Annotated in this window: 43 protein-coding genes and 4 tRNA genes (1 of these 47 running past the window's edge); 29 read left to right on the forward strand and 18 right to left on the reverse strand. The window is 58.2% G+C overall.

The window, feature by feature from the left end; translation table 11 throughout:
• The 3 genes from acs to ACZYUB_RS12125 form a co-directional block, all read right to left on the reverse strand.
• A protein-coding gene (acs, locus tag ACZYUB_RS12115; protein ID WP_463948227.1) for an acetate--CoA ligase crosses the window boundary here: on the reverse strand, nt 1-1,481 show its 5' portion. The gene continues 403 nt to the left of window position 1, outside the view; the window shows 1,481 of its 1,884 coding nt (coding positions 1-1,481); the start codon lies at nt 1,479-1,481; the stop codon falls past the left edge of the window.
• A 111-nt stretch (nt 1,482-1,592) separates the two neighbouring features.
• Complete coding sequence (locus ACZYUB_RS12120) at nt 1,593-2,492, reverse strand: LysR substrate-binding domain-containing protein (protein WP_463948228.1); 900 nt, start codon at nt 2,490-2,492, stop codon at nt 1,593-1,595.
• Nucleotides 2,493-2,593: 101 nt separating this feature from the next.
• The gene (locus ACZYUB_RS12125) at nt 2,594-2,977 is read right to left on the reverse strand and encodes a DUF423 domain-containing protein (protein WP_463948230.1); all 384 of its coding nucleotides are present in this window, start codon (nt 2,975-2,977) and stop codon (nt 2,594-2,596) included.
• A gap of 132 nt (nt 2,978-3,109) precedes the next feature.
• On the opposite strand from ACZYUB_RS12125, the gene rssA reads away from it, so the two are divergent.
• The 6 genes from rssA (at nt 3,110) to ACZYUB_RS12155 (ending at nt 13,269) form a co-directional block, all read left to right on the forward strand.
• Nucleotides 3,110-4,015: a patatin-like phospholipase RssA gene (gene rssA, locus ACZYUB_RS12130; RefSeq protein ID WP_463948232.1), complete on the forward strand. Its 906-nt coding sequence runs from the start codon at nt 3,110-3,112 to the stop codon at nt 4,013-4,015.
• Between the two features lie 460 nt (nt 4,016-4,475).
• Nucleotides 4,476-7,550 carry a beta-galactosidase gene (locus ACZYUB_RS12135; protein ID WP_463948233.1) on the forward strand — a complete coding sequence of 1,025 codons (3,075 nt, stop codon included), beginning with the start codon at nt 4,476-4,478 and terminating at the stop codon, nt 7,548-7,550.
• Nucleotides 7,551-7,773: 223 nt separating this feature from the next.
• Complete coding sequence (mglB, locus tag ACZYUB_RS12140; protein WP_463948235.1) at nt 7,774-8,760, forward strand: galactose/glucose ABC transporter substrate-binding protein MglB; 987 nt, start codon at nt 7,774-7,776, stop codon at nt 8,758-8,760.
• A gap of 55 nt (nt 8,761-8,815) precedes the next feature.
• The gene (gene mglA / locus ACZYUB_RS12145) at nt 8,816-10,336 is read left to right on the forward strand and encodes a galactose/methyl galactoside ABC transporter ATP-binding protein MglA (protein ID WP_463948237.1); all 1,521 of its coding nucleotides are present in this window, start codon (nt 8,816-8,818) and stop codon (nt 10,334-10,336) included.
• Nucleotides 10,337-10,350: 14 nt separating this feature from the next.
• Nucleotides 10,351-11,361: a galactose/methyl galactoside ABC transporter permease MglC gene (gene mglC / locus ACZYUB_RS12150; RefSeq protein WP_463948239.1), complete on the forward strand. Its 1,011-nt coding sequence runs from the start codon at nt 10,351-10,353 to the stop codon at nt 11,359-11,361.
• 174 nt (nt 11,362-11,535) lie between these two features.
• A complete protein-coding gene (locus tag ACZYUB_RS12155; RefSeq protein WP_463948295.1) occupies nt 11,536-13,269 on the forward strand; it encodes a methyl-accepting chemotaxis protein in 1,734 nt (577 codons plus the stop codon).
• Nucleotides 13,270-13,343: 74 nt separating this feature from the next.
• On the opposite strand, the gene ACZYUB_RS12160 is transcribed toward ACZYUB_RS12155, so the two are convergent.
• Nucleotides 13,344-13,973: a TetR family transcriptional regulator gene (locus tag ACZYUB_RS12160; RefSeq protein ID WP_463948240.1), complete on the reverse strand. Its 630-nt coding sequence runs from the start codon at nt 13,971-13,973 to the stop codon at nt 13,344-13,346.
• Nucleotides 13,974-14,124: 151 nt separating this feature from the next.
• Here ACZYUB_RS12160 and ACZYUB_RS12165 point away from each other — a divergent pair, with 151 nt between their 5' ends.
• The 3 genes from ACZYUB_RS12165 to ACZYUB_RS12175 are packed head-to-tail and all read left to right on the forward strand — an operon-like array spanning nt 14,125 to nt 19,827.
• Nucleotides 14,125-15,285 carry an efflux RND transporter periplasmic adaptor subunit gene (locus tag ACZYUB_RS12165; RefSeq protein ID WP_463948242.1) on the forward strand — a complete coding sequence of 387 codons (1,161 nt, stop codon included), beginning with the start codon at nt 14,125-14,127 and terminating at the stop codon, nt 15,283-15,285.
• Between the two features lie 17 nt (nt 15,286-15,302).
• Nucleotides 15,303-18,455: an efflux RND transporter permease subunit gene (locus ACZYUB_RS12170; protein ID WP_463948243.1), complete on the forward strand. Its 3,153-nt coding sequence runs from the start codon at nt 15,303-15,305 to the stop codon at nt 18,453-18,455.
• Nucleotides 18,448-19,827, forward strand: coding sequence for an efflux transporter outer membrane subunit (locus tag ACZYUB_RS12175; RefSeq protein WP_463948245.1), 1,380 nt, complete (start codon nt 18,448-18,450; stop codon nt 19,825-19,827). Before ACZYUB_RS12170 ends, ACZYUB_RS12175 begins: the two co-directional genes overlap by 8 nt.
• A 162-nt stretch (nt 19,828-19,989) precedes the next feature.
• Here ACZYUB_RS12175 and ACZYUB_RS12180 read toward each other — a convergent pair.
• The 4 genes from ACZYUB_RS12180 to ACZYUB_RS12195 all read right to left on the reverse strand — a co-directional run bounded on the left by ACZYUB_RS12180 (nt 19,990) and on the right by ACZYUB_RS12195 (nt 20,427).
• Nucleotides 19,990-20,066: transfer RNA gene (locus ACZYUB_RS12180), tRNA-Pro, on the reverse strand.
• Nucleotides 20,067-20,108: 42 nt separating this feature from the next.
• Nucleotides 20,109-20,193, reverse strand: a tRNA-Leu gene (locus tag ACZYUB_RS12185).
• A gap of 27 nt (nt 20,194-20,220) precedes the next feature.
• Nucleotides 20,221-20,296, reverse strand: a tRNA-His gene (locus tag ACZYUB_RS12190).
• Between the two features lie 54 nt (nt 20,297-20,350).
• Nucleotides 20,351-20,427 (reverse strand) — tRNA-Arg (locus ACZYUB_RS12195).
• A 295-nt stretch (nt 20,428-20,722) separates the two neighbouring features.
• On the opposite strand from ACZYUB_RS12195, the gene ACZYUB_RS12200 reads away from it, so the two are divergent.
• Genes ACZYUB_RS12200 through ACZYUB_RS12210 form a run of 3 tightly spaced genes read left to right on the forward strand, consistent with a single transcriptional unit; the run spans nt 20,723 to nt 25,541 of the window.
• Entirely contained in the window at nt 20,723-21,310 is a 588-nt protein-coding gene (locus tag ACZYUB_RS12200; protein ID WP_463948247.1) for a TetR/AcrR family transcriptional regulator, read from the forward strand.
• The gene (locus ACZYUB_RS12205) at nt 21,307-22,452 is read left to right on the forward strand and encodes an efflux RND transporter periplasmic adaptor subunit (protein WP_463948249.1); all 1,146 of its coding nucleotides are present in this window, start codon (nt 21,307-21,309) and stop codon (nt 22,450-22,452) included. The genes ACZYUB_RS12200 and ACZYUB_RS12205 overlap by 4 nt, the downstream gene beginning before the upstream one ends.
• An 11-nt stretch (nt 22,453-22,463) precedes the next feature.
• Nucleotides 22,464-25,541 carry a multidrug efflux RND transporter permease subunit gene (locus tag ACZYUB_RS12210; protein ID WP_463948250.1) on the forward strand — a complete coding sequence of 1,026 codons (3,078 nt, stop codon included), beginning with the start codon at nt 22,464-22,466 and terminating at the stop codon, nt 25,539-25,541.
• A 99-nt stretch (nt 25,542-25,640) separates the two neighbouring features.
• On the opposite strand, the gene ACZYUB_RS12215 is transcribed toward ACZYUB_RS12210, so the two are convergent.
• Nucleotides 25,641-26,342, reverse strand: a complete 702-nt coding sequence (locus ACZYUB_RS12215; RefSeq protein ID WP_463948252.1) for a substrate-binding periplasmic protein — start codon at nt 26,340-26,342, stop codon at nt 25,641-25,643.
• Between the two features lie 270 nt (nt 26,343-26,612).
• On the opposite strand from ACZYUB_RS12215, the gene ACZYUB_RS12220 reads away from it, so the two are divergent.
• From ACZYUB_RS12220 to ACZYUB_RS12250, 7 genes are all read left to right on the forward strand, one after another.
• Complete coding sequence (locus ACZYUB_RS12220; RefSeq protein ID WP_463948254.1) at nt 26,613-27,776, forward strand: ABC transporter substrate-binding protein; 1,164 nt, start codon at nt 26,613-26,615, stop codon at nt 27,774-27,776.
• 14 nt (nt 27,777-27,790) lie between these two features.
• On the forward strand, nt 27,791-28,828 hold the full coding sequence (locus ACZYUB_RS12225; protein ID WP_463948256.1) for an ABC transporter ATP-binding protein: 1,038 nt from the start codon (nt 27,791-27,793) through the stop codon (nt 28,826-28,828).
• Nucleotides 28,825-29,757 (forward strand): ABC transporter permease, encoded by a 933-nt coding sequence (locus ACZYUB_RS12230; protein WP_463948258.1) that lies wholly within the window; start codon nt 28,825-28,827, stop codon nt 29,755-29,757. Before ACZYUB_RS12225 ends, ACZYUB_RS12230 begins: the two co-directional genes overlap by 4 nt.
• Nucleotides 29,747-30,556: an ABC transporter permease gene (locus tag ACZYUB_RS12235; protein ID WP_463948260.1), complete on the forward strand. Its 810-nt coding sequence runs from the start codon at nt 29,747-29,749 to the stop codon at nt 30,554-30,556. Before ACZYUB_RS12230 ends, ACZYUB_RS12235 begins: the two co-directional genes overlap by 11 nt.
• 56 nt (nt 30,557-30,612) lie before the next feature.
• On the forward strand, nt 30,613-32,037 hold the full coding sequence (locus ACZYUB_RS12240) for a gamma-aminobutyraldehyde dehydrogenase (RefSeq protein WP_463948262.1): 1,425 nt from the start codon (nt 30,613-30,615) through the stop codon (nt 32,035-32,037).
• Between the two features lie 710 nt (nt 32,038-32,747).
• Nucleotides 32,748-34,046 (forward strand): guanine deaminase, encoded by a 1,299-nt coding sequence (gene guaD / locus ACZYUB_RS12245; protein ID WP_463948297.1) that lies wholly within the window; start codon nt 32,748-32,750, stop codon nt 34,044-34,046.
• 356 nt (nt 34,047-34,402) lie between these two features.
• The gene (locus ACZYUB_RS12250; protein ID WP_463948263.1) at nt 34,403-36,364 is read left to right on the forward strand and encodes an acid phosphatase; all 1,962 of its coding nucleotides are present in this window, start codon (nt 34,403-34,405) and stop codon (nt 36,362-36,364) included.
• Between the two features lie 543 nt (nt 36,365-36,907).
• Here the strand turns inward: ACZYUB_RS12250 and ACZYUB_RS12255 are convergent.
• On the reverse strand, nt 36,908-38,401 hold the full coding sequence (locus ACZYUB_RS12255; RefSeq protein WP_463948299.1) for a histidine-type phosphatase: 1,494 nt from the start codon (nt 38,399-38,401) through the stop codon (nt 36,908-36,910).
• Between the two features lie 198 nt (nt 38,402-38,599).
• Between ACZYUB_RS12255 and ACZYUB_RS12260 the strand changes: the two genes are divergently transcribed.
• The 9 genes from ACZYUB_RS12260 to ACZYUB_RS12300 all read left to right on the forward strand — a co-directional run bounded on the left by ACZYUB_RS12260 (nt 38,600) and on the right by ACZYUB_RS12300 (nt 47,265).
• A complete protein-coding gene (locus ACZYUB_RS12260) occupies nt 38,600-39,802 on the forward strand; it encodes an MFS transporter (protein ID WP_463948265.1) in 1,203 nt (400 codons plus the stop codon).
• Nucleotides 39,803-40,497: 695 nt separating this feature from the next.
• Nucleotides 40,498-41,196 (forward strand): hypothetical protein, encoded by a 699-nt coding sequence (locus ACZYUB_RS12265; RefSeq protein ID WP_463948266.1) that lies wholly within the window; start codon nt 40,498-40,500, stop codon nt 41,194-41,196.
• A gap of 190 nt (nt 41,197-41,386) precedes the next feature.
• Entirely contained in the window at nt 41,387-41,803 is a 417-nt protein-coding gene (locus tag ACZYUB_RS12270) for a hypothetical protein (protein ID WP_463948268.1), read from the forward strand.
• Nucleotides 41,804-41,842: 39 nt separating this feature from the next.
• On the forward strand, nt 41,843-42,448 hold the full coding sequence (locus ACZYUB_RS12275; protein WP_463948270.1) for a hypothetical protein: 606 nt from the start codon (nt 41,843-41,845) through the stop codon (nt 42,446-42,448).
• A 688-nt stretch (nt 42,449-43,136) separates the two neighbouring features.
• The gene (locus ACZYUB_RS12280; protein ID WP_460883114.1) at nt 43,137-43,298 is read left to right on the forward strand and encodes a YhfG family protein; all 162 of its coding nucleotides are present in this window, start codon (nt 43,137-43,139) and stop codon (nt 43,296-43,298) included.
• A complete protein-coding gene (locus tag ACZYUB_RS12285; RefSeq protein ID WP_463948272.1) occupies nt 43,295-43,891 on the forward strand; it encodes a putative adenosine monophosphate-protein transferase Fic in 597 nt (198 codons plus the stop codon). Before ACZYUB_RS12280 ends, ACZYUB_RS12285 begins: the two co-directional genes overlap by 4 nt.
• Before the next feature lie 763 nt (nt 43,892-44,654).
• Nucleotides 44,655-46,391 carry a malto-oligosyltrehalose trehalohydrolase gene (gene treZ / locus ACZYUB_RS12290; RefSeq protein WP_463948274.1) on the forward strand — a complete coding sequence of 579 codons (1,737 nt, stop codon included), beginning with the start codon at nt 44,655-44,657 and terminating at the stop codon, nt 46,389-46,391.
• Nucleotides 46,392-46,534: 143 nt separating this feature from the next.
• Nucleotides 46,535-46,957, forward strand: a complete 423-nt coding sequence (locus tag ACZYUB_RS12295; RefSeq protein WP_463948275.1) for a nucleotidyltransferase substrate binding protein — start codon at nt 46,535-46,537, stop codon at nt 46,955-46,957.
• Nucleotides 46,957-47,265 carry a nucleotidyltransferase domain-containing protein gene (locus ACZYUB_RS12300; RefSeq protein ID WP_463948277.1) on the forward strand — a complete coding sequence of 103 codons (309 nt, stop codon included), beginning with the start codon at nt 46,957-46,959 and terminating at the stop codon, nt 47,263-47,265. Before ACZYUB_RS12295 ends, ACZYUB_RS12300 begins: the two co-directional genes overlap by 1 nt.
• Nucleotides 47,266-47,306: 41 nt before the next feature.
• Here ACZYUB_RS12300 and gabT read toward each other — a convergent pair whose 3' ends face one another.
• Both gabT and ACZYUB_RS12310 read right to left on the reverse strand, forming a co-directional pair.
• Nucleotides 47,307-48,584, reverse strand: coding sequence for a 4-aminobutyrate--2-oxoglutarate transaminase (gene gabT / locus ACZYUB_RS12305; RefSeq protein ID WP_463948279.1), 1,278 nt, complete (start codon nt 48,582-48,584; stop codon nt 47,307-47,309).
• Between the two features lie 37 nt (nt 48,585-48,621).
• Nucleotides 48,622-50,082 (reverse strand): NAD-dependent succinate-semialdehyde dehydrogenase, encoded by a 1,461-nt coding sequence (locus ACZYUB_RS12310; protein WP_463948280.1) that lies wholly within the window; start codon nt 50,080-50,082, stop codon nt 48,622-48,624.
• Nucleotides 50,083-50,198: 116 nt separating this feature from the next.
• Here ACZYUB_RS12310 and ACZYUB_RS12315 point away from each other — a divergent pair, with 116 nt between their 5' ends.
• Complete coding sequence (locus ACZYUB_RS12315; RefSeq protein ID WP_460882528.1) at nt 50,199-51,137, forward strand: LysR family transcriptional regulator; 939 nt, start codon at nt 50,199-50,201, stop codon at nt 51,135-51,137.
• 238 nt (nt 51,138-51,375) lie between these two features.
• Here ACZYUB_RS12315 and ACZYUB_RS12320 read toward each other — a convergent pair whose 3' ends face one another.
• The 6 genes from ACZYUB_RS12320 to ACZYUB_RS12345 form a co-directional block, all read right to left on the reverse strand.
• Nucleotides 51,376-52,200 carry an ABC transporter permease gene (locus ACZYUB_RS12320; RefSeq protein ID WP_463948283.1) on the reverse strand — a complete coding sequence of 275 codons (825 nt, stop codon included), beginning with the start codon at nt 52,198-52,200 and terminating at the stop codon, nt 51,376-51,378.
• A gap of 13 nt (nt 52,201-52,213) precedes the next feature.
• Nucleotides 52,214-53,482, reverse strand: coding sequence for an ABC transporter permease (locus ACZYUB_RS12325; protein ID WP_463948285.1), 1,269 nt, complete (start codon nt 53,480-53,482; stop codon nt 52,214-52,216).
• A gap of 63 nt (nt 53,483-53,545) precedes the next feature.
• A complete protein-coding gene (locus ACZYUB_RS12330; RefSeq protein ID WP_463948287.1) occupies nt 53,546-54,580 on the reverse strand; it encodes an ABC transporter substrate-binding protein in 1,035 nt (344 codons plus the stop codon).
• A gap of 23 nt (nt 54,581-54,603) precedes the next feature.
• Complete coding sequence (locus tag ACZYUB_RS12335) at nt 54,604-55,698, reverse strand: ABC transporter ATP-binding protein (protein ID WP_463948289.1); 1,095 nt, start codon at nt 55,696-55,698, stop codon at nt 54,604-54,606.
• Nucleotides 55,699-56,206: 508 nt separating this feature from the next.
• Nucleotides 56,207-56,911 carry a 4'-phosphopantetheinyl transferase family protein gene (locus tag ACZYUB_RS12340; protein ID WP_463948290.1) on the reverse strand — a complete coding sequence of 235 codons (705 nt, stop codon included), beginning with the start codon at nt 56,909-56,911 and terminating at the stop codon, nt 56,207-56,209.
• Between the two features lie 86 nt (nt 56,912-56,997).
• Nucleotides 56,998-57,432, reverse strand: a complete 435-nt coding sequence (locus ACZYUB_RS12345) for a hypothetical protein (RefSeq protein WP_463948292.1) — start codon at nt 57,430-57,432, stop codon at nt 56,998-57,000.
• Nucleotides 57,433-57,507 lie beyond the last annotated feature (75 nt).

Below are 57,507 nucleotides of genomic sequence, written 5' to 3' on the forward strand. Positions count from 1 at the left end.
CCAGCCTTGTAATAGCCCTGGCTCTGGTAATCCCCCCAGTAGAGCTCGGCATAGCGCGGTGCATCGCGAAAGATGGTACGGGCCATTCCCGGCCAAGGATTCTTGATCACCAGCTTGCCCTCTTCACCGACCGGCACCTCGTTACCTGCATCATCCACCACCCCGATTTCGTTGCCGAAGAAGGGCTTAGTCGCGGAGCCGGGTTTCAGCGGAGTAATGGGCAAGGGGCAGATCATGAAACCGCCGGTTTCGGTCTGCCACCAGGTGTCGATGATCGGACAACGCTTGCCGCCGATCACCTCATAGAACCAGCGCCAGGCTTCCGGGTTGATGGGTTCACCCACCGAGCCCAGCAACCGCAGGCTGGAGAGGTCGTAGCGGCTGGGCCAACGATCACCAAAGCGCATCAGGCCGCGCAGAGCCGTGGGCGAGGTATAGAGAATATTGACTCCGTATTTCTCGACCATCTGCCACCAACGGCTGGGATAGGGATAGTTCGGCGCGCCCTCATACATGATGAGGGTGGCGCCATTGATCAGCGGCCCGTACACCATGTAGCTGTGGCCGGTGATCCAGCCCGGGTCCGCCGCACACCACCAGCGATCTTCCGGCTTGATATCAAACGCCATGCGGTGGGTGGTCGATGTATAGACGGCGTAACCACCATGGGTATGCACCAGCCCCTTGGGCTTGCCGGTTGTCCCCGAGGTATAGAGGATGAACAGCATATCCTCGGAGTCCATGACTTCGGTCTCGCAGCGCGGGCTGGCAATGGGCAGGGATTGCAGATCGTGGTACCAGAAGTCCCGCTCGCTCTCCATCTGCACATCCAGACCGTTATTGCGCACCGTGATGCACACCTCGATGCTGGGCGAGCGTTGCATGGCTTCGTTAGCGATGGATTTCAGATCCGTCGGCTTGCCGCGACGGAAGCCACCATCGGCGGTGACCAGCACCCGGCTGTCGGCGTCTTCGATGCGGGCCGCCAGGGCCTCCACCGAAAATCCGCCGTAGACCACCGAATGGGCAGCGCCAATCTTGGCACACGCCAGCATGGCAAATGCCAGTTCAGGGATCTGCGGCATATAGAGGGTGACAATATCGCCCTTGCGCACCCCCATGCTCTTGAGCACATTGGCAAACTGGCACACTTCCCGATTCAGGGCATGATAGGAAAACGAGCGCACAGCCCCCTTTTCACTCTCCCAGATGATGGCCAGCTTGTTGCGCGTCGCGCCGCTCAGGTGCCGGTCAATGGCGTTGTGCACTATGTTGATCTGGCCACCGACAAACCACTGGTAGAAGGGTTTGTTACTGGCATCCAGCACCGTATCCCAGGGTTTGAACCAGCTCAGATGCGCCGCCTGTTCGGCCCAGAAGTGTTCCCGCTGCTCGATGGAATAGCGATAGAGCTGGTCATATTCCTGGATATTGGCTTGCGCCAGCACCTCGGCGCTGGGGTAGTAGAAGGTTTCGGTCATGTGCGGTGTCCTCGGCATCCATACCCGCGCCTCAACCGCGCGGGAATGGTTTTAAGCGTAGACGCCCGGTGTTGTCGACAGACCCGCAGCTCACAAAAGGTTAATGAATTGTTACTCGGGCGTCGGTGCGGTCACACTTTTGAGAATGTGCTCCGCCGCCGGATGCGGGTTACGCTGCCCGGGTACAATCAGAAACACCTCGCTGTGCAAGTCGCTGCAGGTCCCCAACGTCACCAAGCCATGGTGCTCGGCCAGCGAAACTACCATCTGTTCCGGGGCCGGCATGACGCCATCGCCCGCCTCTGCCATCACCTTCATCAAGGCGCTGTCACTGATTTCGGCGCGGATCCAGGGGGTGATGCCCTGATCGTGCAGCCAGCCCAGCAGTTGGGCGTGCAGGGGGTGATCCTGATCCGGCAGTAACAGCGGCAATTCGCTCAGACACTCGGGAAATGGCAAGGCGCTACGTGCCGCCAGCTCCGGCGCAGCAAAGAAAGCGACAGGCGAGCGCAGCAGCGGGTAACTACGAGCCTGCACATCCAGCCCGGCACTGTAGGCCACCTCCGACAGCACGGCATCCAGGGCATGTACCCCCAACTGGCCCAGCAAACGGATCATGGGCCCCTCCTGACAGCGGATGCTGAGCGTGGGTTGAGCCAGAAACAGCGGCGAGAGCCAACCCTGCACCAGGCGTTTCGGCAGGGCATCTGTGATGCCGATCCGGAACTCGGGCCAACTGCCCTGACGCTTACCATCAAACAGGGTCGCCAGCTCTTCACCGATGGCAAACATCCGGCTGGCATAGGCAAATGCCTGATGCCCTTCCACCGTCAACACCAGTCGTCGCCCCTGGCGTTCAAACAGGGGATGATTCAACCGCTCTTCCAGCAGCTTGATCTGATCGCTCATGGTTTGCGGCGCCAGATGCAAGCGCTGAGCAGCCGCCCGCAGACTACCGAGCCGGGCCGTGACCCAAAAGTAGTAGAGATGATGGTAATTCAGTCCACGCATGTCTGCTTTTCCCTGCTGTAAGAATGAGTTTATCTCCGGTATTAACGCGCGTTTTGCCGTAACTGGCTAGCCCTTCCAACGTACTACTGACCACTGAGTGCTCAACGCCGTGGCTTATCGCCAGAAGCGCGGCACCCATGCCCCAATAACAACCCCCAGCCACTCATCAGCGCCAGGCCACCCAGCGGGGTAATCACTCCCAAGGGCCATTGCGCCAACACCAACAGATAGAGGCTACCGGAAAACAGCAGCATCCCCAGCGCAAAGGCCCAGCAGGCCGCCCGTAGCCAACGGGAAGGCTGCAGTTGCCCCAGCACGACCACCAGCAGCAGCGCCAACGCATGCCACAGCTGATACTGCACGCCGATCTGCAGGGTCTGCAGCTGTTCCGGCGCCAGTACATGCTTGAGACCATGGGCGGCAAAGGCGCCCATGGCCACAGCGCTCAAACCGGCCAACCCGGCAATTCCAATCCACACCCGCATTACCCGCTCTCCTGTTACGCATCAGAACCCGGGATTTCCTCACTGCTGAAAACACTACCCAGGTCACTGACGTGATATGGTCATGATGACTGAATATGATGCCAGCACAGTGCAGGGATGCAGAGGACCAACATGGCGAAAACACGAAAAACAATCGGCTTGGCCCTCGGCAGCGGCGCGGCCCGGGGTTGGGCCCATATCGGCGTCCTGCGCGCCCTGACACGGGTGGGATTACAACCCGACCTGATCGCCGGTTGCAGCATTGGTGCCCTGGTCGGTGCCGCCTATGCCGCCGGAGAGCTCGACTCTCTGGAACAGTGGGTGCGAGGCTTCACCCGCTTGCAGGTCATGAGTCTGCTGGATCCGACCTTTTCCGGCGGCTTGTTTCGGGGCGACAAGGTGTTTGGCGTTGCCGAGGAGCGGGTGGGTGAACTGACCTTTGCCGAACTGCAGTTACCCTTTGCCTGCGTAGCCACCGAGCTGGAAACAGGCCGTGAACACTGGCTGCAGGAGGGGGCTGTGATGAGCGCGGTGCGGGCCTCCTGCTCGATCCCCGGCATGTTTGTCCCGGTTCAGCTCGATGGCCGTTGGCTCATCGACGGCGCCGTGGTCAATCCTGTCCCAGTCTCCCTGTGTCGGGCCATGGGCGCGGATCTGGTCATCGCCGTCAACCTCAACTCGGACACCCGGCAAAACTGGAGTAGCCATGACGACGATGAAGTCACAGCCCGTCATCCCCTGCTGCAATGGTTGCCGAAACGCAATCACCCCGGGGCTCCCAGCATGATCGGCGTCATGAATAACAGCATCAGCATCATGCAAGAACGCATCACCCGAGCCCGGATGGCCGGGGATCCTCCGGAGATAGCCCTCAACCCCCATCTCGGGGATCTGGCGATCATGGATTTCCATCGCGCCAGCGAGGCGATCGCCGAAGGGGAAGCATGCGTCGATCGCATGATCCCGTTCATCGAGGCGGAGGTCCGCCGTTTCGGGATCGAACTGACCCCGCGCAGCGCCAACAATCCCGAAATTTAAACCCGCAATCACCAGGCGCCCCTGCGCCAGCAGCAGGGGCGGCCTTCGCTCTTGCTTCACCGCCCAGCAGCGCCACATCGCCGGTATCCCCCTAGTGACAACGATTACAAAGTGGGATCCAAACCATGACCCATGACGGCCAGCGCACTCTGTATAGCCTACCGGGTCATGCAGCCACTGCGATCAGCATCCGTCAGGATCTTGCCGCACCAATCCCGTCTCCAATTTCCATGTCACCGCAGAAATAACACACCGGATGAAAAGGCAACGTGACACAAAAATGAGAGAAATAGACATAACCATATGATTATTAACAAATAACCACACGGCAAAGGTGAAAATATATTTTTGGTACCGCTTACATGATTGTGTGAGTTCGATCGCCAATGCCATGCAAATCATCGACTAGACTCTGGGCCACCGGGTGGTTTCACCGCAGTAAACGGACAGGAGTAGCATCATGGGATTGGCAGACGTTCTGGCACGACGGGATTGGCAGAATCCGGCACTGAGTAGCTGGCAGCGCTTACCGAGCCATACCCCATGTGCCAGTTGGCGAGACTTGGCCGCGGCGCGCGAAGATCGCCCCTCCCCCTCCCGCCTGTCGCTGAACGGGGACTGGTTTTTCAGTTTTTTTGATGCCCCGGAGCTGGTGCCCGAACAATGGCTAGAGCAGGAGTTGACAGGTGCCTGCACCCTGAGTGTTCCAGGCAACTGGCAACTGCAAGGTTTTGACACCCCCATTTACAGCAACATCAAATATCCATTTCCCTGCCAGCCACCCCGGGTCCCCGACGCCAACCCGACCGGCTGCTACTCCCGAACCTTCATGCTGCCAGCCACCTGGACCGCCAATGGCCAGGTGCGCATCATCTTCGATGGCGCCAATAGCGCACTGCATCTGTGGTGCAACGGACACTGGATCGGTTATTCCCAGGATAGCCGCCTACCCGCCGAATTTGATCTGACCCCCTTTCTGCTGCCAGGCGAGAATCGACTGGCGGTGATGGTGCTGCGCTGGTGCGATGGCAGCTATCTGGAAGACCAGGACATGTGGCGCCTGAGCGGATTGTTCCGCGATGTGACCCTACTGCACAAACCCGACAGCCACCTGAGCGATATCCGGATCACTCCCGATCTCGATGCCTGCTACCACGATGGCCGCCTGCACATCGAGGTCCAGGTCGCGGCGAATGAGCCAGGCCTACAAGTCCGCAGCACCCTGTTCTCGGGAGAGGAAGCGCTGATCAGCGGAACCTATCCCCTCGGCACCGACGTCATCGATGAACGGGGGCGCTATGCCGATCGGGTGCATATCGACTGGTCACTCGCCAGCCCCCGGCAGTGGAGCGCCGAGATCCCCAACCTCTACCGCCTGACAGTCGAACTGCTGGATTCAGCGGGACAACTCCTCGAAGTCGAAGCCCATGACGTCGGTTTCCGCAAAGTCGAAATCCGCGACGGCCTGCTCTGCCTGAATGGCCAGCCCTTGCTCATCCGCGGGGTCAACCGCCACGAGTTCGATCCCGAGCTGGGTCAGGTGATGACCCATGAGCGGATGCTGCAGGATATCCGGTTGCTGAAACAGAATAATTTCAATGCGGTACGCACCTCCCATTATCCGAATCATCCCGAGTTCTACCGGTTATGCGATCGCTTCGGTCTCTATCTGGTGGACGAGGCCAATATCGAAACCCATGGCATGGTGCCGATGAACCGGCTGACCGATGATCCGCTGTGGCTACCGTCCATCTGCGAACGGGTCAGCCGCATGGTGCAGCGGGACCACAATCATCCCTGCATCATCCTCTGGTCGCTGGGTAACGAATCCGGCTATGGCGCCGCTCACGATGCCATGTACCAATGGCTCAAACGCCAGGATCCCAGCCGGCCGGTGCAGTATGAAGGTGGTGGTGCCAACACGGCGGCGACCGACATTATCTGCCCCATGTACGCTCGCGTGGATCAAGACCAACCTTTTCCTGCCGTGCCGAAGTGGAACCTGAAGAAATGGATCGGGCTCCCCGGCGAAACCCGCCCGCTGATCCTGTGTGAATATGCTCACGCCATGGGTAACAGTCTGGGTGGCTTCGCCCACTACTGGCAGGCGTTCCGCAGTCATCCCCGCCTGCAGGGTGGCTTTGTCTGGGACTGGGTCGATCAGGGGTTGAGCCGCCGCGATGCCGGAGGTCAGCATTGGTGGGCCTATGGGGGAGACTTTGGCGACATGCCCAATGACCGCCAGTTCTGTCTGAATGGCCTGGTGTTTCCGGATCGGAGCCCTCATCCGGCGTTAGCCGAGGCGAAAAAAGCCCAGCAATGTATCCAGTTTGAACTGCTCGGTCAGCATCCCCTACGCATTCGTCTGCACAGCGACTGGTTGTTCCGCCACTGTGACCAGGACGTGCTGCAATGGCGCATCCAGCAAGGGGCAACCACCCTGTTGCAAGGGGAACTGACCCTGGCATTAGCGCCACAACAGAGCGCTGACTATGTTCTCTGCGACCAGCTTCCCCCCTTCGCAGCCAATGAGCTGGCCTGGCTGGATCTGCAGATTCTACAATCCCAAGCGACCCCTTGGTCGGATGCAGGTCACCCGATCGCCAGTGAACAATTCGAGCTACCCGTGCCACTGGCTGCCCCCCAGCCGCAAGCAACTGGCATGGTCGAGGTTACAGCAAGCGACGCAGGCTGGCTGATCGAAGCCAATCACCAGCGTTGGCAGCTGGATCGGCACAGTGGCCGCATCAGTCAATGGTGGTCAGCCGATCAGCAGCCGCAACTGCTGGCCCCCATCACCGACCATTTCTATCGCGCGCCCCTGGATAATGATATCGGCACCAGTGAAGCGGACCATCTGGATCCCGCTGCCTGGATAGCACGCTGGGCCACCATTGGCCTGGCCGATTGGCAGCATCAGTGTCTGAGTATTCGCGAGGCCAGCAGAGGTCCGGAGCCGGAGTTCGTCATCGAGCATGGCTACTTCCATGCGGGTGTCTTGCAAGTACTGAGCTGCTGGCGCCATCGTTTTGACAACCAAGGCCGCCAACATCTGGAGATCCAGGTCACGCTCGCTACAGGTCTGCCATCGCTACCGCGCATCGGGATCTTGCTCCAGTTAGCCCAGCCAGTGGAACAGGTCACCTGGCTCGGACGCGGCCCTCACGAGAACTATCCCGATCGCAAGCTTGCGGCCCATCTCGGGCACTGGGAGCTCCCCTTGGCCGCCTTGCATACGCCCTATATTTTCCCCACCGAAAACGGGCTGCGCTGCGATACGCGCCAGTTGCAACTCGGTGCCCTCTCCGTCAGCGGACACTTCCACTTCGGAGTCAGTCGTTACAGTCCGCAGACCTTGGCCCGCACCCGTCACCAGCATGAATTGGTCGCCGATGCCGGTTTGCATCTATGTCTGGACGGCTACCACATGGGGATCGGCGGCGATGACTCCTGGAGCCCCAGCGTCCGCGAAGAGTACTTATTGAATCCCGGATGCTACCGCTACCAACTGACACTGGGTGTGAGCGTCGGCTGAAAAAACGCCAATAGACACAGCAAAAACAGGGATGTTGGCTATTAATTAACTGATATGTATAAAAATTAAGCCCAATGTAACATTATGTAAGCGTTTTCTTTGTGTTGTGAAGATCACAGACAAAAATGTAACAAATTGACTACATTGGCTTAAGCCCCGCCCTCATGCCGAGGTGCGGAGTGTGCCCTACAAACCCAACGACATAGAAAACCGGAGAAGGATAATGAGAAAACTGACCACAGTTGCAGCCCTGTTAGCCGGCATGACCCTGAGCTCAATGGCATCAGCTGAAACCACACTCGGCTTCACCATCTACAAGTACGACGACAACTTCATGGCCGTTGTTCGCAAGGGGATTGAAAAAGAAGCAGCCCAAGTACCCGACGTCAAACTGCTGATGAACGACTCGCAGAATGACCAATCCAAACAGAATGATCAGATCGACGTCATGCTGGCCAAAGGGGTAAAAGCTCTGGCGATTAACCTCGTCGATCCGGCTGCAGCTCCTGTGGTCATCGAAAAAGTGCGTGCCGATGGTATTCCAATTGTGTTCTACAACAAGGAACCCAGTGCTGCCGACATGGCCAGTTATGACAAGGCCTACTACGTGGGAACCGACTCCAAGGAAGCTGGCATTATTCAGGGTGAGCTGATTGCCAAACAGTGGAAAGCGCATCCGGAATGGGATCTAAACAAGGATGGCACCCTGCAGTTTGTCCTGCTCAAGGGTGAACCAGGCCATCCCGATGCCGAAGCTCGTACCACCTATGTGGTCAAGACCCTGAATGAAAAGGGAGTGAAAACCGAGCAACTGCATATGGACACCGGTATGTGGGATACCGCCATGGCCAAGGACAAGATGGATGCCTGGATCTCCGGTCCGAACGCCAACAAGATTGAGGTCGTCATCGCCAACAACGATGGCATGGCCATGGGCGCGGTGGAATCACTGAAGGCTCAGGGCAAGACCGCTATTCCGGTATTCGGGGTCGATGCACTGGCCGAAGCTCTGGCTCTGGTCAAGAGTGGCGCCATGGCAGGAACCGTGCTGAATGATGCCAGCAACCAAGCCAAGGCAACCTTTGATTTGACCAAAAATCTGGGTGAAGGCAAGGCTGCTGGTGAAGGCACCAAGTGGAACATCGTCAACAAGGTGGTCCGTGTTCCTTATGTCGGCGTCGACAAGGACAACCTGGCGCAGTTCGAATAACCCACCGCACCGGCAAGGAGGGAGACCTCCTTGCCTCTTCTGACCACAAGATGTGATGGCTGATATGACAACACAGCAACAATCAGAATGGCTGTTGGAGATGATTGACGTCAGTAAGAGTTTTCCTGGCGTCAAAGCACTCGATAATGTCAATTTACGGGTCCGTCCTCATTCTGTGCATGCGTTGATGGGTGAGAATGGCGCGGGTAAATCCACGCTGCTCAAGTGCCTGTTCGGCATCTACGAGAAGGATCAGGGCAAGATTTTTTTCCAGGGAAAAGAGGTCAATTTCACCTCGTCCAAGGAGGCATTGGAAAATGGCGTCTCCATGGTGCACCAGGAGTTGAACCTGGTGTTGCAGCGGACCGTCATGGATAACATGTGGCTCGGACGCTATCCCACCAAGGGGATTTTCGTTGACCACAGCAAGATGTACACCGATACCAAGCGCATCTTCGATGAGCTGGATATCGACATCGATCCCCGCGTCAAGGTAGCAACCCTCTCGGTTTCCCAGATGCAGATGATCGAGATCGCCAAGGCGTTCTCCTATGATGCCAAGATTGTCATCATGGATGAGCCCACCTCGTCCCTGACTGAAAAAGAGGTCAACCACCTCTTCAAAATCATCAACAAGCTGAAAAAGAAAGGCTGCGGCATCGTCTATATCTCCCACAAGATGGAAGAGATTTTCCAGCTGTGTGACGAAATCACCATACTGCGCGACGGTCAGTGGATCGCGACCCAACCGCTCGAAGGCATGACCATGGATCAGATCATCGGCATGATGGTCGGCCGTGCATTAACCCAGCGGTTCCCGGAAAAAACCAACCAGCCCAAGGAAGTCATTCTCGAGATTGAACATCTCACAGCCAAGAACCAGCCCTCCATCAAGGACGTCAGTTTCAACCTGCACAAGGGAGAAATCCTCGGTATCGCCGGCCTGGTCGGCGCCAAACGAACCGACATTGTCGAGACCCTGTTCGGTATCCGCGACCGCAGTCAGGGCAGTATCCGCCTTCATGGTCATGAGGTAGAAAACCAGAATGCCCATGAAGCGATTCAAAATGGCTTTGCATTGGTCACCGAAGAGCGACGTTCTACCGGGATCTATGCCCAGCTGGATATTGCCTTCAACTCGTTGATCGCCAACATGGACCAATACAAAACAGGTATGGGTCTGCTGAGCAACAAGAAGATGAAGAGCGACACCCAGTGGGTGATCGACGCCATGCGGGTCAAAACGCCCACCCAGCAGACCAGCATTGGCTCGCTGTCCGGGGGCAATCAGCAAAAGGTCATTATCGGACGCTGGCTGCTGACCCAGCCGGAAATCCTGATGCTCGATGAGCCAACCCGCGGCATCGATGTTGGCGCCAAGTTTGAAATCTACCAACTCATCCTCGAGCTGGCGAAGAAGGACAAGGGCATCATCATCATTTCATCGGAAATGCCTGAATTGCTGGGGATCACAGACCGCATTCTGGTCATGAGCAACGGCCGCGTCGCCGGTATCGTCAACACCAAAGAAACCGACCAGAGCGAGATACTGCGCCTGGCATCTCTGTACCTCTAGACAGGAAGATACATATGGAGTGGGCTAATAAATCCAACCTGATGCGCACCCTCAAGGAGAGTGGCATCTATGCTGTACTGCTGATTTTGTTGCTGATCATAGTGGTCAAGGAACCCTCCTTCCTGAGTCTGACCAATTTCAGTAACATTCTGACCCAATCCTCCGTGCGCATCATCATCGCACTCGGGGTCGCAGGTCTCATCATCACCCAGGGGACCGACTTGTCCGCCGGTCGTCAGGTGGGGCTAGCGGCCTTGATCGCAGCGACCCTGTTGCAGTCGTTGACCAATGTGAACAAGGTATTCCCCAGTCTGGGCGAAGTCCCTATCCCGGCGGTGATCCTCATCGTCTGTGTGGTGGGTGGCCTGATTGGCCTCATCAACGGTCTGATCGTCGCCTATCTGAACGTGACCCCCTTTATTACTACGCTAGGTACCATGATCATCGTCTACGGCATCAACTCGCTGTACTTCGATTATGTCGGTGCCTCTCCGGTAGCCGGGTTTGACCCGCGTTACTCCAGTTTTGCCCAGGGCTTCATCAAGATCGGGGGCTTCAAGCTGTCGTATCTCACCTTCTACGCCGCTGCCGCAGTCGCGTTTGTCTGGGTGCTCTGGAACAAGACCCGCTTCGGCAAAAACATTTTCGCCATTGGTGGGAATCCGGAAGCGGCCAAAGTTTCTGGCGTCAATGTCGCCGTCAATCTGGTTATGATCTACGCGCTGGCCGGGGTGTTTTACGCCTTCGGCGGCATGCTGGAAGCGGGCCGGATCGGCAGTGCGACCAACAACCTCGGCTTCATGTATGAACTCGATGCGATCGCAGCTTGCGTGGTCGGCGGGGTCTCATTTGCCGGTGGTGTGGGTACCGTCGCCGGAGTCGTCACCGGGGTCATCATCTTCACCCTGATCAACTACGGTCTGACCTATATCGGCGTCAGCCCCTATTGGCAGTTCATCATCAAGGGCGCCATCATCATTCTGGCGGTGGCTCTCGACTCGCTGAAATACGCCAAGAAGAAGTAATCCCGAGCCACAACAGGGAGATAGCACCAGGGCCGGTTGATTCCGGCCCTGATTGTTCACAAAGTCGACGGTCACCACAATTTATCTTCCGTGTCCGCCGTCATCTCTGGTTTAGCGGCTATACCTAGAACAAACCAGCCTTTTCTTGTGCAAGAGATTACGTCTATGAAAGTCATGCCGTTCAAAACCAAAATTTATGTTCTATTCTGCTCGGTGATTTTTATCACAGTGCTGACCTCTTATTTCAGCGTCAATTATGTGGTCAGCCATTACATTCGTGACTCGCAAACTGCCAGCATCAACCAACAAATTGCGCTGGTAAAAGACAAGCTGATTGGCGACATTCATCAAAAAATCCTGCTGGCTTCCAACCTGAACTTCGGGGTCACCAACGTCAAGAAAACCCTGGAAGAGACCGGCTTTCACAATATCGTCAAGGTGATTGGCGATATGGCGTTCGACGGCGGTGGCGTCATCGAGGATGCCGCCCGGGTGAACGAACTGCGAGCTCTGATTGGCCCGGCCAACAATCAGGTACAAGTCAGCCCCATACTGTTTGAGAACAAGAAACCGCTGGTACGGATCTTGGTGCCGCGCGGTGCGGACTCGGCCTATTTCTTCTATCTGGACCTGACACCGCTGCAAACGCTATTGCACAAGGCGAGCCAGGGCGGCAGCCATTTTGAGCTCCAGGATAGCGAAGGCACCCTGCTGTTCAGTGAAAAATCGGATGGTCAACTGATCCCGCTGGCACACAAACTGGACGTCAAGGGTAAGACCTGGGTCTTGACCGGTTTTGTGGATGTCGATTACATCCAAGGCATTACCGATCAGCTAAACCGCACCATCACCCTGGCCCTGTTGATAGCCGGCATCCTGATCATGCTGCTGTCGGTCGCCGCAACCCGGGTGGCCTATCGCCCCATCATCTCGCTGCGCGATCTGGTCGCGGAGCTCTCGCAAGGCAATGGCGACCTGACCCGTCGCCTGGTGGTTACCGGACAGGATGATTTGGGACAGATCTCGGCGGGGATCAATCGCTTCATCCAGAGTCTGCAGGAGATGATGCTGGAGGTAGATGGCGCTACCGCCCGTTTGAGCCATGGTATTCAGCAGCTGACGCACCAAACCGAAGCCAACAAGCAGCTGATCGACAGCCATGTGCAGGAAACCGATCTGGCCGTCACCGCTATCACCGAGATGAGCAGTACCGCCAGCTCGGTGGCGGAGAATGCCGCCGCCGCGGCCCGACTGACTCAGGAAACCAACGAACAGGCCAATGCCTCACGGCTGGTGGTGAATACCGCCATTACCAGCGTCACCACCCTGGTAGACGAGGTAGAAGCTACGGCGGGTTCGATACAGACCATGCAACAGGATGCCGAACAGATCAGCTCGGTGCTCGGTGTGATTGGCAGCATCGCCGAACAGACCAACCTATTGGCGTTGAACGCCGCCATCGAGGCAGCGCGGGCGGGTGAACAGGGGCGCGGTTTTGCCGTGGTGGCCGATGAAGTACGAGCGCTGGCCGCCAGAACCCAAAGCAGCACCCGGGAAATCAAGGAGATGCTGGGCAAGCTACAAAGCGGCACTCAGATGGTGGTGCAATCCATCGACAGTACCAAACACAGCTGTCTGCGCACAGCCGATAACACCAGTCTGGTGACGACGGCGCTGGATGAGATGTCGACCCATATTGTCGACATCAACGATCTCAGCACCATGATGGCAACCGCCGCCGAAGAGCAACGGGCCGTGACCGAAGAGATCAGCCGCAATATGAATGCGATCAAGGATGTGATCCACAGCCTGCAGGTCAACGGTGAGGAAACCATTCACAGTACCGCCAGCATGAGTGAGACCTATCGCCAGCTCAGCGATATCGTCAGTCACTTCAAGTTGCGATAAGTAGCGAGATACAGCTCCGCTCCCTGCTAAAAAAGCCGCCGGATATCGAGGCGGCTTTTTTTTATTCCCATCGGTCAGGGCTGACCCAGATTGTGCTGCAAGGAGAAGATCAATGCCTGGACCAGCGCCTCGGCGTCGGCCGCCAAGTCGAACCGTTCATGCTGATTCAGCCAGTTCATGATCAAACCATCCACACTGCAGTGCAATAAAATCGCCGCTCGCTCTACAGAGAGGGTCGAGGGCAATTGACCGCGATGTACTGCATTAGTCAAAGAGCAGCGCATATTCTGCGTATGCTGCTGTATTTCATCCTGGATCAGGGCGCGGATAGCCGTCAGTTCACTATCCGGCAGCATCATCTTGAACATGATACGAAACATCTGCTGATGTGCCGGACACATAGCTACGGTGCGTAACACCTCAATCAGAAAAGTGGTGAATTTACCCAACGGATCCGGCTCATCCACATCGATACTGGCATTTAGCAGGTGGGATAAGGGGGCGCACATCTCATGCCACAAGGCCAGAAACAGCTCCTCCTTGTCCTTGAAATGCCAATAGATGGCACCACGCGTCACCCCCGCCGCGCGGGCAATATCACTCAGGCTCGTCGTCGCCACGCCTTGCTGACAAAACAAGCCCAGCGCCTCCATCATGATGGTGCTGCGCGTCTCTTGTGCTTCTTCTTTCGTTCGCCGAGCCATACCGGATTTCCGCCTGGTTAAATTTGAGTAAAAACCACTTACATACATTCACTTCTGTATGTATATTGCCATAGTCTTGGCGTCCCGCCAATTTCAACGATCACAACTCGAATGATAGATAGTCCGTTAGCAGACAGAGGTTCTGGTTCCTATGCATAAAAATATTCTCGCGAGTTCTATCGGTATTGCCCTGCTGGCAAGTGCCCTGCTGACCGGTTGCGGTGAGGCACAGCAGGCGGCCCCGGGAGCCATGCCCCCTACGGCGGTCGATGTCGTCACCCTGAAATCCTCCCCGCTCCAGCTGACCACCGAGCTCACCGGCCGCACCGCAGCCCGCCGTATCGCGGAAGTGCGTCCCCAGGTCAGTGGCATCATCCTCAAGCGTTACTTTACCGAAGGCAGTGATGTCAAAGCTGGTCAGCTGCTGTACCAGATCGATCCAGCAACCTATGACGCCGCCGTTGACAGCGCCGAAGCCACCTTGGCCAAGGCTCAAGCCAACGAACAAAGTGCGCGCCTGAAGGCGCAACGCTATGCCGAACTGGTCAAGGTCAAGGCGATCAGCAATCAGGATTATGATGATGCCCAGGCCAGTTGGAAGCAGCAGGTTGCCGAGATCGCGGCGGCCAAGGCCACGCTGAAAAGTGCCAAGATCAATCTCGCCTATACCAAGGTCACAGCACCCATCTCCGGCCGTATCGGCAAATCAGCCGTCACCGAAGGTGCCCTGGTCACCGCGCAACAGGCCAGCAGCCTGACCACCATCCAGCAACTCGATCCGCTGTATGTGGATGTCACCCAGTCCACTACAGAGTTGCTGCGACTGAAGCAACAGATTGCGAGCGGTAAGCTGGCTGCAGCCAAAAACGGCGCTGCGACCGTCCAATTCCAGCTGGAGGATGGTAGTGCCTACCCGCACAGCGGTGAATTGCAATTCTCCGATGTCACGGTCGACGAGACCACCGGCATGGTGACACTGCGCGCCCTGGTGCCGAATCCGGACAAGCTGCTGCTGCCCGGTATGTTCATGCGTGCCACGCTGCAACAGGGTGAGCGCCAGGATGGTTTACTGGTGCCACAAGCTGCCGTTGCCCGCACGCCACGGGGTGGCGCCAGCGTGCTGATCGTCGACGCCCAGAACAAGGTGGTGCAACGAGACATCCAGGTCAGCCAGTCCCAACAGGGCCACTGGGTTGTCGAGTCCGGACTCAAAGCCGGTGAACGCGTGATCGTCGCCGGTCTGCAGAAAGTCCGCGCCGGTGCCGAAGTGGCGCCGAAAGAAGCCGCCCCCACCACCCAAGCCACCAAGTAGGATGGAGTAGTCGCCTCATGGCCCGTTTTTTCATAGATAGACCCATATTTGCCTGGGTAATCGCCTTGGTGATCATGCTTGCGGGTGGCTTGTCCATCATGAAGCTGCCGATCGCCCAATATCCAACCATAGCGCCGCCCGCCGTCGGTATTTCCGCCTCCTATCCAGGCGCCTCGGCTAAAACGGTCGAAGACTCCGTCACCCAGGTCATCGAACAGAACATGACCGGCCTGGATCACCTGCTCTACATGTCGGCGCAGAGTGACTCATCCGGGAACGTTTCGATCACGCTGACCTTCATGCCGGGTACCGATCCGGATATCGCCCAGGTTCAGGTGCAGAACAAGCTGCAACAAGCCACCACCCAGTTGCCGCAGATCGTGCAACAGCAAGGGATCAAGGTGCAGAAGACCAGTAGTAGCTTCCTGATGGTGGTCGGCTTCATCTCCACCGATGGCAAGATGGGCAATGACGACTTGGCCGACTACGTGGTCTCCAACATCAAGGAGCCGGTGAGCCGTCTGGATGGCGTCGGCGAAATCCAGCTGTTCGGTAGCCAATACGCCATGCGCGTCTGGCTGGATCCGCACAAGCTCAACAGCTATCAGCTGACCCCTTCCGACATCCAAAGCGCCATCACAGCCCAGAACGCCCAGATCGCCCTCGGCAAACTGGGGGGCACACCAGCGGTCAGCGACCAACAATTTACCGCCACCATCATGGGACAAAGCCGACTCTCCACTCCGGAGCAGTTCGGTAATGTGTTGTTGCGCGTGAAGCAAGACGGCTCCAAGGTCCGGCTCAAGGATGTGGCCCGCATCGAATTGGCTGGTGAGAACTTTGACGCCGAAGCCAGCTATAACGGCCAGGCCACGGCGGCATTCGCGGTCAAGCTGGCCACGGGTGCCAACGCTCTGGATACAGCGGAAAAAATCCGCGCCAAAATTGATGAGCTGAAGCCCTACTTCCCGGACAACATGGAAGTGGTCTACCCGTATGACACCACGCCGTTCGTCAAGATCTCGATTGAAGAAGTCGCGCAGACGCTGTTCGAAGCCATCATTCTGGTGTTCTTCGTCATGTATCTGTTCTTGCAGAACTTCCGCGCGACCCTGATCCCGACCATAGCCGTGCCGGTAGTGTTGCTCGGCACCTTCGGGGTCATGGCAGCCTTCGGCTTCTCCATCAACACCCTGACCATGTTCGGTCTGGTGCTGGCCATCGGTTTGCTGGTGGATGACGCCATAGTCGTGGTGGAAAACGTCGAGCGTCTGATGAGTGAGGAGGATCTCTCCCCACTGGAGGCCACTCGCAAGTCGATGACCCAGATCACTGGCGCCCTGGTGGGTATTGCCCTGGTGTTATCCGCGGTCTTTGTGCCGATGGCGTTCTTCGGCGGCTCCACCGGCGCCATCTACCGCCAATTCTCGCTGACCATAGTCTCGGCCATGGTGTTGTCGGTGCTGGTGGCCTTGATCCTGACACCAGCCCTGTGCGCCACCATTCTCAAGCCGATCAAACACGGTGAATTTGGTGCCAAGCGCGGCTTCTTCGGCTGGTTCAACCGCATGTTCGATAGCAGCGCCAATCGCTATCAGAGCCGGGTTGGCAAAGTTGTTCGTCAAGGGGCTCGCTACAGCATCATCTATGTGGCCATGCTGGCGGTGCTGGCGGTGCTGTTCACTCGTCTGCCGACCTCATTCCTGCCGGAAGAGGATCAGGGGGTCATCATGGCCATGGTGCAACTCCCGGTTGGCGCGACCAAGCAGCGGACCGAGAAAGTACTGGGTCAGATGCGCGATTACTTCCTGCAGAACGAAAAAGACAACGTCGATTCGGTGTTGACAGTTTCCGGTTTCAGCTTCGCCGGCCGCGGTCAGAACAGTGGTATGGCGTTTCTGAAGTTGAAGAGCTGGGATGAGCGCAACACTCCGGATCGCAGTGCGAATGCCATTATCGGCCGCGCCATGGGCTTCTTGTTCAGCATCAAGGAAGCCCAGGTCTTCGCCTTTAACCTGCCGTCGATCCCCGAACTCGGGACTGCCACCGGTTTCGACTTCTACCTGCAGGATCGGGGTGGCGTCGGGCACGAGAAATTGATGGAAGCTCGTAACCAATTGCTGGGCATGGCGGCGCAGAATCCGAATCTGGTGCGGGTGCGTCCGAACGGCATGGAAGACGCGCCCCAGTTTGACGTCAAGATCGATTACGACAAGGCCATGGCTCAGGGCTTGAGCGTCAGCGATATCAACAGCACCCTCTCCACCGCCTGGGGCTCCTCCTACGTCGATGATTTCGTCGATCGGAACCGGGTCAAGAAGGTATACCTGCAGGCGGACGCACCCTACCGGATGAATCCGGAAGATTTGAATCTCTGGTATGTGCGTAACAGCGAAGGGAACATGGTGCCATTCTCGGCCTTCGCCAGCACCGAGTGGAGTTTTGGCTCGCCCCGTCTGGAGCGTTATAACGGCGTTCCGGCGATGGAAATCGTCGGGGAAGCAGCGCCGGGCAAGAGTACCGGTGATGCCATGGCGGCCATCGAGGAGATCGTCAAGCAGCTGCCGGATGGTATCGGTATCGAGTGGACCGGGCTGTCGCTCCAGGAGCGACAAGCAGGCTCGCAGGCACCCGCGCTGTACGCCATCTCGTTGTTGGTGGTGTTCCTGTCACTGGCCGCACTGTATGAAAGCTGGAGCGTTCCTTTCTCCGTCATGCTGGTGGTACCGCTCGGGGTCCTGGGGGCGATTCTTGCCGCCACCATGCGCGGGCTGGAGAACGACGTCTACTTCCAGGTCGGCCTGCTGACCACCATTGGTCTCTCGGCGAAAAACGCCATCCTGATCGTCGAATTTGCCAAGGAGCTCTATGACCACGGCAAGGGGCTGACTGAGTCGGTGATCGAAGCCGCTCGTCTGCGTCTGCGCCCGATCCTGATGACCTCGCTAGCCTTTATCCTCGGCGTCTTGCCGCTGGCCATCAGCACCGGTGCCGGTGCTGGCAGCCGGGTGGCCATCGGCACCGGGGTAATCGGCGGTATGATCAGTGCCACCATTCTGGCGATCTTCTTCGTGCCCTTGTTTTTCGTCCTGATCATGCGTTATTTCACCAAGTACCGACCACGTCATGAACGTGATGCCCTGGCTGTAGAGGAGACTCGCCATGACTAAGTCGTTTCTGGCCATCACCATTGGCTTGTTGCTCGCCGGTTGCTCGATGGCGCCGGACTACCAGAGACCCGAGGTGCCGCAAGGCGCCTCCTGGCAGGTCACCAGCGACGCCAAAACCAATCTGGGTTGGCAACAACAATTCAGTGATCCCACACTGCAGAGCCTGATCCGCACGGCGCTGGAGAACAACCGCGACCTGCGACTGGCAGCCCTGAATGTGCAGAGCTACGAGGCGCAGTACCGCATCCAGCGTGCCGCCCAATTGCCGACCCTGGCGGTTGGCGCCAGTAGCAGCCGCCAGCAAACCTCTGGCGACTTGAATGGCACCGGCGCAGAGCAGATCAGTTCCCAGCACAGCGCCGAGGTGGGGATCACCGCCTACGAGCTGGATCTGTTCGGACGGGTGCAAAGCCTGAAAGATCAGGCTCTGGAAACCTATCTGGCTCAAATCGAAACCCAGCGCAGCACCCAGATCTCCCTGGTGTCCTCGGTAGCATCCGCCTATCTGACCCTGGTGGCCGATCAGGAGTTGCTGACGCTGAGCCAATCCACGCTGGATACCGAGCGGGAAAGCTATCAACTGACCGAGAAGAAGTTCGAGCTCGGTGCCGCCTCCGACATGGAGTTGGCGCAAAGCCGGACCACGCTGGAAAGCGCCCGCGTCAGCACCGCCCAGTACCAGCGCCAGGTGCTACAAGATCGCAATGCTCTGACTTTACTGCTCGGCACCAACCTGCCAGACAGCCTGAACTTGCCCGCCTCGTTGGCGACGGTGCAGTTTGCCCCCATTCCGGTTGGCGCCCCCTCCAGTCTGTTGCAGCAACGACCGGATATTCTGGCCGCCGAGCACAGCCTGAAAGCGGCGAACGCCAATATTGGTGCCGCCAGAGCCGCCTTCTTCCCGACCATTACCCTGACCGCCACTGCGGGCACGGCCAGCAACGAGTTGGGGCATCTGTTTGATGGCGGTACCGGCACCTGGTCATTTATTCCGCAGCTGAATCTACCGTTGTTCGATGGTGGCAAGCGAGTGGCGGACCTGGATGTCGCGGAAGTCAGCGAGAAGCAGGCGGTCGCCACCTACGAGAAGAGCATCCAGACCGCCTTTAAGGAAGTGGCCGATACCCTCGGCACCCAGGAGTACTATCAGCAGCAGTGGGAAGCCCAGCAAGAATTGGTGAAGGCCAACCAACGCTACTTTGAGCTGGCCGAACATCGCTATGCTCAGGGCGTCGATAGCTACCTGACCCGACTGGATGCCCAGCGATCCTTGTTCAGCGCCCAACAGGCGCTGGTATCGACCCGACTGGCACAGCTGAGTAACCAGATCAGTCTGTTCAAGGCAGTCGGCGGTGGCTGGCAAGCCGAGTAACAAGCTCTGTGAATAGGCCAAGGGGCTGTCCAGTGGACAGCCCCTTGCTTTTGGCGGTTCGCTGGTTAAGCCCACGGGGAGCACTCATCAGCAACATCGAGAGGGATAGACCTGTTTTTCGCCCAAAACAAAAACCCCGCCGAAGCGGGGTTTTCTTTGAGATGGTCGGTGATAGAGGATTCGAACCTCTGACCCTCTGGTCCCAAACCAGATGCGCTACCAGACTGCGCTAATCACCGTTTTCTTTTCGTCAGTCGACAATCATCAACTCACGTTTAACTTGGTGCGAAAGGAGGGACTCGAACCCTCACACCCGAAGGCACTAACACCTGAAGCTAGCGCGTCTACCAATTCCGCCACCTTCGCACATAATACTCTTTACACTGAGTGAAGTGGGGTGGCTGATGGGGCTCGAACCCACGACAACAGGAATCACAATCCTGGACTCTACCAACTGAGCTACAGCCACCACTGCTGTCCAACATTTGCATCCCGTAGTGAAAAAATCACTGCGAACACAACATGGTGCGCCCGACAGGATTCGAACCTGTGGCCTCTGCCTCCGGAGGGCAGCGCTCTATCCAGCTGAGCTACGGGCGCTCGTCATTGGAACGGGTGGGAATAGTACGAATCAGGTCCTGGGTTGTCCAGCGTTTTTCAAAAAAAAACTCTGTTCGGCTATTTTTTGATTGAAGCGGGTAAAAATCCAACATTTTTCCTGCGCCCAGCGCTGGATACCCCAGAGATAACGACAGCTTGCGGCTACATTTTAATCGTCAGATGGATTGACTCTATGCCAATCAAATCTAGAATGACGACATGAATGAACGTTCATTCACTGAGTGTGTCCCTAGTCAGCAAGGGCTCACCCATCAACCCAAGGACAGTCGTTATCATGAGTAAGCGTGAACAAATCATGCAAGGCGCTCTGGAACTCTTTATCGAACAAGGGTTTCACGGCACCTCGGTGCAGATGATTGCCGACCGGGTGGGGATAGCGGCAGGTTCTTTGTATCGCTATTTTCAGGGTAAGGATCAGCTGATCCATCAGCTATACCGGATGTCGGTCGAGATGATGGTCGAAAAGTTATTCCACGGGGTGCAGCTGACCGAGGTCAATTTCGACACGTATCGCCGCCTGTGGTTAAACGCCAGTTCAGGTATCCAGAGTCATAATCATGTCATTCTGTTCAAAGATCTTTATGAACGGTCCCCATTTCTAACCGCAGAGGACAAGGTGTGGGCCCAGGCTTGCTGGCAACCGCTGGATGATTTTTATCAATCCGGCATCGACAGTGGCCTGTTTCGTGCTATTCCTACCTGTCTATTGGCCGCATTGAGTCTGGCAACGGTGCAATGCGCCATGCATGAACACAAGTTTTACGATTTTGAATTAACCGATGCACTAAAAGAGCAAATGGCCGCGGCGAGTTGGAAAGCCATCCTGGCCGAACCATTGGACCAACCTGGGAGCAAAGAATGAAAAAGTGGACAGCCGTGATGCTGCTGATCGCCCTGCTGATATTCGGTAGCGTGATTGGCTTCAACCTGTTTAAGAATCACATGATGGCGCAATATTTTGCCAACATGCCAATCCCGACCTTCCCGGTCTCGGTGCAGCCGGTCAAGCCGGTGGACTGGACCCCGACCATAGAGGCGATCGGTTTCGTGGAGCCCAATCAAGGGCTGGATATCAGCAATGAAACCGCAGGCAAGGTCAAGGCCATCAAGTTCGAATCCGGGCAACAGGTTAAGAGTGGCGATCTGCTGATCAATCTGGATGCCTCCGTCGAAGAAGCCAACCTCAAGGCCTCCCAAGGCCGCATGCCCGCCACCAAGGCCAATCTGGACCGGATGCGCAGCCTGTACGCCAAGGGGACCATCTCCAAAGGCAATCTGGATGACGCCGAAGCCGATTACCTGCAACTCGCCGGACAAATCGAATCTCTGCAAGCGACCATAGACCGCATGTATATCCGGGCCCCCTTCTCCGGCCAGGTCGGTATTCGTAACGCCTATCTGGGCCAATATCTGGAAGCCGGTTCGCAAATCGTCCGTCTGGAAGATACCAGCGTCATGAAGATCCGCTTCACCATACCGCAGACCGATATCTCCAAGCTGAAGATCGGCCAAACCCTGCATATCTTCGTCGATGCCTATCCGCAACAGCCGTTCCAGGGCACGGTCAATGCCATCGAGCCAGCCGTCAGCGCCCAGTCCGGTGTGGTTCAGGTACAGGCCTCGATCCCGAATTCCGACAGCCTGCTGCGCTCCGGCATGTTTGCCAAGGTCCAGGTGCAGTTGCCGGTTGAGCCAGCCCAGATTGCGATTCCGCAGACCGCCATCAACTTCACTCTCTACGGCCAGACCGTCTTTGTGGTGACCGAGGGTAAGGATGACAAGGGTCAAGCCCTGGTGGATGCCGAAGGCAAGCCGGTTCTGGTCGCCAAGCAAGTGGTGGTCAAGGTCGGCGAGCGTAAGGAAGAGGTGGCCCATATTCTGGACGGCCTCAAGGCCGGAGATCAGGTGGTCACCGCCGGTCAAGTTCGCCTTTCCAATGACAGCCACGTGAAAATTATTGAAGATTCGCTGCTGAATAAGCCGGATACGACCCCGATGCTGTAACGGAGCAGGCCATGAAATTTACTGACATTTTCATTCGTCGCCCCGTCCTTGCCCTCTCCATCAGCCTGCTGATCGTATTACTCGGTCTGCAGGCACTGAAGGGGATGCAAGTACGGGAATACCCGAAGATCACCAATACGGTGATCACGGTTACGACCAGCTACTACGGGGCCAGTGCCAACCTGATCCAGGGCTTTATCACTCAACCCCTGGAACAGGCGATCGCTCAGGCCGACAACATCGACTACATGACCTCGAAGAGTCAGTTGGGTTCCTCCACCATCACGGTGAACATGAAGCTCAATACTGACCCGAACGCAGCCCTGTCCGATGTCTTGGCCAAGGTCAACTCGGTGCGCTCCCAGTTGCCCAAAGAGTCGGAAGATCCGAGCCTGGATATGTCCACCGGCTCCAGCACCTCGATCATGTACATCTCCTTCTCCAGTGATGAGTTGAACGCCTCCCAGATCACCGACTATCTGGAGCGGGTTATCAAGCCGCAGCTCTTCACCGTGGGCGGGGTCGCCAAGGTCAACCTGTATGGCGGCACCGAGTTCGCCCTGCGTATCTGGCTGGATCCGGAGCGGATGGCCGCCTACAACCTGACCGCCAGCGAAGTAATGTCGGTGTTGCAGTCCAACAACTACCAATCCTCACCGGGTCAGGTGACCGGCTATTACATGCTGTATAACGCCGACGCCAATACCCAGGTCGACAACGTCGCCGACCTGGAGAAGCTGATCGTCGCCAGCCGCGATAAGGCGGTGGTGCGGTTGCGGGATATCGCCAAGGTCAGCCTGGAGAAAAACCACGACGTCTACCGCGCCATGGCCAATGGCAAGGAAGCGGTCGTCGTTGGTCTGGATCCATCGCCAACCGCCAATCCGCTGGAGATTGCCGCCAAGGTCGTCGAGATGATGCCGGAGTTGCAGCGCAACCTGCCCTCCACCATCAAGATGGAGATGCTGTATGACTCCACCGAGGCGATCAATGAATCCATCGACGAGGTGGTGAAAACCATCGCCGAAGCCGGGGTGATCGTTCTCATCGTCATCACCCTGTTCCTCGGTTCGTTCCGCGCCGTGGTGATCCCCATCATCACCATTCCGCTGTCACTCATCGGCGTGGTGATGCTGATGCAGATGTTCGGCTTCACCATCAACCTGATGACCCTGCTGGCCATGGTGCTGGCCATCGGCCTGGTGGTGGATGACGCCATAGTCGTGGTGGAGAACGTCGATCGGCATATCAAGGCCGGTGAAGAGCCCTTCCGGGCCGCCATTATCGGCACCCGGGAAATCGCGCTGCCGGTTATCTCCATGACCATCACACTGGCGGCTGTGTATGCGCCGATTGCGCTGATGGGAGGGGTCACCGGCTCCCTGTTCAAGGAGTTTGCTCTCACCCTGGCGGGATCTGTGTTCGTTTCCGGCGTTATCGCCCTGACCCTGTCGCCCATGATGTGCGCCAAGATGCTCAAGGCACACACCAACCCGAATGCCTTCGAACGCGGCGTGGAAAATACCTTCGAGCGGCTCACCAATGCCTACTCCCGGGCCCTGGATGCGGTGATGGAGCACAGACCCGTGGTGATCGGCTTTGCGGTCATCGTCTTCGCCTCCTTGCCGGTGCTGTTCAAGTTTATTCCGGCCGAACTGGCACCCTCCGAAGACAAGGGCGCCTACATGATGATGGCCAAGGCTCCCAACACGGCGAACCTGGATTACATCCAGAACAGCATGAGCGAAATCACCACCCGGCTGAGTAAAGATCCGGCCATGGCCACCAGCCTGTCGTTTGCCGGTATTCCGAACTCGAACCAGGGCATGGGCATTGCGGTCATGAAACCCTGGAGTCAGCGTCCACCGCTCAAACAGGTCATGGAGCGTACCAACGCCGATATGCAGAACATACCGGAGATGACGGTCAGCTCCTTCCAGTTCCCGGAACTGCCAGGCGCTGGTAGTGGTATGCCGTTGCAATATGTCATCACCACCCCGAACAACTTCGAGAGCCTGTTCCAGGTTGCCGACCAGATGTTGAAGAAGGTGCAGGCCAATCCGATGTTCATCTACTCGGAACTGGATTTGGCCTATGACTCGGCCACCATGCGCATCACGGTGAATCGGGACAAGGCGGGTGCTTACGGCATCACCATGCAGGATATCGGCGTCACTCTGAGTACCTTCATGAGCGATGGTTACGTCAACCGCATCGACTTGAACGGCCGCAGCTACGAGGTTATTCCCCAGGTAGAGCGCAAGTACCGTCTCAACCCCGAGTCACTCAAACGCTACTATGTGCGCGCTGCCGATGGTACCGCGGTGCCGCTGGGTAATCTGGTCAATGTCGAGCTGGTCACCGAGCCACGCTCGCTGCCAACCTTCAGTCAGCTGAACTCGGCAAGCATCAGCGTGGTCCCCACGCCCGGTGTGACCATGGGCGATGCGGTGAACTTCTTCGAGCAAGAGATCACCCCGCTGTTGCCTCTGGGTTACCAGCACAACTACATGGGTGAAGCGCGGCAGTATGTCACCGAAGGGAATGCTCTGATGGGCACCTTCGCCCTGGCACTGTTCGTCATCTTCCTGGTACTGGCTTCGCAGTTCGAGAGTGTGCGCGACCCGCTGGTGATCCTGGTGTCCGTGCCGCTGGCCATTTGTGGCGCGTTGATTGCCATGGCCTGGGGCTTGTCGACCATGAACATCTATACCCAGGTCGGTCTCATCACCCTCGTCGGTCTGATTACCAAACACGGGATCCTGATCTGTGAAGTGACCAAGGAGGAGCAGCTCAAACGCGGTCTCTCCAAGATGGAGGCGGTGAAGCATGCGACCCGCATCCGTCTGCGGCCAATCCTGATGACCACGGCAGCCATGGTCGCGGGCCTCATCCCGCTAATGGGTGCAACCGGAGCCGGCGCCATCAGCCGTTTCGGTATCGGTCTGGTGATCGTTGCCGGTCTCTCCATCGGCACCCTGTTTACCCTGTTCGTGTTGCCGGTGATCTACACCTACCTGGGTGAAAATCACAAGCCACTCGAAGAGTTTGACGAAAGCCTGCCCCACAAGGCCCTGGCCGAGCACTAAACCGGTCCCTTGCGTCATCCAAGCCAGTCCCTTCGCGGACTGGCTTTTTTCTTGCGCAACGCCCCAGCCGAACTCAAATGAACCCGGCTCCGGTTAATCTCAACGAGCATACTGCTGCAAAACCTGAGACATCTGTCTCGACCAGGCTCCGGAGTCTACTGCCTGCTGAAAGGCCTTGGTTACCGCAGGAAGAGCCCCACGCCGATGAGGCAATAGCATCAGATACAGTGGCATGCTCTGGAGCGGGGGTTCATGCAGGTAATACACGGCGATCTTGACCCGGTTAAGCTGGCGAGCAACCTGATCACGTCCCAAGACCAGGACATCAAAACGCCCGGCGGCGAAAGCCTGGACCAGTTTAGGCACGCTATTTCCCCGATATACCCGGGGATAATTCACGCTCCAGGCTTCTGACAACTGGTTGCCCCGCTCAATCCCCAATCGATAACGGGCCAATGCATCGGGAGTTGTCGCAGCCAGCGGCTTGAGACTGACCGCCATCAAATCATACTGATGCAAGGCCACAGGCACTATTTCCAGGGCAGGTACCGAATCACGGGCCCGCTCGGTCAAGAAGAAAGCCCCATCACCGCGGCCTGTCTGCAACTCGGCGATCAGCCTGGCTTGCGGAACATAACGCACCGTTGCCGAGATCCCGGCTTGCTGCAGTATCGATTGCATCAGGGGAGCAAAGGGTCGCATGGGCGGTGTCGCAAGGAGTTGCCAACTCTCGACGGCCAGCAAGGAGGGGCACCACACGAGCAGCAAGACTCCGAGTATATTCCGGAGCAGGTCACGCATTCCGAATCACCTCGCTGACAACAAATCGATGGTTAAAGCATAGTCGCTACCGGCCTGCGCGGACTCCAGCGCCACAATGACTCCCCGTTCACCGTCGCTTGCGCCATTTGAGTGCACGCCCCTCCCCAGCCCCAATCCGGTGCAACCCCATGGTGGCTGAGTTCTACCCAATCACGCTGGGCTGGCACAGCCCTTGTATAGCTCTGTTCGATACCCGCTCAGGATGAGCGTGATACGCCGGATGGTCCGGCCCCTTTTGGAGAGTACGCTATGACACCTTCTACCCCATCGTCTGCTGTTACCCACTCCCTGCTGGCTCTGGCCATCGTGGCCGCCACCTCGGCCAGCGCCGCACCGCTGCAAACCCTCGGCAAATCGGAAGGCGTGGTCGATATCATCGCCTGGCCCGGCTATATCGAGCGCGGCGAGAGCGACAAGCAGTATGACTGGGTCACGCAATTCGAGAAGGAGAGCGGCTGCGAGGTGCGGGTCAAGACCGCCGCCACCTCCGATGAAATGGTGGCTCTGATGGCCAAGGGGGGCTATGACCTGGTCACCGCCTCCGGCGATGCCTCCTTGCGTCTCATCTATGGCAAGCGGGTGCAACCGATCAACACAGCCCTGATCCCGAACTGGAAGAATATCGATCCGCGCCTGCTGGATGCCCCCTGGCATACCGTCAAGGGCGAGCACTATGGCGCCCCCTACCAGTGGGGACCCAACGTGCTGATGTACAACACCAACGTCTTCAAGGAAGCACCCACCAGCTGGGGCGTGCTCTTCTCCGCCCAGAACCTGCCGGATGGCAAACCGAACCAGGGCCGGGTCCAGGCTTATGATGGTGCCATCTATCTGGCCGATGCCGCCCTCTACCTGAAACACGCCAAGCCGGAACTGGGCATCACGGATCCCTATGAACTGAACGAAGCCCAGTACGCGGCCGTGCTGGAACTGGTGCGCGGCCAGCATCCCTTGGTCCACCGCTACTGGCACGACTACAACGTGCAGATGAGTGACTTCAAGAACGAAGGGGTGGTCGCCTCCGGTGCCTGGCCGTTCCAGGTCAATGCCCTGCAGGCCGAGAAACAGCCCATCGCCTCCACCATCCCGGTAGAAGGCGCGACGGGTTGGGCCGATACCACCATGCTGCACGCCGAGGCCGCCCATCCGGTCTGTGCCTACCAATGGCTGAACTGGTCACTGACTCCCAAGGTGCAGGGCGATGTCGCCGCCTGGTTCGGCTCAGTGCCTGCCGTACCGGCAGCTTGCAGCGCGTCCAGCCTGTTGGGCGCCGAGGGCTGCAAGACCAACGGTCTGGATAACTTCGACAAGATCGCCTTCTGGAAGACCCCGCAAGCCAAGTGTGCCCAAGGCAGTTGTGTGCCCTATAGCCGCTGGGTGCAGGATTACATCGCCATCATGGGCGGTCGTTGATCCGAGGAGGCGTTATGAGTTTTGCCGTTGAATTCTCCGCCGTCAGTCGGATCTATGGCTCGGTCAAGGCCGTGGATCAGGTCTCCTTACGCATCGAACCGGGTGAGTTTTTCTCCATGCTGGGGCCGTCAGGCTCCGGCAAAACCAGCTGCCTGCGGCTGATGGCGGGGTTTGAACAACCGGATCTGGGCGCCGTCTATCTGGGAGGTATCGACGCCAGCGGCTTGCCGCCCTATCAACGGGATGTGAATACCGTATTTCAGGATTACGCCCTGTTCCCGCACCTGAATGTCTGGGAGAACATCGCCTATGGCCTCAAGGTGAAGGGGGTGGGCCGCGGCGATCGCATGGCCCGCGCCGAGGAGGCGCTGGAGCTGGTGGCGCTGGGCGGCCTGGGTCAGCGCAAGCCATCCCAGCTCTCCGGCGGCCAGCGGCAACGGGTGGCGCTGGCGCGGGCGCTGGTCAATCGCCCCAAGGTGCTGCTGCTGGATGAGCCCCTGGGCGCGCTGGATCTGAAGCTGCGGGAGCAGATGCAGTCCGAACTCAAACGCCTGCACCGTCATCTGGGCATCACCTTCGTCTATGTGACTCACGATCAGAGCGAAGCGCTGTCGATGTCGGATCGGGTGGCGGTGTTCAACAAGGGGCGGATCGAGCAACTCGACTCGCCCCGTCAGCTCTACTCCCGACCGCAGACACCGTTTGTCGCCCGCTTCGTCGGCTCCTCCAACGTCATCGAGGGCGAGCTGGCTGCCAAGCTCTCCGGTGAGGCCGTGCCGTTTGCGATCCGGCCGGAGCATGTGCAGCTCATCCCGGCCTGGGGCAGCCACGAAATTCAGGTCGAGGGCAAGCTCAAGCATATTCACTATCACGGTGCCTACAGCCGCTTCGAACTGGATCTGGGCCAGGGCCAGCAATTGGCGATCCATCTGCCCCACCGGGAGGGCGAAGAGTCCGAGTTCCCGGAGATCGGCACCCGGCTGGGCGCAGGCTGGTCCCGCAGTGCCATGGTGCCGCTTGTGGCCGATATTGCAGACGGAGCCCAGCCATGACAGCCGCCGCCCTGCCATCCCCCGGCCTGATGCGCCGGGCCGCCAGCTGGTGCTATCTGCACCCCAAAGCCACGCTGTTGCTCTGGCTGGCACTGCCCCTGTGCTGGTTCGTAGTGCTCTATCTGGGGTCGCTCGCCACCCTGCTGGCGCAGAGCTTCTACACCTTCGATGACTTCACCATGTCGGTACTCCCCGACTGGACCCTCGACAACTACCGGCAGCTGCTCAACCCCGGCAATGTGGACATAGTGCTGCGCACCGTGACCATGGCGGCGGCAGTAACGGTCGCCGATGCCCTGATGGCCTTCCCCATCGCCCTGTATATGGCGCTGTATGCCTCACCGCGCATCAAGGCGCTGTTCTATATCGGCGTCATGCTGCCGATGTGGGCCAGCTATATCGTCAAGGCTTACGCCTGGAGCGTGATCCTGGCTAAGGGCGGTCTGCTGCAGTGGCTGTTGCAGGCGGCAGGCCTGCAACCGCTGCTGGATCTGCTGCTGACCACGCCGATTGGTGGCAATACTCTGGCCACCTCGCACCTCGGGCGCTTTTTGGTCTTCAGCTACATCTGGCTGCCGTTCATGATACTGCCGATCCAGGCGGCGCTGGAGCGTATCTCCCCCAGCCTGCTGCAGGCGGCGAGCGACCTGGGGGCGCGCCCCCGGCAGGTGCTGACGACCGTGCTGCTGCCGCTGGCGTTTCCCGGGGTGGTGGCTGGCTCCATCTTCACCTTCTGCCTGACGCTGGGGGATTACATCATCCCCACGCTCATCGGCCCTTCCGGACTCTTCATCGGCACCATGGTCTACACCCAGCAGGGCGCGGTCGGCAATATGCCGCTGGCGGCGGCCTTCACCCTGGTGCCCTTGCTGATCATCATGCTCTATCTGTGGTTTGCCAAACGACTGGGGGCCTTCAATGCACTCTAACAACGGCGCCTCACCCCTGTTGAAACTGCTGGCCTGGTGCGGCTTGGCCCTGCTGCATCTGCCGCTGCTGGTCATCGCCCTGTATGCCTTCAATACCGAGAGCGCCGCGTTCAGCTTTCCCCTGCAGGGCTTCACCTTGCAATGGTTCGGCATGGCGCTGAGCCGACCGGATGTGCTGGCCGCCATCGGCCTCTCCTTGCAGGTCGCGGCCCTGGCCACCCTGCTGGCGATGATCCTCGGCACGCTGGCGGCGCTGGCCATCTGGCGGCATAGCTTCTTCGGCCGCGACGGCATCTCCATGCTGCTGGTGCTGCCCATAGCCCTGCCCGGCATCATCACCGGGCTGGCGCTGCTGGCCAGCTTCAAGCAGTTGGGGATCGAGCCCGGCATGCTGACCCTGGTGGTCAGCCACGCCACCTTCTGCGTGGTGGTGGTGTTCAACAACGTCATCGCCCGCTTCCGCCGCACCAGCCTGAACCTGATCGAAGCCTCGATGGACTTGGGCGCCGATGGCTGGCAGACCTTCCGCTATCTGGTGCTGCCGAATATTGCTACCGCCCTGCTGGCGGGCGGCATGCTGGCCTTCGCCCTGTCGTTTGACGAAATCATTGTCACCACCTTCACCGCCGGGCATGAGAAGACACTGCCCATCTGGTTGCTGGGACAGCTGACGCGCCCCCGGGATGTGCCAGTGACCAACGTGGTGGCGCTCTTGGTGATGCTGGCGACCGTGCTACCGATTTTAGGCGCCTATTATTTAACGAAAGATACCGACTCGGTGGCGGGCAGCGGCAAGTAGCCGCCTCTGGATGCACGCCAGCCACCCCGACCTTTATGCAGAGCAGGAGCGACACCATGCAGACCAACCTACTGATAAACGGCCAACTGATTCCGGGCGCGGGCACTCCGCTGCCGGTGATGAACCCCTCGACCGGCGGCGAGCTCATCGCCATCGCCGAAGCCAGCCCGGAGCAGGTGCTGGCCGCCGTAGCGGCCGCCGATGCCGCCTTCCCCGCCTGGGCCGCGACTCCGCCCCGGGAGCGTGCCGCCCGGCTGCTGGCCATTGCCGATGCCATCGAGGCCAAGGGCGAACAGTTTGCCCGTCTGGAGTCCCTCAACTGCGGCAAGCCGTTCAGCGCCGCGCTGAATGACGAGATCCCGGCCATCGCCGACACCTTCCGCTTCTTCGCCGGTGCCTGCCGCTGCCTCGGCGGCTCGGCCGCCGGTGAGTATCTGCCCGGCTTCACCTCGATGATCCGCCGCGACCCGCTGGGGGTAATCGCCTCCATAGCGCCCTGGAACTACCCGCTGATGATGGCGGCCTGGAAGCTGGGACCGGCGCTGGCCGCCGGGAATACCGTGGTGATCAAACCCTCGGAGATCACCCCGCTCACCACGCTGGCACTGGGCGAGCTGCTGGCCGAGCTGCTGCCACCGGGAGTGGTCAACATCGTCCATGGCCGCGGCGGCGACGTCGGCATGCCGCTGGTCAGCCATCCGCGCGTGCGCATGGTCTCCCTCACCGGCTCCATCGCCACCGGTAAGAAGCTGGTCGAGATTGCCTCCCAGACCATGAAGCGCACCCATATGGAGTTGGGCGGCAAGGCGCCGGTCATAGTGCTGAATGATGCCAATCTGGAAGAGGTGGTCGCCGGCATTCGCACCTTCGGCTTCTACAACGCCGGGCAAGATTGCACCGCCGCCTGCCGCATCTACGCCCAGAAGGGGATCTACGACCAGCTGGTGGCCGATCTGGGCAGCGCCGTCAGCAGCCTGAAGATGGGTCTGCAGGATGACCCGACCACCGAGCTGGGGCCGCTGATTTATGGCGCGCACCGGGATCGGGTCGCCGCGTTTGTCGACCGCGCCCGGGCGCAATCCCATATCGAAATCGTCACCGGCGGCAAGCTGGGCGCAGGTCCCGGCTACTTCTATGAGCCGACCCTGATCGCCGGTGCCCGGCAGAGCGATGAAATCGTGCAAAAAGAGCTGTTTGGCCCCGTGGTGTCCATCACCCCGGTCGATGACTTCGAGCAGGCCATCGCCTTTGCCAACGACTCCGAGTATGGCCTCGCCTCCTCCATCTGGACCCAGGATGTCAGCAAGGCGATGACCGGTGCCGCCGCCCTGCAGTATGGCTGCACCTGGATCAACACCCACTTCATGCTGACCACGGAGATGCCCCACGGCGGCATGAAGCAATCCGGCTATGGCAAGGATATGTCGATGTACGGGCTGGAAGAGTACACCTGTGCCCGCCATGTGATGGTGAAGTGGTGATTCCTGCTCCCGCCCCACCGTGTGGGTCGGTTCACTGAACAGGAATGTGGCGGCGGGGATAACCGATAAGCCGACCGTCGGCATCAGGGATGATGCCGTCGAGCCTCCATGGACGGATTTACGGCGTGTCGGCGCTTGGTTGCCCCGGCGCTGCACGCCCCTAACACCCGGCGAGAGCCACACAGGTTCGAACTCCGCACGGGGAAATAGGAAATAGCGCATCCCATCGGGATGAAATGGAACAAAATATAAATAATCAGCCAGGAGACTTATTTATTATTCAATAATTCACAACCTTATATTCTGCTAACTTTTGGCAGACACTCTGAATGACCATATGGTTATATCAGCAATTATCAGTGATTCATTCAAGCCATTTCCCATAGTGGGCAATGTCGAATTGTCGCGCCCCAAATAAAATATTAACTCATTGTTTATATTGAAATATTTAATTGACGCTCCCGGCTTTATTGTTTTAACTTCAATGTGCTTTTGCTGATTTTCAGTCACTCATGGCCGGTGCTTGCACCTTGCTGATACATATAAGCAACCATGGGCGGATGAATACTCCTCTTGACGATAGCGCCTTGTTAATCCCGCCTGCGCTATCAAAAATCAGACTTTATTTATGAACCATAAACTCTGATGGATATATCTCTATGAACAGGATTGTTACCTCTATTTTTGCCCTGCTCTGTCTGGGGGTCTCTATGCATGCTCATGCCACCACCTATGCCTACCGCGCCAGCGTGCTGGATTTTGTCGCCGACCCGCACAGTGAAAAACAGGCCGCCCGCTATCTGGAAGATGGGGTGCTGATTGTCGAGAATGGCAAAGTGGTCGAAACCCTGGACTACGCGGCACTGAGTGCCGAACGTCGCCAGCAGCTGACCCTGGTCGATTATCGGGGCAAGTTGCTGCTCCCCGGCTTTATCGATACCCATATCCACTTCCCCCAGACCGAGATGATCGCCTCTTACGGCGAACAGCTGCTGGAGTGGCTCAACACTTACACCTTCCCCACCGAGCGGAAATTTGCCGATGCCGGTTATGCCCGCCAGCGCGCCGATTTCTTTATCAACGAACTGTTGCGCAACGGCACCACCACGGCGCTGGTGTTTGCCACCGTGCATCCCCAATCGGTGGATGCGCTGTTTGCGGCCGCCCAACAAAAAGAGATGCGGCTGATCGCCGGTAAGGTGCTGATGGATCGCAATGCCCCGGACTATCTGCAAGACACGGCGCAAACCGGCTATGAGCAGAGCGAGGCGCTGATCAAGAAATGGCACCACAACGGCCGCCTGCTCTACGCCGTGACGCCGCGCTTTGCGCCGACCTCCACCCCCGAGCAGTTGGCGCTGGCGGGCAAGCTGCTGGCCAAGTACCCGGATCTCTATCTGCACACTCACCTGAGCGAAAACAAGAACGAGATCGCCTGGGTCAAGTCGCTGTTCCCGGAGCGCAAAAACTATCTGGATGTCTATGCCCACTACGGCCTGACCGGCCCCCGCTCGGTGTTTGCCCACGCCATCCATCTGGAGCAGGACGAGATCGATACCCTGGCCCACAGCCACTCGGCCGTCGCCTTCTGTCCCACCTCCAACCTGTTCCTCGGCAGTGGTCTGTTCCGGCTCCATCCGCTGAAACAGGCGGGCATCAAGGTCGGCATGGGCACCGATGTGGGCGCAGGCACCAGCTTCTCCATGCTGCAAACCCTGAACGAAGGCTACAAGGTGCAGCAACTGCAGGGGGAAAAACTCTCGGCGCAGGAAGGCTTGTATCAGGCCACGCTGGGCGGTGCCCGGGCGCTGCAACTGGAGGATAAGCTGGGGAATTTCCTGCCCGGCAAGGAGGCGGATTTCGTGGTGCTGAACTGGGCCGCCACGCCGCTGCAGCAACTGCGCATGGACAATGCCACCAGCCTGGATGATCGCTTGTTTGCCCTGATGATGCAGGGGGATGACCGCAACGTGCAGGCCACCTATGTGATGGGTAAACAGGTGTTCTAAACATGCCGCACAGGTTGCCGCGCTTATGGCGTCCCGGGCGGGAGCGCCGGGCGCGGCAATCTTTTGGGTTCGTCCTTCCAGGCGCAGTGCCCATGGCGCTCCCCCCTCCTGAGCCTCAGCCCGTTGCGGCCACCGTTTCATCATCCCGACACACGGCTGTCATGGAATCGACACAGCCGCTTGGCAGACTCGGCCCTCGGTGGAATCGATTACCCTGAGTTTTGACTCCAGAATGCGTTCTGGACACCCCATCACCAGACACCGCCAGCCACCAACTAGGTCACCCGCCATCCCGGTAACCCCGGGAGCGGGCCGCATTCTCGCGACTCTCTATGCTGACAAGGACTGACTCACCTATGCATCTATTCTCCGACACCCCTGCCACGCCCTTTTCCCGCACATTAACCGCCGCCCTGGTGCTGTCCGCGTTGGGACTGGTGGCCTGTAACAGCTCCGACGACGACACCAGCTATGTGGCCCCGAGCGCCCCCGTGGGTGTGGGCTACGAAGAAACCGCCGATCCGGACAGCGCGGTGATCGCCTATGTCGATACCGGTGCCAGCAACCAGCGCGGAAAGGCCTGTATGGCGACCCTGGAAACCAATGCCGGGGTGCGCGTCGCCGCTGAATTCCTGAAGATCTGGCAACCGCGCTCCCTACGGGTGGATGCCGGGCAAACCGCTGCCGCCGAAGGGGAGTGCGCCGCCGTCACCGCCTCGGATTGGGATGGTATTCCCGGCAGCGCCACCGATGGCACAGTACTCAATGCCGAGGTTCATGCCGCCAATATCCACTATGTGGAAACCCTGACCGCCGCCCGGAGCAGCGAACAGGAGCTGGCTGCCTATCTGGATGATCGCCGTGGCAAGAACTTCAGCATCTCCGATGGCATGGGCCCCCTGACCAGCGCCTGGCGTGCCGGTACCCAGCAATTCACTACCATCACCGACATCGCCGCCGATGCCACCACGGTCAAGTATGACGACAAGGGCAACAACCGCGGCGTTGGCAGCGACAGCAACCCGGATCTGGGTCTGGCCGTCGATTTCATCGGTGCCATGAGCGGCGACGGCTCCACCGAGCCCGCCAAACGCTTCTACAAGTACGCCCGCCCCTGGCGCTGGAGCAGCCAGGTCAGCGTGGTTCCGGCCCTGGAGCCCGCCAAGAGCTCGACCCCGGCCACCGACAGCGGCTTCCTCAGCGGCCACAGCGCCGAGGCGGTGCGTGACAGTCTGGCCATGGCCTATCTGGTGCCCGAGCGCTTCCAGGAGATGCTGGCCCGTGGCCTGGAGCTGGGTGAAAACCGCATCCTGGCCGGCATGCACTCGCCGCTGGATGTGATGGGTGGCCGCATTCAGGGCACCGCCGTGCTGGCCTACAACCTGAACAAGAGTGACAACCAGAGCCTCAAGGCCAGTGCCTACGCCCAGGCCCAGAGCTGGCTGCAAGGGGAAGTGGGGGCCAGCGATGCCAGCGCCCTCTATGCCTATGCCCACTCCGGCAGCAACGATCGCTTCGGCGACCATGCCAGCAACAAGGCCAATTACCTGCGCCGCCTGACCTTCGGCTTCACGCCGATTGCCGCCACCACAGCAGAAGCCGTGGTGCCCAAGGGCGCCGAAGTACTGCTGGAAACCCGTCTGCCCTACTTGACCGCCGCCCAGCGTCGGGTGGTGCTGAAGACCACGGCGCTGCCGTCCGGCTATCCGCTGCTGGATGATGCCGAAGGCTGGGGACGCCTGAACCTGTTCGCCGCCGCGGACGGTTACGGTGCCTTCAATGGCGATGTCAGCGTGCTGATGGATGGGGCCCAGGGTGGCTTCCACGCCGCCGATAGCTGGAACAACGACATCACAGGCCCCGGTCTGCTGAGCAAATCCGGATCTGGCAATCTGACCCTGAGCGGCGCCAACAGCTGGAGTGGCGGCACCCTGCTGCTGGACGGCACCCTGACCGCGGCCTCCAGCACCGCACTGGGCACTGGCGACGTCTACCAGCAAGGCGGCACTTTGGCGGTCACCAGCCCGCTGCAGCTGGGCGGCAATTATACCCAGCAAGGCGGCAGCACCCTGCAGCTGCAACTGGGCAGCGCCAGTGCCGGACGCCTCACCATTCAGGGCAAGGCCACGCTGGCCGGAACCCTCGAGGTGCAGTTCACCAGCGGCTACCAACCCGCCATCGGCGATACCCTGCAGCTGCTGAAAAGTGGTCAACGTCATGGCACCTTCAGCGCCGTCACCGCCAGCGGTTATCAGGTCACGCCTCTGTATACCGCAACCGGAGTCCAGCTGCGGATCGACGGCAAAAACGCCAGCTAATCCGGTCACCACAGCCATCACCACCGACCACGGGAGCCCCTACAGGCTCCCGTTTTTATTGGCCTCGATGCCAGACGCAGACTTCAGGAGCCAGGAATAGTGAACAGCTACCGCGATTGGCGGCGGGTCAGATGTGCGGTGTCGGGACAACGTGACGCCGACACGCCGTGGATCCGTCCATGGAGGCTCACAGGCATCGTCCCTGATGCCTATGGTCGGCTTTCACGTTATCCCGCCACCACTTCATGCTCAGCTCCATGAGCACCCCGAATCCGGAGTCGAGCTCAATAAAAAGGCACTGTCCCAGTGAGCGGTTGGCAATACAGAGGAATGGAGTCTGGGCGAAAAGCAGACCGTGGGCGGCAGGGATGCCGCCGTCGAGCCTACACGGATGTATTCACGGCGTGTCTGCTGCTCGTCCAGACGCCATGCCCACGCCCGAGTTTGTGCATGCAGTACATCACCGGGATAGCGCCATAAAAAAAATGGACCCACCCGTGAGGGTGGGTCCGTAACCGTGCTTCGGGAGCTGGCGAGGCGCTCTTAACCAGCGTAGGCGTAGCAGCGCTTGAGCTCGGCGAAGTCATAGAAGTAGCTGCCGGCCGCGACCGGTTCACACCCGGCCTTGAACGCCACTTCCTTCTCGTTGTAGAGCATCTTCACCAGCACTTGGCTGTCACTATTCTGGTAGACATCCCACTGGATATTGGCGGCATAGGGGGAGACCCAACCACCGCGCCATTCGTTGTTCTCCTGATTCATCAGGGTACCCACTTCGGCGCCCTGACGGCTGCCTTCCAGTTTCATCAACGCCACCAGCGGAATAATGGTCTCGGCGTGGGCAAAGCGCAGCTTGGCGACATGGCTCTTCTGACCCTCCACCACCTGGGTCTGCACCTCGTTGAACAGGCCATCCAGCAGCGGCTGAGCCACGGCGTAGGCATCGGTACGGTCGGCAAAGCCCGGTCCCTTCTCGTAGAAGTCTTCGGCATCGGAGAGATAGGAGAACCAAGCCGACTCTTCCGGCGTCAGGTACTTCTCCAGCTCCCACTTCTCATCACCCTCGGCTTCGGCTTCATGGTCCATGCCGGGGCCAATGATAAACAGGTTGTAGAGCATCAGCGCCGCATCCACCTCGTCGCGGGCATAGGTCTTGTCACCATCTTCCGGGTTGACGGCAACGAACTCGTACTCGCCGTTGGCCAGGCGATCGACGAACGCCTTGCTATAGAGGCGCTCCAGCATCTGCCGCGCCATCACCTTGCTCTTCGGCAACACCTTGAGGTCATCCAGCGCCTTGGCCAGATCCGGGTGGGGAGCTATGCCATCATCCTCGTTACCGATAAAGGCCTGATAGGCTTCGAAGGCTGGCAAGTACTGGGCGTAATCGCCTTCCGGCTCGGTCTTGTGGAAGTAGAGTTCGAACTTGTTGGCCAGCTTCTTGTCGATCTTGGAGGCATCGCTCTGGGCAAGATAACAGTCGGCGCTGTCTTCCACATAGCTGACCTTGTGCTTCAGGCTCTGCATGAAGTAGTAGGCGCTCTCGTTGGCGCGATCCTTCCCCGAGGTCTCGACCTTGAGGCAATGCGCACCGTCGCCTTCCAGTAGGGTCGGCAGACGATCGGCCAGACGGGTGGCCAACTCGGCATGCTCATCCTTACCGCGCTGGCTCAACAGGCCATAGCCCATCTTTTGGTTAGCGGCGGTGACCAGATCCACCTTGTGGCCCAGGGTCTGGCCCAGAGCGGTCAAGGCCCCTTCACTGGCGGCCTGTTCCCAGATCTGCTTGGTCAGCACATCATATTTCGGACTGGAGAGTGACCGCGAGCCGTGGCGCGCCACCAGCTCGGTGAACACCGGCGTGAACCCCGCCGGAGCCGCCTGATAGGTAGCGGCATCCTGCTTCGGGCTATACACCGCCTTGGTGCTGTACTGGTATTCGGTGATGGTCGGGGTCGTAGTGGTCTGGTTGTCGGAGTTACAACCGGCCAGCAGCGCCAGCGCCACAGCGGTGGCAACGACGGAAACAGCAATCATGGGCTTCATGGTCATCCTTGCACTCGTGTTCAAAGTCGGGCGCCAGACTAAGCAGGCCAGATGACAGCGGGATGTCAGAACTATGACGGAGCCATGATCTGCCGATAGCCGATGGGGCGGCGATAAGGCTGAATGAGGCAAGATCGCCACCGCAAGGACTGGTACCATGCTCGAGATCACAGTGACCAGAGGTTCCCCATGTCATCGACTCTCGCGTCCGCCGCTTCAGCGGCTGGCGATACCCGCTACAAGGTGCTCGGCGCCATCAGTCTGTCGCATTTTCTCAACGATCTGCTGCAGTCGCTGATCATCGCCATCTACCCGCTGCTCAAGGGCAACTACGATCTGAGCTTCACCCAGATCGGCCTGCTGACCCTGACCTACCAGACCACGGCCTCGCTGCTGCAACCCCTGGTCGGTCTCTACACCGACAAGCATCCGCAGCCCTATTCGCTGGTCGTCGGCATGGGCTGCACCCTGACCGGCCTGCTGCTGCTCTCCCACGCCCCCAGCTTCCCGCTGCTGCTGCTCGGCGCGGCCGTGGTCGGCATCGGCTCGTCGATTTTCCACCCCGAATCCTCGCGCGTCGCGCGCATGGCCTCCGGTGGTCGCCATGGTCTGGCGCAGTCCATCTTCCAGGTTGGCGGCAACGGCGGCACCGCCATGGGCCCGCTGCTGGCGGCGCTGATCGTGCTGCCGCTGGGGCAGGGCAGTCTGGCCTGGTTCTCGGTGCTGGCCCTGCTGGCCATGGGCGTGCTCTACAAGGTGGGGCAATGGTACAGCCACCAGCAACGCAACCAGCCGAAGGGGCAGGTGCGCCCCGTCAATCCGCTGTCGCGCGGCCGTATCGCGGCGACCATAGGGGTGCTGCTGCTGCTCATCACCTCCAAGTATTTTTATCTGGCCAGCCTGACCAGCTATTACACCTTCTATCTGATGGAGCAGTTCGGCGTCAGCGCCCGCTCGGCGCAGCTGCATCTGTTTGTGTTCCTGTTCGGCGTCGCCGCCGGAACCGTGCTCGGTGGGCCGATTGGCGACCGCATCGGCCGCAAGCAGGTGATCTGGTTCTCCATCCTCGGGGTCTCGCCCTTTACCCTACTGCTGCCCCATGCCGATCTGTTCTGGACCACCATCCTCTCCTTTGTCATCGGCTTTATCCTGGCCTCGGCGTTTTCCGCCATCCTGGTGTATGCCCAGGAGCTGATCCCCGGCAAGGTCGGCACCATCTCCGGGCTGTTCTTCGGCTTTGCCTTCGGCATCGCCGGGGTCGGCGCCGCGATACTGGGCAATCTGGCGGATCACTACGGCATCCGCACCGTGTATGAGATCTGTGCCTGGTTGCCGTTGATGGGGATAGTGACTGTGTTGTTGCCGGACTTACGGTCGCCCCGGAAAGTTTAGGCGGCAGATGTGCCGCTACCTAGGCGGTAGCGGCCCCCGCCTCTAGGTGGCGGAATCCCGCCTCGGGTCTCTGGAATCAGGGTTCTGATTGATCCGTTTCCGCCCCATCCACTGGGGCGATTTGCCAACCTGCCGTTGGCGGGGGCGGACCAAGGGGGAAAAGGCCTCCCCCTTGGCAATCCCGGGCCCAGGTTTATGCCGACTGTCGGGAAAGCCCCGAGCTGCGGGCTGCCTCCACCGGCCGGGAGCCACACGCCATCCCTGGCGTGACGCTCCCTCTCCCGGTCATCCTGACCGCTCACCGCCTTCGATCCCCCCTCCCCTCGGCCCGACAGACGGCTCAGGGTTTCTGCGATCCGGCCCCAAAAGCCAAAGCAGCCAAAGCCAACAAAATGTGAACCCGCCCATGTGAATCCATTTTCCCCAGCAGACAAAGTGCGGTAGTTTAAAAACCCAATTAACTCAAGGTTATTGCCGTGAGTAACAGCTCCGCCCATCCACCCAGGCACTGTGGCAGCCGCAAGCCCCTGCGGTAGCCATGATGTTTGGCGCAGCCTTGTAGGTTTGCCGACGATGCGGAACAGTTCCGGAAGCCAACGGTAAGAGAGGTAGCTTATACGTTATGGATATCTGCGAGCTGCCACATAATAAGGTTTCAAAAAAATACTAACCCCTCACTCATCCATGGAGAAAAGATGAAATTTCAAACCCATTATGCAGTTATTATCTCGTTAATGCTTACAACGGTCGGCTGTGCCACAGTAAAAAAGGATGAATTAACGACTGATGAGGCTTCAACACTAAAAAACAAATCAGTTGTCGCATCGAGATATAACGAGCTTCCAGATTTTGCTGCTCAAACTGCTGCTAATGTTCAATTTGGCTTGCTTGGACTAGCAAGTGCCATATCCAGTGGCAACTCAATGATCAAAAATAATAAAATTGAAGATCCAGCAATTTCCATTTCAAATAAAATAGCGGATGGACTTAAAGCCAATCAGAATATGAAGATTATTCAAAGCACCGACTCCGTATCTGCTAAAGCCAATAATGATGACTTGATAAAAACTTACGGCACAGCTGATTATATATTAGATGTAAAGACAACAGCTTGGAGCTCCATTTATTTCCCTACCGACTGGGACAATTATCGAGTGTTTTATACCGCACAGGCAAGACTCATTGATGTAAAATCCAACCAAATTATAATTGAAGAAACATGCACTCATGCTCCTGACTATACTGACACTAACACTGCTCCAAGTTATATATCGTTAGAAAATGGCAGTGGTTTGAAAGAGTCATTGAATAAGTCTATTGAATATTGTGTCAATCAGATTCAATCAATGGCAAAACTGCACACGCAAAACAACAGCGCAACCGTCACGAAATAGTTTTCATAAAAACAGTTTAAATCGTTCATTACACTCAATGGGACGTCGTAAGCGGCGCCCCATAACTAAAGCTATATAAGACCATTGCACCGGTCATTGGTTTAACATCGAGACTCATTTTATATCCCAGCTGCGAGTCAAATGTTCTAGCAGCATGGATTAAATTAACGGGCATGGACCATATTCACATATGAAGCTACTCCTATTTTTTACTGCCTGGTTCTTTTCAAATTTGGCGAATTCGACAGAGAATGAGTCCTGGTTGAAAATAAACAACCCTGATCATTATTATCCCGAAAATGGCGAATATAAAGCGTTGCCTGATGTCTGCAATGCTGTGACCTGTTTCAAATGTATATGGGTCTATTATGTAAGTCCGTCACTAAAAGGTGTTCGTCGTTTAGCAGTCTTTAGTCAAAATAACGAATATCTTGGCTCCTATTCAGGGATCGAGCCGGAACCCATTGGGGTAAAAGGAGATAAGATCCTATTCCAGAAATCAGAATATGGGGACACCATAACCTTTATTGGCGCGCAACCACCGCCGACTATATATGTGGATGGGGAGATAATTCAGTTTATTCCTTCATCACGATATAGACCTTGATTTACCATAAACAATCACACTTAATTCACAAGGTGCCCCATGAGAGCAATATTGAAAATTTCATTCTTATTAGTTGTCGGTTTTCTCCTGTCTGCATGTGCTACCAGTTTAAAACAACAAGATCTCGCTAATGTCAAAACCGTGGGAGTAATAAATAGTTTCCCTGAAACACCACACTATGTCGTCGTTGGCACAACCATCTTCAATAATGAGTACGACAAAATCAATGAGCCAGCATATAAGGACTTATTGGAGAAGACAGTTCTCGATCGATTATCCGCCAAAGGATTCCAAGCATCCATCATTCGCAAAGAGCAGAGCGATAAATTCGATATGATACTTGAAATCGTACCTCGGGATATTTATGAGACACCGGAAACGGATGGCTATGGCATCAACCAACAATCTATCCTCGGTATGCGGATGCCTGCTTTTTCATATATATCACTCAATGTTATCCCAACGATTCATGGCAATACGATGTGTGCAGCATGTTATATAGCTAAAATAACAAACCCGGATATTGGCGATCTGCCAAGCAGTTGGCAAGAATTGAGCCCACAATATCAGGATATAGCAAGAAAGGCTTTGAATGACAACATAGTCACCGGCATTAATGAAGTCATGCTTAAAATGGGTTTGTAAACATCAACACATCCATGCAGTTCAATTTTTACCTCCAGCATTCAACAGACAAATTATGCCTGTAGGTGTGGTTATATATCAGCAATCGCACCTGTGAAGGATTCACACAATTTATATATTGAATCCCTGCTTATGAATAAGGTTCGAATTTGAAGGCAACAATTAAATCACTTCTTGTCACAACTTTAACTGCATCATTATCTGGCTGTGGTGGCCCGAGCGGAAGATTGGGCGAAGATCAGCTGGCCGTTAACTATTGCCCTTGATCACCAAAGCCCGAAGCCGTCTGCCGGGCCGAGTGAAGGGATGTTCGTAGCCGGTGAGCGGTCAGGATGACCGGGAGAGGGAGCGTCACGCCAGGGATGGCGTGTGGCTCCCGGCCGGTGGAGAGCAGCCCGCAGCTCGGGGCCTTCCCGGCAGTCGGCATACGCCAAAGGCCCGGGGTCAAGGGGGCATGGCCTTATGCCCCCTTGCCGCCCCCGCCAAACGGCAGGTTGGCAAATCGTCATGGCCGACCAAGGGCGGAACGGACACTACCGTTCCAGAACCCGGACGGTAGCCCGGGTCGAGGCAAAAACGGACCAGCCCAAGGACCTATTATTCCGCAGGCTACTGACCAGCAAAGAGACATAGCCAGCCTTGGTCGCCGGATTTATAATCCGCGAACAGAAGTTCTCGGGAGAGCAGCATGAGTAAGCCGACACTGGAAGAAAAGCAGGCCTTTGCCGCCAAGGTTCGCGCCCGAAATTACGCGGCCAGCCTGCGTCTTGAGGGAATCAAGCCAGTTACCGATATCGCATCCAGCAAAGAGAGTCTGCTGCAGAAATATCGGTCTCGAGTGAGCCAATGAGTCGGGACAAGTACGGCACCGGATCTGATCCCTATTGTTATCCCGGCTCCGATATCCTGATCAATGCTCTCGATATTCATGATGATATATGGCTCGAAGAGGCTGAACGCGACATCTCGGCTCTATGTGCCAACGCCATTGAATTCACCCCTCCACCTTACGATCTGAACTACCTTGCTCTGATTCATAAAGCACTGTTTAGTGATTTATATCCTTGGGCTGGGCAATTCCGAACCATTGATATATCAAAAGGTGACACTCGTTTTTGCTCATATCAACGCATACGAGTTGAAGCAGAGAAATTATTCGCGGGTGTCAATTATGGCCAGCTCTTTATCGAGCTACCGCGCCATGAGCTGATAAAAAACATCGCTGAATTCTATGCAGAACTAAATATTGTTCATCCCTTTCGCGAAGGAAACGGGCGAGCACAACGCATTCTATTCGAGCACATGATCATCAACTGCGGTTATGAGATTGACTGGTCATTGACCAATGCCGATGAGTGGTTACACGCCAACATCGCCGGTTATCACTGCCATTACCAACCTATGTATTCCATTTTCGAAAAGTGCATAGGTACTACCTTTTGATCGTTTCCTACAGATCCAGGGACTAACCCCCTTAGCGACTAATCGGCATTGAACCAACACCCAACTCACCCAAGCCCGAGGCCGTCTGTCGGGGCGAGTGAAGGGATGCACATAACCGGTGAACGGTCAGGATGACCGAAACCGGTCCAAATCACATCCAGATTTGAATCTCGACCATAGATCCAATGGGCATCCCATGCCCAACCCGCCCAAGCCTGAAGCCGTCTGCCGGGCCGAGTGGAGGGATGTTCGTAGCCGGTGAGCGGTCAGGATGACCGGGAGAGGGAGCGTCACGCCAGGGATGGCGTGTGGCTCCCGGCCGGTGGAGAGCAGCCCGCAGCTCGGGGCCTTCCCGGCAGCCGGCAAAAACCCGGGCCCGGGATTGCCAAGGGGGAGGCCTTTTCCCCCTTGGCCCGCCGCCGTCCACCGCAGGTGGGCAAGATCGCCAGTGTCGGCAAGGCGGAACCGGACAAACGACGGAACGAACACTACCGTTCCAGATCCTGGACGGAACGCCGGGCCGAGGCGGAACCGGATCGCGGCATGATCCGGAAGCCAAATCCGGAGGCTAACTCCGGAAGCCAAGCCCAGGTGGTGGCCGCCACCCGGCCAATCAGCGATCAAGATCCCGTTCCACCCCCATAATCCGCCCCCTCCCCTGTGGTGACACGACCGGAACAGGTTAGAGTGGAACCCGTACCATCTGACAAGCCTGCAATGGCTGGGATGGCTGCCCATTTCGAGCATTACAACTGGGGGAACCATGGTCGCATTAGGTCACTACTACAACGCTCAGGGTCAATCGGAATTTCGCGTCTTTGCGCCGGAGCGTCATACGCTGGCCGTGCATCTGGAAGAGGGTCCGCAGACCCTGCCGATGACCCGGCAGCCGGATGGCTACTGGACCCTGAGCCATGAACGTCTGCCGGCGGGCACCCTGTACCGCTTCGAGGTCGATGGCAGCGCCTATCCGGATCCGGCCTCCCGCTGCCAGCCACTGGGCGTGCATGGTCCCTCCATGGTCACCGAGATCCAGCCCACCCAATCCGCCGACTGGCAGGGCGTCACCATCGACGACGCCATCATCTATGAACTGCATCTTGGCACCTTCACCCCGGAAGGCACGCTGGCCGCCGCCGTGCGCCAGCTGCCCCATCTGCAGGCGCTGGGAATTACGGTGATCGAACTGCTGCCGCTGGCCGCCTTCCCCGGCAACCGCAACTGGGGCTATGACGGCACCTATCAGTTTGCCCTGCACCATGGCTATGGCGACTACGCCGAGCTACGGCTGTTTATCGAAACGGCCCATCAGCTGGGCATGGCGGTGATCCTGGATGTGGTCTACAACCACTTCGGCCCGGAAGGCAACTACAGCGCCGCCTTCGCCCCCTATACCAAGCAGGCGGATACCCCCTGGGGCGCCGCCATCAACTTTGATGGTGCCCATAGTGCCGGCATCCGCGACTTCTATCTGGCCAACACCCGCTACTGGTTGCAGGAAGTGGGCTTCGACGGCTTCCGCATGGATGCCGTTTCCTTGATCTTTGATGCCTCGCCTCGCCACATCCTGTGTGAAATTACCGAGTTGGCGCGCAGCATCGGCGCCGAGCAAGGGCGCGAGATCCTGATGATCGCCGAGCATCTGAACAACGACGTCAAGGTCACAGCGGCCGAGGGCTACGGCTACCACAGCCAGTGGAACGATGACCTCAACCATGCCCTGTTCGCCTACCTGACCGGTGAGAGCGGACGCCACTACTCCAGCTTCGGCAGCTTCGATGACATCGTCAAAGCGCTGCGCGATAGCTTCGTGCTGGATGGCACCCGCCAACACCACTTCTATCAACGCCTGTTCGGTACCGATGGCCGCCAGACCGCCGCCACCGAGCATGTGGTACATATCCAGAATCACGATCAGGTCGGCAACCGGCTGCACGGTGACCGCTTGATCGCCAGCTATGGCCGCGACAAGGCACTGCTGGCCATCACCACCATCATGGCCAGCCCCTATGTGCCCATGCTGTTTATGGGTGAAGAGTATGGCGAGACGGCCCCCTTCCTGTTCTTCGAGGACTTTGGCGATGAAGCCTTGATCCAGGCCGTGCGCCACGGTCGCACCCAGGAGTTTGCCTTTGGCGGTGCCGAGCCACGGGATGCCCACGACGAAGCGGCGTTCCTCGACTCCAAGCTGCAGTGGCCACGGCTGGCCAGCGACGAGGGGCAGAATATCTTCCGTTACTATCAGGCGCTGATCGCCCTGAAACGCACGGGGAAACTCGGCCCCCGCGACAAGGCCAGCATCGAGATTGCCAGTGATGCGGCCACCGGCGTCATCTGCCTGCGCACCGAGGAGAGCCTGACGCTGCTGAACCTGTCGGCGGAGCATCAACAAGCGCTGCCCAGCGGGGCCTGGGCCCTGTGCCTGAGCACCGATGAACCGGGCACCGCCGGCGAGTTGCCCCCCTACAGCGCCCATGTCTATCTGCGCATCGCCGAATAACAGCGCCACCTTGCCCCTCGGGGCAGAAAACGAAACGGGCCAGCATCTGCTGGCCCGTTGACTTGATCAGGGAGAACGCGGTGTGCACCAACCAGGCTTCTGATAAGCTGTCGGCTACCCAGGAGTGACACAGCAAGGTGACCATGAACTCGGATATTCGCTGGATACAGCGCTTTGATAATTACGCGCGCGCCCTGAGAACACTGCGCAATGCAGCCGAACTGGCGGCGCAACGGCCACTCTCGGAGCTCGAGATGCAGGGCCTGATCCAGGGCTTCGAGTTCACCCATGAACTGGCCTGGAATCTGTTGAAAGATTTCCTCGAAGCGCAGGGCATTGCTGGCTTGATTGGCTCGCGCGATGCGATCCGTAGCGCATTCAAAAATGGCCTGCTGGCGGATGGCGAGACCTGGATGGAGATGATTAAGGCGCGCAATCTCAGCTCCCACACCTATCAGCAGGATCTGGCCCAACGTATCGCCAGCGACATTCTGACCCGCTTCTATCCCGCCTTCGTGGCACTGGAGCAGACGATGCAAAACATGCTGGATCGGGAGCAGGCGTGATGCGCTTTGGTCTACCGGAGTCAGCTATCAAGCAGATCTGCGCCATCTTTGCCGCCCATCCCGAGATCGAGCGGGCGGTGCTCTACGGCTCCCGCGCCAAGGGTAACTTCAAGCCGGGTTCCGATATCGATCTGACCCTGTTCGGTACCGATCTGAGCCATGAATTACTGCTGGATCTGCTGGTGGAGCTGGACGATTTACTGTTGCCCTGGATGATCGATCTCTCGCTGTTCGCCAGCCTGAATCATCCGGCGCTGCAGGAGCATATAACCCGGGTCGGGGTGCTCTTTTACCAGCGCCAAGAATAAAACGGGCCAGCATCTGCTGGCCCGTTTCGTGATGGCGGCGATTACACCAGTGAATCGATCACCCGGCTGAGGATGGCCGCGCCTTCGTCGAGGATGTCCATCTCGATGGTCAGCGGCGGCAGGAAGCGGATGACGTTGCCACGGGTGCCGCAGGAGAGCAACAGCAGACCCTGCTCGGCGGCCGCGGCGCAGATGGCCTTGGTCAGCGCCGCATTCGGCTGGTTGATATCGCCGTTCTCCACCAGCTCCAGGGCAATCATGGCACCGAGGTGGCGGATATCGCCCACCAGCGCCGGATGCTTGGCCTGGATCGCCTGCAGATGCTGAACCATGCGCTCGCCGATGGCTTCGGCGCGCTGGCACAGCTGCTCCTCCTGGATCGCCTCGAGCACGGCCACACCGGCCGCGCAGCCCAGCGGCGAACCGGCGTAGGTGCCACCGAGTCCACCCGGTTGCGGGTGATCCATGATCTCGGCCTTACCGGCCACCGCGGCAATCGGATAACCCCCCCCCAGCCCCTTGGCCATGGTCACCAGATCGGCCTCGATACCGGCATATTCATGGGCGAACATGCGCCCGGTGCGGGCAAAGCCGGTCTGGATCTCGTCACAGATCAAGAGGATGCCCTTCTCGTCACACAGGGCCCGCAGCGTCTTGAGGAAGCTGACCGGTGCCGGGTAGAAACCACCCTCGCCCTGCACACATTCGATGATGATGGCCGCCACCCGTTCCGGATCGATATCGCACTTGAACAGCTGGTTCAGCGCTTCCAGGCTCTGGGCCTCGCTGATGCCGAGCAGGGCATTCGGATAGGGAACCCGGTACAGCTCGGCCGGGAAGGGACCGAAACCAGCCTTGTAGGGTTGCACCTTGCCGGTCAGCCCCATGGTCAGCAGGCTGCGGCCATGAAAGGCGCCGTTAAAGGCGATGACACCGCTACGGCCGGTATAGGAGCGAGCAATCTTGACCGCGTTTTCCACCGCCTCGGCACCCGTAGTCACAAAGATGCTCTTCTTCGGGGTCGGACCCGGCAGGGCAGCGTTGATGCCCTCGGCCAGCGTCACCGCGGATTCATAGGGGGTGACCATCAGGCAGGTGTGGCTGAAGTTCTCGACCTGGGCCTTGACGGCGGCGGTGACCTTGGGATGACAGTGGCCGGTATTGACCACGGCAATGCCGCTACCGAAATCGATGTAGCGCTTGCCTTCCACATCCCACAGCTCGGCATTTTTGGCGCGCTGCACATAGACGGTGAACGAATTCCCTTCCCCGCGGGCGATGGCCTTCTGTTTGCGTTGCTGCAATTCGCTGTTGCTCATATCCACTCCTTGATAATCCAGTCTCCGGGTCCGGCAATCAGCCGAGGCCACCGAGGCAGAGGTATTTGATTTCAGTAAATTCTTCGAGTCCATACTTGGAGCCCTCACGGCCCACCCCGGACTCCTTGACGCCACCAAAGGGCGCCACCTCGGAGGAGATGCCGCCTTCGTTGATGCCGACCATGCCATATTCCAGGCGTTCGGCGACCCGCCAGATGCGGCTCATGTTCTGGCTGTAGAAGTAGGCGGCCAGACCAAAGGGGGTGTCGTTGGCCAGGGCAATCGCCTCGGCTTCGCTGTCAAACCGCATCACGGCGGCCACGGGGCCGAAGATCTCGTGGTCGAAAATCGCCATCTCGCGCTGGATATTGGCCAGCACCGTCGGTTGGAAGAACAGCTCGCCAGCGCTGTGGCGCTCGCCACCGGCCAGCAGGGTCGCGCCCTTGGCAAGAGCATCCGCCACCAGCGTCTCGACCTTGGCCACCGCCTTGCCATTGATCAGCGGGCCTATGGTCGCGCCCGCTTCGGTGCCCGCCGCCACGGTGAGGCCCGCCACCGCCGCCACCAGTCGCTCGACCACAGCCTCATAGACGCCGGACTGCACCAGAATGCGGTTGGCGCAGATGCAGGTCTGACCGGCATTGCGGAATTTCGCCAGCATCAGTCCCTTGATGGCCAAGTCCAGATCGGCATCATCGAAGATGATGAAGGGGGCATTGCCGCCCAGCTCCAGCGCCATCTTCTTCACCGTATTGGCGCTTTGGGCCATCAGGCGTTTGCCCACCGGCGTCGAGCCGGTGAAGGTGAGCTTGCGTACACGACCATCGCTGCAAAACACATCACCGATGGCCGCCGCGTTCTGGCCGGTCACCATCTGGAACACGTCGTCCGGGATCCCGGCCTGACGCGCCAGGGTCACCAGGGCCAACGCCGAGAGCGGGGTCTCATCCGATGGTTTGACCACGATGCAACAACCAGCCCCCAGCGCCGGGGCCACCTTGCGGGTGATCATGGCATTCGGGAAGTTCCACGGCGTAATCGCCGCGACCACGCCGACTCCCTGCTTGAGGGTCAAGATGCGGCGATCGCCGCTGGCGGCGGGGATAATATCGCCATAAAGGCGTTTCGTTTCTTCGGCAAACCATTCAACATAGGAGGCGCCATACGCCACTTCACCGCGGGCCTCGGCCAGCGGTTTGCCCTGCTCCAGGGTCATCAGCAGCGCCAGGGCGTCCTGGTGCTCCAGGATCAGCTCGAACCAGCGCCGCAGCAGGGCCGCGCGCTCTTTGGCACTCTTCGCCTGCCAGGCCGGCAGGGCGGCATGCGCCCGGGCAATGGCGGCTTCCGCCTCGGGGCCACCCTGATCGGCCACGGTCGCCAGCAAGGAGCCATCGGCCGGATTGGTGACCGGAAAACTGGGGCCGGTGGTGGCGCGCCAGGCGCCATCCTGCCAGTGGCAGAAGGGTTGCAGCAACGGCGCTATGGATGCATGAAACATAACAAGACTCCACTCGAAAACGGGGCCATCGGGTATGGCATGACGGTTATTATTGGCCCGCTTGAATCGGGCATAAATCAGAACCCATCAATGTTTGGTTTGAGGAAGTAACAACAATGGCGCAGGTCTCGCTAAATGAATTGGGGCAAGTGGGCGACTACGAGATCCGTCTGTTGAAGGTCTTCAAGACGGTGGTGGAGTGCGGCGGCTTCTCGGCCGCTGAAACCGTGCTGAACATCAGCCGCTCCACCATCAGTGTGCATATGGCCAACCTGGAGCAGCGGCTCAAGCTCAAGCTCTGCAGTCGCGGCCGCGCCGGATTCGCCCTCACCGAAGAGGGAGCCATCATCTATGAATCGGTGCGTCGCCTCTTCTCCCAACTGGAAGACTTCCGCTCCACGGTCAACGCCCTGCATGTGCAGATCTCCGGCGAACTCAAGCTGGTCGCCAGCGACACCATCAGTCTCGACGAGCGCTGCCGCTTCCCCGAGGTGCTGGCCGAGTTCTGCCAGCAGGCGCCGGATGTGTTTGTTCAGTTCGAGACCGCGCCGATGAGCGACATCGAGCGCATGATTTTGAATGGCGAGGTGGATGTGGGCTTTATTCCCTACCACCGCCAGCTGGACGGTCTGATCTATCAGCCGCTGTATGAAGAGACCTGCTACCTCTACTGCTGCGATCGCCATCCGTTGTTTGGCGAGCAGGATGAGGAGCGGTTGCGCGAGCGGCTGCAGAATTGCCGCTCGGTGCAGGCCGGGATCCAGAGTAACCCCGAGGTGGCGATGCAGATGGTGGGCCTCGCCAAGACGGCGACCGCCTATTACTACGAGACCCGGGCTGTGATGATCCTCTCCGGCGCCTATGTGGGGTATCTGCCGGAACATTACGCCGAGAAGTGGGTGCAGGAGGGCAAGATGCGCAAGCTGCTGCCAGCGGAGCGCTGCTACAAGCTGGGACTGGCGGCCATCACCCACCAGTTCGGACGTCTCAACAAGCCCCGCGACTTCTTTATGCGGCTGTTGCAGAAGCAGATGGAACGCAACCGGCTGGGATAAGCCGTGCAGCAAAACGGGAACCGTGCAGTTCCCGTTTTGTTGGATGGTCGCAGTGTTGGATGGTCGCAGGCATCGGGGATACCTTGACGCCGACTCGCCATAAACCCATCCCTGGGGGCTCGAAGGCATCATCCCTGATGCCTACGGTCGGCTCTCAAGTTATCCCCGTCGCCACTTCTTCGATTCTTCTGAGACCCGCTCACGGCATCTATTTATGCACGCCGTTGCTGGGATAGGCTTATGCCGTCTGGGCCTTCATCTTCTCGGCGCGACCGCGCAGCCACTCCAGGGTCAGCAACATGACCACCGAGGTCAGGATCAGCAGAGTCGCGGCGGCCGCTATGGTCGGGCTGATATTCTCGCGAATACCGCTGAACATCACCCGTGGCAGGGTCGCCTGATCCGGTCCGGCCAGATAGAGGGTCACCACCACCTCGTCAAAACTGGTGGCAAAGGCAAACAGGGCGCCGGAGATCATCCCCGGCGCAATCAGCGGCAGGGTGACGCGGAAGAAGGTCAGCACCGGCGAGGCACCGAGGCTGGCAGCGGCACGGCTCAGGTTCTGGTTATAGCCCTGCAGGGTTGCTGTCACCGTGATGATGACAAAGGGGATGCCGAGCGCGGCATGCACCAGGATCAGCGCCAGATAACTGTTCGCCATCCCGATGGGCGCGAAGAACAGGTAGGAGGAGACCCCGACGATCACCACAGGCACCACCATGGGCGAAATCAGCAGGCTGGTCAGCAATCCCTTGCCACGAAAATTGGCACGGGTCAGACCGATTGACGCCAGGGTGCCGAAGAACATGGCGACCAGGGTAGCGGCTGGCGAGACGATCAGGCTGTTGGTCAGCGCGCGCGTCCATTCCGGCGAGGTGAAGAAGATCTCGTACCAGCGCAGGGAGAAGCCCTGCAGCGGGTAGACCAGAAAGGCACCACTGTTGAACGACAGAGGTATGATCACCAGCACCGGCAGCATCAAAAACAGCAGGATCAGGCCGCAGAGCACACGGTGACTCCAGTACCAGCTACGGTCGATCAGCGAAGCATAGGGTTGCAACATAACAGCTCCTTGATTAGCCCAGTTTCAGACGGTCAGCGCCGACCAGCCAGTTGTAGACGATATACAGCAACAGGGTCGCCAGCAGCAGCAAGCCGCCCAGCGCCGTCGCCATGCCCCAGTTGATGGTGGAATTGGTATAGAAGGCGACGAAGTAACTCACCATCTGATCATTCGGGCTACCCAGCAGCGCCGGGGTGATGTAGTAGCCGATGGACAGAATGAACACCAGCAGGCAACCGGCGCCGACCCCGGCATAGGTCTGGGGAAAATAGACCCGCCAGAAGCTGGCAATCGGCGAGCAGCCCAGCGAGATCGCCGCCCGTTGATAGGAGCTGGGGATACTCTTCATCACGCTGTAGAGCGGCAGCACCATAAACGGCAGCATGATATGCACCATGGCGACATAGACCCCGAAGCGGTTGAACACCAGCTGCAACGGCGTGTCGATGATGCCGAGGGTCATCAGGAACTGGTTCACCAGGCCGTTGGACTGCAAGAGCACGATCCAGGCGGCAATCCGCACCAGCACCGAAGTCCAGAACGGCAGCAACACCAGGATCATCAACAAGTTGGCGGTGCGCGCCGGTAAGGTGGCCAGCAAATACGCCAGTGGATAGGCCAGCAGCAGACAGCACAGGGTAATCACCAGCCCCATCCAGAAGGTACGGGCAAACACATTCTGGTAGATGGCTTGCTCCTCGCTGACCTGGACGATCTGCCCGGCCTTGTCGCGCTGCAAGTCGAGGGACGAGAGCAGATAGGCATCGGTATAGGGGCTGCGATTGCGTTCGATGGCTTGCCAGTACGGCAGTTCCCCCCAACGCGGGTCCAGCTCCAGCATCGCTTCCCGGTAGGAGTCCGGTGCCGGGTCAAAGGGCAGACCATCGGCGGTGTTATTCAGCAGGCTCCGATAACCGGAGATCTCGCTATTGAGCCGTTTGCCCAGACTGCCGAGCTGATCGGCATCATTGGCGCGCTCAATCTCGGTGGCCAGGGCGCGGAAGCTACTCTCCTCCGGCAAGGCTTGGCCATTCCAGTGCGCCAGCTCGGCACTGGTCTGCGGCAGCAGGGTGGCCACATCCGGGTTCTCGATGCTTTTTTTGAGCATCAGGGCCATCGGCAGCAGGAAGATCAACAATAAAAACAGCACCAGGGGCGCAATCAGGGCCAATGACTTCAGGCGATTGATCCGTTCGGCCCGGTGCAACCGTTGCTGCAGGCTGGTGGTATCAAGCTGGGGCGAAAGCCCGCTTCCGGTCTCGGGTGCTGTAGTCGCAGTCATACTCATCATCCTGATGTCGAAAATAAAAACGGCCAGGAGCAGTAGGCACTCCTGGCCTCGGGCTTACTTGGCCGCCCAGGCGTTGAAACGACGCTCCAGCTCTTCACCGTGGTCCAGCCAGAAAGCCGGATCGATGGCCGCCGCCTTCTTCATGTTCTCAGCCGAGGAGGGCAACACGGCCGCCAGTTCCGGGCTGATCAGTGCACTGGCACTCTTGCGGGTCGGGCCATAGGGGATCAACTTGGAGTATTCCACCTGACGTTCCGGCAACAGGGTCGAGGCGATGAACTGCATGGCTTCAGCCTTGTTCGGTGTTCCCTTGGGCACCACCCAGTACTCCATCTCGTAGAGACCACCATCCCAGACAATTTCCAGATTGGTATTGCCTTCATTGCGGGCATTGGTAATGCGGCCGTTGTAGGCCGAGCTCATCACCACATCACCGGAGATCAGGTACTGCGGCGCCTGGGCACCTGCTTCCCACCACTGAATATTCGGCTTCAGGGCATCCAGCTTCTTGAAGGCCCGATCCACACCCGCCGGAGTCGCCAGGGTGGCATAGACATCCTTGGCGGCAACGCCATCCGCCAGCAAGGCCGCTTCCAGGGTGTACTTGGCGGTCTTGCGCATGCCGCGCTTGCCAGGGAACTTGCTCACATCCCAGAAATCAGCCCAGGAGGTCGGTGCCGTCGAAAGTTTCTTACTGTCGTAAGCAAAGATGGTGGAATAGACGAAGAAACCCACACCACACTTGCTGGCCGCACCCGGAATAAACTCGGATTTTTTACCAATCACCTTATAATCGAGTTTCTCGAAGAAGCCTTCGTCACAACCACGAGCCACTTCCGAGGATTCCACCTCGACCACATCCCAGGAGACGCTCTTGGTTTCCACCATCGCCTTGAGTTTGGCCATCTCACCATTATATTCACCCGCCACCACGTTAATGCCGGTGTCTTTGGTGAAGGGTTGATAATAGGCTTTTACCTGAGCATCTTTATTCGCACCACCAAACGAGATCACGGAAATCTCTTTGGCTTGCGCACCCAGAGTCGCCATAGCCATGGCACTCATTAATAAACAAGATTGATATTTCATGACGGTTTCCTTGTAGGCCTAAATTAATCCATGACATCCAGTGCTCGGGTATATTCCCGCTGCCAACCGATATGGAGTTGATCACCAAACTTGATATTGCCGTCAAACTGACCGGCAGGGATTTTTACAACGAAATGGTCCGAGCCGCAGGTCTCGAGGCGCAGACGAATATGGTCACCCAGATAGACAAATTCCTGAATCAAACCGCTGACCCGGTTGTCGCACTGTTTGGCGGCCTCACCGAGCACAATACGCTCCGGACGCACCGAAACGGTGGTCGCCTCACCTACGGCGCCAATATTGATGGCCAGCGCCTTGAGCAAGACTCCGTCGGCTAGACGCACCTCGCAGTGCTCGCCCTCAATCCGTTCGATGACGCCAGCAATCTGGTTGTTCTCGCCGATGAACTGGGCGACAAAGGCGGTCTTCGGCTCTTCATACAGGGTCTTGGGCGCATCGACTTGCTGGATCTCCCCCTGATGGAACACCGCCACCCGATCCGACATGGTCAGGGCTTCGGATTGATCATGGGTGACATAGACGATGGTAAGACCAAACTTTTCATGCAGTTGCTTGATCTCCAGCTGCATATGCTCGCGCAGCTGCTTATCCAGCGCTCCCAGCGGCTCATCCATCAACACCAGGCGGGGTTCAAAGACCAGGGCGCGGGCCAGTGCCACCCGTTGTTGCTGGCCCCCCGAGAGCTGGCTGGGATAGCGATGGGCAATGTCCCCCATTTTGATCATGTTGAGAGCGTTGGTCACCCGCTCCTGAATATCACTTTTCGCCAGGCGGCGGACTGTCAGCGGGAAAGCCACATTCTCGCCCACCGTCATATGGGGAAATAGCGCATAGTTCTGGAACACCATGCCGATATCCCGCTTATGGGGAGGGAGCTGATTCAGCACCTTGCCGCCCAGGGTAATGGTGCCGCTGGTCGAGGTTTCAAATCCCGCCAGCATCATCAGACTGGTGGTTTTACCCGAACCACTGGGGCCCAGCAGCGTCAGGAACTCTCCGCGATAAATATCCAGATTCAGATCTTTGACAATTAAACTTTTGCCATCGTAACTCTTCTGAATATTTTGAAATTGCACAAAAGGCGTCAGCTGTTTCATAGGGCTCTCTTACATCATGAATTAATGATGTTAAAAAGTGGGGCCGAAATTAATACGCAATAGTTCAGGCATTAAAATAATGCAGGCATAAATAAACTTATATTTAACCTGACGTTGTCGGCTAGGCCAATGAAGCACACTATAAAGGGGATTACTTAGGTGTATAAATGGCAGCGTTTTAATGTTCACATTGAAGAACATTAAACAATGAGCGGATTATTTAGCTTGTACAGAGACGACAAAGATGGGAAATTAGAAGGTTTTTCGCTTGCGCAGTGACACTATATTCATCACTGGACTGATTATATCTCATTAATTTCCCAATGGTGTAGCCCCATTTTGGAAAATTTGTTTAAAGTTGGTGCATCGTTAATTTTAGGCCGCGGAATATATAATATTCCTTTGCCACTAAGCTGCCAATAATATTCTAAAAAAGAGTCATACGAACACTTAATAACAGCATAAATAGAGAGAGCGGCCGATCCGGTCGTCCATAGGGAGCAATCATTCACGCAGCCGTGGCCATCACACGCCAAGGCGTCTGCCAAGCCAGTTCAGTCGGGATAAAGCCGAGTTCAGGAGACCAGCGCCAGGTGGCAGGAGTCGAGTCAGCTGACGGAGTCAGCGACGATTGATACAACGCCAGTGAACAACCACCCGTTTCGGCAATCCGGAGCAGCCCCACCGACACTTCCTCCGTCTCGACGCGCTGTGAGTCAGGCAACAGCTGCAAGCGCGATAACCCCGCCAGTCCACGACCACTGGCCTTCAGCACAGCTTCGCGCAGCGTCCAGAGCCGATAAAAAGCACGTAACTCATCGTTCTGCGCGGCGACCCAAGCCAGCTCCCGCGGCGACAGTACATGCGCCATCAGCTTTTGCAGATTACGGCGCGGCCTCTGCTGCTCGACATCTAGCCCTAGCGTCGGCTCACCTACAGCCAGCCACAACCAATCCCCACTATGGCTAATACTGAAGTCCGGCAAGCCAGGATCCCGGAAGGCTGGACGACCATGAGGGCCGGTGACCATATCGGGTAACGCCGGACAGTCATAACGACGCTGACACCAGGCCGCCAACAAGGCGCGGCCTGCCATATAACTGGTACGGCGGGAGGGAGAAAAATCCGCAGCGGTCAAATGAATAGATTCAGGAACCAGATTGGCGGGCAAATGTGCCGCATCCAGCATGGACAAACAGATCAAGTCACTCACCCGGCCTCCGGAGAATCGGCAAACAGGCGACGATCAGACCCGATCAGCCGCAAAATTGCAAATCCAGCCACCAGGGATTGAGTAAGTCAGTGAGTCAGCACTGGCTCCACGCAAGCACACAGGTACATACCGGGAGTGCGCTCATGGCTCTGCACCAGCAATCGCTCCAGATGCCGCGACAAGCACTGCAGACGATGACGGCAATGATGTTGGGAGCAAGATGCAGAGACCAGCCTTTGCAACTCATCCAGAGGCCGCCAGGCGTAATCCCGGCACAGTTCACGCACGGAAGAGGGCAAGCGTTCATCCTCGGCAGCCTGCAGTAGCTGCAGGCAACACGCCTCATACAGTGACCATTCACTCTGTTGACAGCAGATGGCCTGCTGGCGGACCGCTTCCAGAAACTGCTCAATGGGAAATGATGGCGTACGATCGCCATGCAGTGACTGCAAATCGAGTTGCGGGCACAGGTTGCGCTCACTGACATCGAGCGGCATAGCAAATCCGGCAGGTGAGATCATGGGATAGCCCTCCTTTAAGTGAGAGTAATTATTATTTAATAATAATTCTCGGATCAAGGAAAACTGGATAAAACC

The organism is Pseudaeromonas sp. HNCC25DJ182, assembly GCF_055413365.1.

Excerpts from the sequence above, each read along its gene's own strand:
- ACZYUB_RS12295 (WP_463948275.1), top strand. The coding sequence starts at position 46,535 with ATGAACTCGGATATTCGCTGGATACAGCGCTTTGATAATTACGCGCGC.
- ACZYUB_RS12345 (WP_463948292.1), bottom strand. The coding sequence starts at position 57,432 with ATGATCTCACCTGCCGGATTTGCTATGCCGCTCGATGTCAGTGAGCGC.
- ACZYUB_RS12225 (WP_463948256.1), top strand. The coding sequence starts at position 27,791 with ATGAGTTTTGCCGTTGAATTCTCCGCCGTCAGTCGGATCTATGGCTCG.
- ACZYUB_RS12300 (WP_463948277.1), top strand. The coding sequence starts at position 46,957 with ATGCGCTTTGGTCTACCGGAGTCAGCTATCAAGCAGATCTGCGCCATC.
- ACZYUB_RS12270 (WP_463948268.1), top strand. The coding sequence starts at position 41,387 with ATGAAGCTACTCCTATTTTTTACTGCCTGGTTCTTTTCAAATTTGGCG.
- ACZYUB_RS12250 (WP_463948263.1), top strand. The coding sequence starts at position 34,403 with ATGCATCTATTCTCCGACACCCCTGCCACGCCCTTTTCCCGCACATTA.
- ACZYUB_RS12200 (WP_463948247.1), top strand. The coding sequence starts at position 20,723 with ATGAGTAAGCGTGAACAAATCATGCAAGGCGCTCTGGAACTCTTTATC.
- ACZYUB_RS12330 (WP_463948287.1), bottom strand. The coding sequence starts at position 54,580 with ATGAAATATCAATCTTGTTTATTAATGAGTGCCATGGCTATGGCGACT.
- ACZYUB_RS12320 (WP_463948283.1), bottom strand. The coding sequence starts at position 52,200 with ATGTTGCAACCCTATGCTTCGCTGATCGACCGTAGCTGGTACTGGAGT.
- ACZYUB_RS12260 (WP_463948265.1), top strand. The coding sequence starts at position 38,600 with ATGTCATCGACTCTCGCGTCCGCCGCTTCAGCGGCTGGCGATACCCGC.
- ACZYUB_RS12205 (WP_463948249.1), top strand. The coding sequence starts at position 21,307 with ATGAAAAAGTGGACAGCCGTGATGCTGCTGATCGCCCTGCTGATATTC.
- rssA (WP_463948232.1), top strand. The coding sequence starts at position 3,110 with ATGGCGAAAACACGAAAAACAATCGGCTTGGCCCTCGGCAGCGGCGCG.
- ACZYUB_RS12315 (WP_460882528.1), top strand. The coding sequence starts at position 50,199 with ATGGCGCAGGTCTCGCTAAATGAATTGGGGCAAGTGGGCGACTACGAG.
- ACZYUB_RS12310 (WP_463948280.1), bottom strand. The coding sequence starts at position 50,082 with ATGTTTCATGCATCCATAGCGCCGTTGCTGCAACCCTTCTGCCACTGG.
- ACZYUB_RS12160 (WP_463948240.1), bottom strand. The coding sequence starts at position 13,973 with ATGGCTCGGCGAACGAAAGAAGAAGCACAAGAGACGCGCAGCACCATC.
- ACZYUB_RS12215 (WP_463948252.1), bottom strand. The coding sequence starts at position 26,342 with ATGCGTGACCTGCTCCGGAATATACTCGGAGTCTTGCTGCTCGTGTGG.
- treZ (WP_463948274.1), top strand. The coding sequence starts at position 44,655 with ATGGTCGCATTAGGTCACTACTACAACGCTCAGGGTCAATCGGAATTT.
- ACZYUB_RS12230 (WP_463948258.1), top strand. The coding sequence starts at position 28,825 with ATGACAGCCGCCGCCCTGCCATCCCCCGGCCTGATGCGCCGGGCCGCC.
- ACZYUB_RS12275 (WP_463948270.1), top strand. The coding sequence starts at position 41,843 with ATGAGAGCAATATTGAAAATTTCATTCTTATTAGTTGTCGGTTTTCTC.
- ACZYUB_RS12335 (WP_463948289.1), bottom strand. The coding sequence starts at position 55,698 with ATGAAACAGCTGACGCCTTTTGTGCAATTTCAAAATATTCAGAAGAGT.
- mglC (WP_463948239.1), top strand. The coding sequence starts at position 10,351 with ATGGAGTGGGCTAATAAATCCAACCTGATGCGCACCCTCAAGGAGAGT.
- ACZYUB_RS12175 (WP_463948245.1), top strand. The coding sequence starts at position 18,448 with ATGACTAAGTCGTTTCTGGCCATCACCATTGGCTTGTTGCTCGCCGGT.
- ACZYUB_RS12240 (WP_463948262.1), top strand. The coding sequence starts at position 30,613 with ATGCAGACCAACCTACTGATAAACGGCCAACTGATTCCGGGCGCGGGC.
- ACZYUB_RS12285 (WP_463948272.1), top strand. The coding sequence starts at position 43,295 with ATGAGTCGGGACAAGTACGGCACCGGATCTGATCCCTATTGTTATCCC.
- ACZYUB_RS12125 (WP_463948230.1), bottom strand. The coding sequence starts at position 2,977 with ATGCGGGTGTGGATTGGAATTGCCGGGTTGGCCGGTTTGAGCGCTGTG.
- ACZYUB_RS12135 (WP_463948233.1), top strand. The coding sequence starts at position 4,476 with ATGGGATTGGCAGACGTTCTGGCACGACGGGATTGGCAGAATCCGGCA.
- ACZYUB_RS12325 (WP_463948285.1), bottom strand. The coding sequence starts at position 53,482 with ATGACTGCGACTACAGCACCCGAGACCGGAAGCGGGCTTTCGCCCCAG.
- mglB (WP_463948235.1), top strand. The coding sequence starts at position 7,774 with ATGAGAAAACTGACCACAGTTGCAGCCCTGTTAGCCGGCATGACCCTG.
- ACZYUB_RS12280 (WP_460883114.1), top strand. The coding sequence starts at position 43,137 with ATGAGTAAGCCGACACTGGAAGAAAAGCAGGCCTTTGCCGCCAAGGTT.
- ACZYUB_RS12265 (WP_463948266.1), top strand. The coding sequence starts at position 40,498 with ATGAAATTTCAAACCCATTATGCAGTTATTATCTCGTTAATGCTTACA.
- ACZYUB_RS12155 (WP_463948295.1), top strand. The coding sequence starts at position 11,536 with ATGCCGTTCAAAACCAAAATTTATGTTCTATTCTGCTCGGTGATTTTT.
- mglA (WP_463948237.1), top strand. The coding sequence starts at position 8,816 with ATGGCTGATATGACAACACAGCAACAATCAGAATGGCTGTTGGAGATG.
- ACZYUB_RS12165 (WP_463948242.1), top strand. The coding sequence starts at position 14,125 with ATGCATAAAAATATTCTCGCGAGTTCTATCGGTATTGCCCTGCTGGCA.
- ACZYUB_RS12120 (WP_463948228.1), bottom strand. The coding sequence starts at position 2,492 with ATGCGTGGACTGAATTACCATCATCTCTACTACTTTTGGGTCACGGCC.
- ACZYUB_RS12220 (WP_463948254.1), top strand. The coding sequence starts at position 26,613 with ATGACACCTTCTACCCCATCGTCTGCTGTTACCCACTCCCTGCTGGCT.
- ACZYUB_RS12170 (WP_463948243.1), top strand. The coding sequence starts at position 15,303 with ATGGCCCGTTTTTTCATAGATAGACCCATATTTGCCTGGGTAATCGCC.
- guaD (WP_463948297.1), top strand. The coding sequence starts at position 32,748 with ATGCATGCTCATGCCACCACCTATGCCTACCGCGCCAGCGTGCTGGAT.
- ACZYUB_RS12255 (WP_463948299.1), bottom strand. The coding sequence starts at position 38,401 with ATGATTGCTGTTTCCGTCGTTGCCACCGCTGTGGCGCTGGCGCTGCTG.
- gabT (WP_463948279.1), bottom strand. The coding sequence starts at position 48,584 with ATGAGCAACAGCGAATTGCAGCAACGCAAACAGAAGGCCATCGCCCGC.
- ACZYUB_RS12235 (WP_463948260.1), top strand. The coding sequence starts at position 29,747 with ATGCACTCTAACAACGGCGCCTCACCCCTGTTGAAACTGCTGGCCTGG.
- ACZYUB_RS12210 (WP_463948250.1), top strand. The coding sequence starts at position 22,464 with ATGAAATTTACTGACATTTTCATTCGTCGCCCCGTCCTTGCCCTCTCC.